The 57,671-nt window shown below is 36.2% G+C and carries 51 protein-coding genes (2 of these 51 only partly in view); 19 read left to right on the forward strand and 32 right to left on the reverse strand.

Annotated features, from left to right (window positions below; genetic code table 11):
- Positions 1–1,543 carry the 3' portion of an acyl-CoA dehydrogenase gene (locus tag ABZP37_RS08610; RefSeq protein WP_366187301.1) on the forward strand. Its footprint begins 710 nt before the window's first position, so the window shows 1,543 of its 2,253 coding nt (coding positions 711–2,253); its start codon lies off the left edge, out of view; the stop codon is at positions 1,541–1,543.
- A gap of 232 nt (positions 1,544–1,775) precedes the next feature.
- Here the strand turns inward: ABZP37_RS08610 and ABZP37_RS08615 are convergent, their stop codons facing one another.
- From ABZP37_RS08615 to ABZP37_RS08650, 8 genes are all read right to left on the reverse strand, one after another.
- The gene (locus ABZP37_RS08615) at positions 1,776–2,348 is read right to left on the reverse strand and encodes a pentapeptide repeat-containing protein (protein ID WP_366187303.1); all 573 of its coding nucleotides are present in this window, start codon (positions 2,346–2,348) and stop codon (positions 1,776–1,778) included.
- Positions 2,348–2,569: a DUF6095 family protein gene (locus tag ABZP37_RS08620; protein WP_366187305.1), complete on the reverse strand. Its 222-nt coding sequence runs from the start codon at positions 2,567–2,569 to the stop codon at positions 2,348–2,350. The genes ABZP37_RS08615 and ABZP37_RS08620 overlap by 1 nt, the downstream gene beginning before the upstream one ends.
- Before the next feature lie 2 nt (positions 2,570–2,571).
- Complete coding sequence (locus tag ABZP37_RS08625; RefSeq protein WP_366187307.1) at positions 2,572–3,033, reverse strand: hypothetical protein; 462 nt, start codon at positions 3,031–3,033, stop codon at positions 2,572–2,574.
- Between the two features lie 24 nt (positions 3,034–3,057).
- On the reverse strand, positions 3,058–3,867 hold the full coding sequence (gene murQ / locus ABZP37_RS08630; RefSeq protein WP_366187308.1) for an N-acetylmuramic acid 6-phosphate etherase: 810 nt from the start codon (positions 3,865–3,867) through the stop codon (positions 3,058–3,060).
- A 243-nt stretch (positions 3,868–4,110) separates the two neighbouring features.
- Positions 4,111–4,698, reverse strand: a complete 588-nt coding sequence (locus tag ABZP37_RS08635) for a hypothetical protein (protein ID WP_366187310.1) — start codon at positions 4,696–4,698, stop codon at positions 4,111–4,113.
- A 69-nt stretch (positions 4,699–4,767) separates the two neighbouring features.
- Positions 4,768–5,670 (reverse strand): hypothetical protein, encoded by a 903-nt coding sequence (locus ABZP37_RS08640; protein WP_366187311.1) that lies wholly within the window; start codon positions 5,668–5,670, stop codon positions 4,768–4,770.
- A gap of 5 nt (positions 5,671–5,675) precedes the next feature.
- Complete coding sequence (locus ABZP37_RS08645) at positions 5,676–6,347, reverse strand: ZIP family metal transporter (RefSeq protein WP_366187313.1); 672 nt, start codon at positions 6,345–6,347, stop codon at positions 5,676–5,678.
- 73 nt (positions 6,348–6,420) lie between these two features.
- Positions 6,421–7,185 (reverse strand): methyltransferase domain-containing protein, encoded by a 765-nt coding sequence (locus tag ABZP37_RS08650; protein ID WP_366187315.1) that lies wholly within the window; start codon positions 7,183–7,185, stop codon positions 6,421–6,423.
- A gap of 156 nt (positions 7,186–7,341) precedes the next feature.
- Between ABZP37_RS08650 and ABZP37_RS08655 the strand changes: the two genes are divergently transcribed.
- The gene (locus ABZP37_RS08655; protein ID WP_366187504.1) at positions 7,342–8,508 is read left to right on the forward strand and encodes a THUMP domain-containing protein; all 1,167 of its coding nucleotides are present in this window, start codon (positions 7,342–7,344) and stop codon (positions 8,506–8,508) included.
- Positions 8,509–8,694: 186 nt separating this feature from the next.
- A complete protein-coding gene (locus ABZP37_RS08660) occupies positions 8,695–8,931 on the forward strand; it encodes a hypothetical protein (protein ID WP_366187317.1) in 237 nt (78 codons plus the stop codon).
- Positions 8,932–9,089: 158 nt separating this feature from the next.
- Here ABZP37_RS08660 and ABZP37_RS08665 read toward each other — a convergent pair whose 3' ends face one another.
- The 3 genes from ABZP37_RS08665 to rlmD form a co-directional block, all read right to left on the reverse strand.
- Complete coding sequence (locus tag ABZP37_RS08665; RefSeq protein ID WP_366187319.1) at positions 9,090–9,899, reverse strand: DUF6048 family protein; 810 nt, start codon at positions 9,897–9,899, stop codon at positions 9,090–9,092.
- Positions 9,871–10,392: a DUF6452 family protein gene (locus tag ABZP37_RS08670; protein WP_366187321.1), complete on the reverse strand. Its 522-nt coding sequence runs from the start codon at positions 10,390–10,392 to the stop codon at positions 9,871–9,873. Before ABZP37_RS08670 ends, ABZP37_RS08665 begins: the two co-directional genes overlap by 29 nt.
- 123 nt (positions 10,393–10,515) lie before the next feature.
- Positions 10,516–11,928 carry a 23S rRNA (uracil(1939)-C(5))-methyltransferase RlmD gene (gene rlmD, locus ABZP37_RS08675; protein ID WP_366187322.1) on the reverse strand — a complete coding sequence of 471 codons (1,413 nt, stop codon included), beginning with the start codon at positions 11,926–11,928 and terminating at the stop codon, positions 10,516–10,518.
- 590 nt (positions 11,929–12,518) lie between these two features.
- Here rlmD and ABZP37_RS08680 point away from each other — a divergent pair.
- Positions 12,519–12,950, forward strand: coding sequence for a peptidylprolyl isomerase (locus ABZP37_RS08680; RefSeq protein ID WP_366187323.1), 432 nt, complete (start codon positions 12,519–12,521; stop codon positions 12,948–12,950).
- 94 nt (positions 12,951–13,044) lie between these two features.
- On the opposite strand, the gene ABZP37_RS08685 is transcribed toward ABZP37_RS08680, so the two are convergent.
- A complete protein-coding gene (locus ABZP37_RS08685; RefSeq protein ID WP_366187325.1) occupies positions 13,045–13,542 on the reverse strand; it encodes a DUF1905 domain-containing protein in 498 nt (165 codons plus the stop codon).
- A 64-nt stretch (positions 13,543–13,606) separates the two neighbouring features.
- Positions 13,607–14,239 (reverse strand): SGNH/GDSL hydrolase family protein, encoded by a 633-nt coding sequence (locus ABZP37_RS08690; protein WP_366187327.1) that lies wholly within the window; start codon positions 14,237–14,239, stop codon positions 13,607–13,609.
- Between the two features lie 809 nt (positions 14,240–15,048).
- On the opposite strand from ABZP37_RS08690, the gene ABZP37_RS08695 reads away from it, so the two are divergent.
- The 3 genes from ABZP37_RS08695 to ABZP37_RS08705 all read left to right on the forward strand — a co-directional run bounded on the left by ABZP37_RS08695 (position 15,049) and on the right by ABZP37_RS08705 (position 24,991).
- Positions 15,049–22,356, forward strand: coding sequence for a hypothetical protein (locus ABZP37_RS08695; RefSeq protein WP_366187328.1), 7,308 nt, complete (start codon positions 15,049–15,051; stop codon positions 22,354–22,356).
- 55 nt (positions 22,357–22,411) lie between these two features.
- Positions 22,412–24,382 carry a T9SS type A sorting domain-containing protein gene (locus tag ABZP37_RS08700; protein WP_366187330.1) on the forward strand — a complete coding sequence of 657 codons (1,971 nt, stop codon included), beginning with the start codon at positions 22,412–22,414 and terminating at the stop codon, positions 24,380–24,382.
- Between the two features lie 198 nt (positions 24,383–24,580).
- Positions 24,581–24,991, forward strand: a complete 411-nt coding sequence (locus tag ABZP37_RS08705; protein ID WP_366187331.1) for an OsmC family peroxiredoxin — start codon at positions 24,581–24,583, stop codon at positions 24,989–24,991.
- Positions 24,992–25,063: 72 nt separating this feature from the next.
- On the opposite strand, the gene cysM is transcribed toward ABZP37_RS08705, so the two are convergent.
- From cysM to ABZP37_RS08720, 3 genes are all read right to left on the reverse strand, one after another.
- Positions 25,064–25,951, reverse strand: coding sequence for a cysteine synthase CysM (gene cysM, locus ABZP37_RS08710; RefSeq protein WP_366187333.1), 888 nt, complete (start codon positions 25,949–25,951; stop codon positions 25,064–25,066).
- A gap of 114 nt (positions 25,952–26,065) precedes the next feature.
- Positions 26,066–26,857 carry a serine O-acetyltransferase EpsC gene (epsC, locus tag ABZP37_RS08715; protein ID WP_366187335.1) on the reverse strand — a complete coding sequence of 264 codons (792 nt, stop codon included), beginning with the start codon at positions 26,855–26,857 and terminating at the stop codon, positions 26,066–26,068.
- Positions 26,858–27,064: 207 nt separating this feature from the next.
- A complete protein-coding gene (locus ABZP37_RS08720) occupies positions 27,065–27,361 on the reverse strand; it encodes a DUF2752 domain-containing protein (RefSeq protein WP_366187336.1) in 297 nt (98 codons plus the stop codon).
- 102 nt (positions 27,362–27,463) lie between these two features.
- Here ABZP37_RS08720 and ABZP37_RS08725 point away from each other — a divergent pair, with 102 nt between their 5' ends.
- Both ABZP37_RS08725 and ABZP37_RS08730 read left to right on the forward strand, forming a co-directional pair.
- Positions 27,464–27,649, forward strand: a complete 186-nt coding sequence (locus ABZP37_RS08725) for a hypothetical protein (protein ID WP_366187338.1) — start codon at positions 27,464–27,466, stop codon at positions 27,647–27,649.
- Positions 27,639–28,193, forward strand: coding sequence for a Smr/MutS family protein (locus tag ABZP37_RS08730; RefSeq protein ID WP_366187506.1), 555 nt, complete (start codon positions 27,639–27,641; stop codon positions 28,191–28,193). Before ABZP37_RS08725 ends, ABZP37_RS08730 begins: the two co-directional genes overlap by 11 nt.
- An 83-nt stretch (positions 28,194–28,276) precedes the next feature.
- Here ABZP37_RS08730 and ABZP37_RS08735 read toward each other — a convergent pair whose 3' ends face one another.
- Complete coding sequence (locus ABZP37_RS08735; protein WP_366187340.1) at positions 28,277–29,239, reverse strand: hypothetical protein; 963 nt, start codon at positions 29,237–29,239, stop codon at positions 28,277–28,279.
- Between the two features lie 87 nt (positions 29,240–29,326).
- Between ABZP37_RS08735 and ABZP37_RS08740 the strand changes: the two genes are divergently transcribed.
- On the forward strand, positions 29,327–30,451 hold the full coding sequence (locus ABZP37_RS08740) for a cysteine desulfurase family protein (RefSeq protein WP_366187342.1): 1,125 nt from the start codon (positions 29,327–29,329) through the stop codon (positions 30,449–30,451).
- 136 nt (positions 30,452–30,587) lie between these two features.
- Here the strand turns inward: ABZP37_RS08740 and ABZP37_RS08745 are convergent, their stop codons facing one another.
- The 5 genes from ABZP37_RS08745 to ABZP37_RS08765 form a co-directional block, all read right to left on the reverse strand.
- Entirely contained in the window at positions 30,588–31,817 is a 1,230-nt protein-coding gene (locus ABZP37_RS08745) for a sodium:proton antiporter (protein ID WP_366187343.1), read from the reverse strand.
- 282 nt (positions 31,818–32,099) lie between these two features.
- Positions 32,100–32,978 (reverse strand): nuclear transport factor 2 family protein, encoded by an 879-nt coding sequence (locus ABZP37_RS08750; RefSeq protein ID WP_366187345.1) that lies wholly within the window; start codon positions 32,976–32,978, stop codon positions 32,100–32,102.
- Positions 32,979–33,077: 99 nt separating this feature from the next.
- On the reverse strand, positions 33,078–33,950 hold the full coding sequence (locus tag ABZP37_RS08755; protein WP_366187347.1) for a helix-turn-helix transcriptional regulator: 873 nt from the start codon (positions 33,948–33,950) through the stop codon (positions 33,078–33,080).
- 165 nt (positions 33,951–34,115) lie between these two features.
- Positions 34,116–34,409 carry a chaperone modulator CbpM gene (locus ABZP37_RS08760; RefSeq protein WP_366187349.1) on the reverse strand — a complete coding sequence of 98 codons (294 nt, stop codon included), beginning with the start codon at positions 34,407–34,409 and terminating at the stop codon, positions 34,116–34,118.
- A gap of 4 nt (positions 34,410–34,413) precedes the next feature.
- Positions 34,414–35,304: a J domain-containing protein gene (locus ABZP37_RS08765; RefSeq protein ID WP_366187350.1), complete on the reverse strand. Its 891-nt coding sequence runs from the start codon at positions 35,302–35,304 to the stop codon at positions 34,414–34,416.
- Between the two features lie 316 nt (positions 35,305–35,620).
- On the opposite strand from ABZP37_RS08765, the gene ABZP37_RS08770 reads away from it, so the two are divergent.
- Positions 35,621–37,153, forward strand: coding sequence for a SulP family inorganic anion transporter (locus ABZP37_RS08770; protein WP_366187352.1), 1,533 nt, complete (start codon positions 35,621–35,623; stop codon positions 37,151–37,153).
- A 228-nt stretch (positions 37,154–37,381) separates the two neighbouring features.
- On the opposite strand, the gene ABZP37_RS08775 is transcribed toward ABZP37_RS08770, so the two are convergent.
- Complete coding sequence (locus ABZP37_RS08775) at positions 37,382–38,311, reverse strand: septum formation inhibitor Maf (RefSeq protein ID WP_366187354.1); 930 nt, start codon at positions 38,309–38,311, stop codon at positions 37,382–37,384.
- A 382-nt stretch (positions 38,312–38,693) separates the two neighbouring features.
- Here ABZP37_RS08775 and ABZP37_RS08780 point away from each other — a divergent pair, with 382 nt between their 5' ends.
- Positions 38,694–39,770: an ice-binding family protein gene (locus ABZP37_RS08780; RefSeq protein WP_366187356.1), complete on the forward strand. Its 1,077-nt coding sequence runs from the start codon at positions 38,694–38,696 to the stop codon at positions 39,768–39,770.
- A gap of 474 nt (positions 39,771–40,244) precedes the next feature.
- On the opposite strand, the gene ABZP37_RS08785 is transcribed toward ABZP37_RS08780, so the two are convergent.
- The 5 genes from ABZP37_RS08785 to ABZP37_RS08805 form a co-directional block, all read right to left on the reverse strand.
- A complete protein-coding gene (locus tag ABZP37_RS08785; protein WP_366187357.1) occupies positions 40,245–40,526 on the reverse strand; it encodes a hypothetical protein in 282 nt (93 codons plus the stop codon).
- Positions 40,527–41,025: 499 nt separating this feature from the next.
- Positions 41,026–41,667, reverse strand: a complete 642-nt coding sequence (locus tag ABZP37_RS08790) for a hypothetical protein (protein ID WP_366187359.1) — start codon at positions 41,665–41,667, stop codon at positions 41,026–41,028.
- Positions 41,668–41,939: 272 nt separating this feature from the next.
- The gene (locus ABZP37_RS08795; protein ID WP_366187361.1) at positions 41,940–42,986 is read right to left on the reverse strand and encodes an RES family NAD+ phosphorylase; all 1,047 of its coding nucleotides are present in this window, start codon (positions 42,984–42,986) and stop codon (positions 41,940–41,942) included.
- A 221-nt stretch (positions 42,987–43,207) separates the two neighbouring features.
- Positions 43,208–43,612: a hypothetical protein gene (locus tag ABZP37_RS08800; protein WP_366187363.1), complete on the reverse strand. Its 405-nt coding sequence runs from the start codon at positions 43,610–43,612 to the stop codon at positions 43,208–43,210.
- Positions 43,613–44,075: 463 nt separating this feature from the next.
- Positions 44,076–44,591, reverse strand: a complete 516-nt coding sequence (locus ABZP37_RS08805) for a DUF2892 domain-containing protein (RefSeq protein ID WP_366187364.1) — start codon at positions 44,589–44,591, stop codon at positions 44,076–44,078.
- A 303-nt stretch (positions 44,592–44,894) separates the two neighbouring features.
- On the opposite strand from ABZP37_RS08805, the gene rpmH reads away from it, so the two are divergent.
- From rpmH to ABZP37_RS08820, 3 genes are all read left to right on the forward strand, one after another.
- Positions 44,895–45,056 (forward strand): 50S ribosomal protein L34, encoded by a 162-nt coding sequence (gene rpmH, locus ABZP37_RS08810; protein ID WP_026706823.1) that lies wholly within the window; start codon positions 44,895–44,897, stop codon positions 45,054–45,056.
- Positions 45,057–45,199: 143 nt separating this feature from the next.
- Entirely contained in the window at positions 45,200–48,052 is a 2,853-nt protein-coding gene (gene carB, locus ABZP37_RS08815) for a carbamoyl-phosphate synthase large subunit (RefSeq protein ID WP_366187366.1), read from the forward strand.
- A gap of 424 nt (positions 48,053–48,476) precedes the next feature.
- Complete coding sequence (locus ABZP37_RS08820) at positions 48,477–48,923, forward strand: GNAT family N-acetyltransferase (protein ID WP_366187367.1); 447 nt, start codon at positions 48,477–48,479, stop codon at positions 48,921–48,923.
- A 1-nt stretch (position 48,924) separates the two neighbouring features.
- Here ABZP37_RS08820 and ABZP37_RS08825 read toward each other — a convergent pair whose 3' ends face one another.
- Both ABZP37_RS08825 and ABZP37_RS08830 read right to left on the reverse strand, forming a co-directional pair.
- A complete protein-coding gene (locus ABZP37_RS08825) occupies positions 48,925–49,215 on the reverse strand; it encodes a type II toxin-antitoxin system RelE/ParE family toxin (RefSeq protein ID WP_366187368.1) in 291 nt (96 codons plus the stop codon).
- Between the two features lie 3 nt (positions 49,216–49,218).
- Positions 49,219–49,464: a hypothetical protein gene (locus ABZP37_RS08830; protein WP_366187370.1), complete on the reverse strand. Its 246-nt coding sequence runs from the start codon at positions 49,462–49,464 to the stop codon at positions 49,219–49,221.
- Between the two features lie 597 nt (positions 49,465–50,061).
- On the opposite strand from ABZP37_RS08830, the gene ABZP37_RS08835 reads away from it, so the two are divergent.
- Complete coding sequence (locus ABZP37_RS08835; RefSeq protein ID WP_366187371.1) at positions 50,062–51,228, forward strand: alginate lyase family protein; 1,167 nt, start codon at positions 50,062–50,064, stop codon at positions 51,226–51,228.
- 59 nt (positions 51,229–51,287) lie between these two features.
- On the opposite strand, the gene ABZP37_RS08840 is transcribed toward ABZP37_RS08835, so the two are convergent.
- Both ABZP37_RS08840 and ABZP37_RS08845 read right to left on the reverse strand, forming a co-directional pair.
- A complete protein-coding gene (locus ABZP37_RS08840) occupies positions 51,288–51,890 on the reverse strand; it encodes a YkgJ family cysteine cluster protein (protein ID WP_366187372.1) in 603 nt (200 codons plus the stop codon).
- A gap of 498 nt (positions 51,891–52,388) precedes the next feature.
- Entirely contained in the window at positions 52,389–52,619 is a 231-nt protein-coding gene (locus tag ABZP37_RS08845; RefSeq protein ID WP_366187374.1) for a hypothetical protein, read from the reverse strand.
- A 499-nt stretch (positions 52,620–53,118) separates the two neighbouring features.
- Between ABZP37_RS08845 and pgmB the strand changes: the two genes are divergently transcribed.
- The 3 genes from pgmB to ABZP37_RS08860 form a co-directional block, all read left to right on the forward strand.
- The gene (pgmB, locus tag ABZP37_RS08850; RefSeq protein WP_366187508.1) at positions 53,119–53,784 is read left to right on the forward strand and encodes a beta-phosphoglucomutase; all 666 of its coding nucleotides are present in this window, start codon (positions 53,119–53,121) and stop codon (positions 53,782–53,784) included.
- Positions 53,785–53,829: 45 nt separating this feature from the next.
- On the forward strand, positions 53,830–56,139 hold the full coding sequence (locus tag ABZP37_RS08855; RefSeq protein ID WP_366187376.1) for a glycoside hydrolase family 65 protein: 2,310 nt from the start codon (positions 53,830–53,832) through the stop codon (positions 56,137–56,139).
- A 175-nt stretch (positions 56,140–56,314) separates the two neighbouring features.
- On the forward strand, positions 56,315–57,671 hold the 5' portion of the coding sequence (locus tag ABZP37_RS08860; protein WP_366187377.1) for a hypothetical protein. 449 nt of this gene lie beyond the right edge of the window; the window shows 1,357 of its 1,806 coding nt (coding positions 1–1,357); the start codon lies at positions 56,315–56,317; its stop codon lies beyond the right edge, outside the window.

Consider the following 57,671-nt stretch of genomic DNA (forward strand, 5'->3'; position numbering starts at 1 on the left):
TTGGGGAATGAGTATTCAATCCCTTGGGACAGAAAAACATTATGCTAAATATTTAAGAGACATTGGCACACTAAAATTGCCCGGTTGTTTTGCAATGACTGAAACCCATCACGGTTCTAATGTAAAAGGATTGGAAACAACAGCAACCTACCATCACGAAACACAATCCTTTACAATTCATACGCCACACCCAAAAGCACAAAAAGAATATATAGGTAATGCTGCATTGCACGGGCAAATGGCAACCGTTTTTGCTAAATTAATTATTGAAGAACACGATTATGGTGTCAATGCTTTTATCGTTCCCTTGCGTGACGAAAAAGGGGTGGTTCTAAAAGGAATTACGATTGGTGATTGTGGCCCAAAAATGGGATTGAATGGCGTTGATAATGGTACGATTCGTTTTGACAACGTGCTTATTCCAAAAGAAAATATGCTGGATCGTTTTGCATGTGTAAATGAAAAAGGCGGATTTCAAAGCCCGATTCCGAGTGATAACCGACGCTTTTTTACGATGCTAGGTACTTTAGTTGGAGGTCGAATTGGAATTCCGCGTTCGGCTTTGGCTGCAGCCAAAACGGGACTTACCATTGCCATAAAATACAGTGACCAACGCAAACAATTTGGACCCGAAGGAGCTTCAGAAGTTCCTATTTTGAATTACCGCATGCACCAACGACGTTTGTTAATTCCGCTAGCAAAAACCTATGCCGTTCATTTTGCTTTGCAGTATTTGACGAAACGTTTTTTGAATAAATCGGAAGAGCAGATGCAAGAAATCGAAGCCTTAGCAGCAGGATTGAAATCTTATTCCACTTGGAGTACTACGGAAATTTTACAAGAATGTAGGGAAGCCTGTGGTGGAAAAGGATATTTATCAGAAAACCGAATTGATGCTTTGAAAAATGATACCGAAGTATACACCACTTTTGAGGGTGACAATACGGTCTTGATGCAATTAGTGGCTAAAAATCGTTTGTCGGAATTCAGAAAATCATTTGGCGAAATGGGTTCGTTAGGGATTATTAATTATGTATATGAAAATGCTAAATCAGCTATAGCGGAAAAAAATCCGCTCATCATTCGAAATACAGATGAAGCGCATTTGCTAGATTATGAATTTCATTTGCAGGCTTTCCAACACCGAGAACAAACGATTCTAGCTTCTGCTGCCAAACGTATCAAAAAATTAATTGATACTGGTTTAGAGCCTTATGATGCTTTTAATGTTGTGCAACATCAATTGATAGCTGTGGCAGAAGCATATTTAGACCGCGTAGTTTTAGAACAATTTCAAATTGCTATTGCAGCTGTAGAGGATGAAAAAAGCAGTGCAGTATTAACCAAAATGTGTCAACTGTTTGCGCTTTCGCAAATAGAAAAGAACAAAGGTTGGTATCTAGAAGATGATTATATGGAATCAGTGAAAACTAAAGCCATTCGGAAAATGGTTAATCAATTGTGTTGGGATATTAGACCCGATGCTGTGGCTTTGGTAAATGCATTTGCCATTCCTGATTCCTGTTTGGGAGCGTTGGTTTAAGGATTTGAAAAGGTTAGGAAGTTTGAAAAAGCCGCATTGCAAATGCTACGCTTTCGTCTTTATGAAAGAAGGTACTCGTTGCAAACGAGCACCAGATGTGTAAATACCAATCTCCTGTATATTCTTTGCTCATAATTGGTAGATTGACCTACTTATTAATTACTGAATCTACACAATTTTATACGTTTTTTCGACTTTAAAATCATTGTTTTAAAGCTTTTAACTACGACGCCTACAAAACCTTAATGTCATACTTGTCCAATAAACCAGTAATTCCTTGAGTAGAAAAACGAGCTTTTTTCATAGGATTGAATTCGGGATCAATGCTGTAATTATAAGCAGTCAGAAAGTTGACTTCTTTAAGTTGGGTATCATTGAAAATTGCGCCCTGAAGGTTACAATTATCAAATAGAGATTGGGTTAAATCACTGCCTATAAACGCCACTTCTTTTAGTGAAGTATTGGTGAATTTAGTTTTAAGCATTTTCTTGTTAGAAAAAGAAGAATAGTCTAAAACACAGTCTTGAAATTCAACAGTAAATAGGAAATCATTGCACGTATGAAACTGAATTCCCATCATTTTACAATTGCTAAAATGAACGGTTTTTAGGTTTGTTCCTACGACTTGCATCATTGATAGATTACAATCAATGAACTCGCAATCCATAAAAGTGTTGTTAGAAAAATCGCTATTAGCAAAATCACAGTTTTTGAAAACGCAGTCTTCAAATTCCCGATTGCTGACTTTTTTGCCTGTGAAAATAACTTTTTCAAAAGTTTTTTGGATGTGTAGTAATTCCTCCATTAGTCGTTGAATAAGCTTTTCATGATGAATTGTAATCCTTTGAACATACAGAATACCGCTGCAATACAAAATAAGATGCCAATTGCTAATACCAAGTAATGCCAATCGTTCTGCTGATTCATAAACGCGTTATAAATCACAGTTGGACCTATGAATAATAACGGTAAAGCACCCGAAAGGTATTTGATTCCGCGTGATAATACGTCTTTATTTGTTGTCATAATTAAAATCTGAATTGTAAGCCGTAGCCGTTTTGATTTGCAATGATATTGAGTTCTGTATTAGAATCTTCAATTCCTGAATTTTTTAATCCTTCATTGTAAATATGAATTGCCTTCTTGGCTTTTTTATCTTTTCCAGCTAAAATAGGAATTGAAACTAGCAGTGAAGCCAATCCAATATAAGTTGCTGGAGTAGGGTAAGATACATCTGAAAATAATCCAATGACTAAATCGACGGTTAGTAATGCTCCTCCAATCCCTACAAAAAAACCACCTAATGCCTCTTTTTTTTGTGCTTTTTTGAATAATGAAAAAGCCTCGGTATTTTTAGATAAGTATTCTCTAGTTTGACGATGCGAAATTTGACTGTCATTGATGAAATAACGCCCTTTTACTTTTGTTATTTCTTGTGAAATGGAGGTTATTGAAAACAGGATGGTTAATAGTATTATTATATTTTTCATTATAATATTATATTAGTAAGTGTTTTATTTCCAGTTGTCTATGGATTTTCTGACGCTGCCAAATTTACGTAATAATTCTCCACCTTCCTCATAACTTACGGGAATTTCTCCCATAATCATTTTGATACCACGATCTACTAGTTTGTTGTTGCTCAGTTGCATATCGACCATTTTGTTGCCTTTTACTTTTCCTAACTGAATCATAGTTGCGGTCGAAATCATGTTTAAAACTAGTTTTTGAGCGGTTCCTGCTTTCATGCGAGAGCTACCGGTGACAAACTCTGGACCTACAACGACATCGATCGGAAATTGTGCTGTATGCGAAAGTGGACTTCCTGCATTGCACGAGATACTTCCAGTGATAATATTATTTTCGTTACAGGTTTGTAAACCTCCAATAACATAAGGAGTTGTTCCTGAAGCGGCAATACCAATTACGACGTCATTAGTATTGATGTTGAATTCTTGTAAGTCTTTCCAAGCTTGTGTAGCGTTGTCTTCAGCATTTTCAACCGCTTTGCGAATGGCTGCATCCCCACCAGCAATTATTCCAACGACCATATCAAAAGGCACTCCAAAGGTAGGAGGACATTCCGAAGCATCTACTACGCCTAATCGTCCAGAAGTTCCTGCTCCAATATAAAACAAACGACCACCGAGTTTCATTTTGGTAACTATTTGAGTGATCAAAGTTTCAATTTGGGGTAATGCTTTTTCAACTGCCAAAGGCACGGTTTGGTCTTCTTTATTGATATTAGCCAGTAACTCGGTTACAGACATTTTTTCGAGATGTTCGTATTTTGAGGATTGTTCGGTTGTTTTTGTAAATGTCATTGGTATGTTTTTTTGCCACTAAGGCGCTAAGGTGTCTAAGTTTGCTTAATGTTGACGCAAATTTAAGAATTTAAAGAGAGGGAAGAGGGTCAGTAAGAGAAAAATTGAATCTATTTTTTACTTTTTTTTGAATTTCGAAGGGAAGATGTTTATTAGAGGAACGTTGTCTCTCGCAACAGTTCTGGACTGCGCTCTAACTAACGGTTAGTTTTAATCAGTGAGTATTTTAATACTTAGTTATTATTATTTCACCTGAATTTTAGGAATAGGAACCGTATTGATTAAATCGGTTATTTTTGTGTTATTAGTTTTTACATACTCCAAAAACTTTACAATATCTTCTTTGGAGGTGAAGTAGTTACGATATGAATAGGCGTAGAGTACTAGAAATGTACCTTTGTCATTTTTTTGTTGTTGGTAACGATACAAATTCCATTCTAGAATGTTGTGGCCGCCACTAAGCATAAATGAAATAACCCTTTCATTATCGTTTATTGGTTTTTCGATTTTAAATTGAACTAAAGGATTCGACTTTTTTAAAGCATTCATTTCATTCAATTTCATATTACTGGCTTGATCTACTGAAATATCGGACTTGACTGTTTCTACAATCAACATTTTTTGATAAGTTTCGAATTTATTGTCGGACTGTCTTAAATACTCTTGCTTGTAATAAGTATCATTGGGATGTGAACTCCATGCTAAATGGTAATTTTGGTTTTCAAAAACCAAAGTTGTGCCTGTAGATAAATAATCGATGACAGGTTCTGTTTGGAAAGAGAGAAGAACGAAAGTGCAAATTGCAACGGATAGAAGCGCAAATTTTTTCATTGAAAAGAAATTAGTTTTGGTCGAAAGGGAAAAACCAAATATATCATAAATTCGGACGACATATTGTTATTAGAAAAATATTTCATTTCGAACCGAAATATTTTTATGATCTAAATTCATTTTTAGCTCTTTCCAAGTAGCAGTTCGTAAGCTAGCCGCCATGTAGTTTTGGGTACTAAAATCATTAAATAGTATGCGAAGCGTATTTGATCTTTTGTAAGGTCTAAAAAGCTGAACTTCTCTAATTTCATCTATTCTAATGGTCTTCTTTTTCCAAAAGAAATAGTGGTTTTTAACTATTATAAAGTTTTCAGAAATTTCAAAGTAATCCATCATTCGAGCATGAAAAATAAACCAAAAAATAGTCAAAGGATTGAATATAACTAAAGGGTTTACATAGATGGTGTTGTTTTTCAACATTACCAGTAAAGGAATCAATAGAATTAAGCTCCACATGCTAAATCCTGTAAAACATAGAATAGGATTTCCTTTGTAGAGGGTAAATATTTCTAAATCAATTTCTATTTCAGCTAGTTGTACTGGAATAGTTTCATTCTTTTCGGAAAGTACTTCTTCAATGAAAATTTTCATTTCTATAGCATTAGAATAAAAATCATCATAAATTTCTACAAAGGATTGATCCTTAAAAATCAAAATAGTGCATTCTCCAGAGTTAAATACAGTGCCAGATTTTGCAGTAAGTTGGGAACTTGAAATTTCGTTCCAATTATAGAATTTATTTTTAATAGAAATCCCTTTTTTGTTCAATACTATTGCTGGAGCATATTTTATGTAGGCTATGTTGATAGAGATGATAATGCCTACACCAAATAAAGTAACTAGAATGAGTTTTGGTACTATTGTAGTCAGCAGTAAGTGGATCATAAATACACCCATAGATAGAAATATCAAATTCCATAAAATTAATGGAATATAGAATTTGTAAATATTTCGTTTTGCAACAATTTCCATGACTACTACAGAAAATAAGCCAATACGATTCCGAGGACAATCATAGAGACTTTAGCAATGTTGAATTTGTGTCCTTCGCTGCTTTCAAAGATGATAGTCGACGAAATGTGGAATAGGATTCCGATTACGACTGCGGTGATTTCGGTGTTGTAATTGCTTAAAACGGGAACATAATCGGATACAAAAGTTCCTAGTGGCGTCATTAATGCAAAGGTCAGCATGAAGGCAAAAATGGCTTTTTGATTCAGCTTTGAATTGATGAAAAATGTTGTTAAGATGATGGCAATGGGAAGGTGGTGAATGGCGATTCCAATGGCGAGATTGTCGTGATGATGCCCCACTGGAAATCCTTCTAAAAAGGCATGAATACAAAGACTTATAAATAATAACCACGGAATGTGCGTCATATTTGGTTGCCCGTGTACGTGTCCGTGTTCAGCTCCTTTGGAGAAAAATTCTAAGATAATTTGAAACAAAATACCCATCATGATGAAAATACCAATACTGCTATTGTGGGTTTCATAGACATCTGGCAAAAGGTGCATTACGGTTAAGGCTAGCAAAAACGAACCGCTAAAGGCGAGTAATAACTTGAGGTTGCTTTTCTTTTTTGGTTTAATAACCAAGGCAATAACGTAACCTATGAGTACAGAAAGTAAGGGTAATATGTAATTCATCTGTATTTGTTGGAAAATGGTTAATTGTTTAATTGGTTAAACGGTTAATCGATTAAACAGTTAACCAAATAAACTATTTAAAAATCATGATTAGTCGTTCGCTTTCATTTTTATGAAATTTTTTGAGTTTGTAGTCTCCAAAAATATCTAAAAGATAGATTCCAGCTTCGTCCATCATGTCTTGAAAATCTTGTAGCGTCAGTGCTTTTACTTTTTCGGTATAATGGAATTTTTGTCCATTGTCCTCAAAATCAATTTCTTTATGGATGTGACCGTCGGCAACGTAGCGCTTTAGGTGAAAATCGATTCCGTCCACGGTTTTTACTTCTTCGGGAACCAATCCGTTGATGACTTGGTTAACATTCATGAAGTCGATAACTGCAAAACCGTAATCAGATAAACTCTGTTGAATGGCTTTTAGTGTAGTTAAATTGTCATCATCATTTTCGAAATAGCCAAAACTGGTGAACAAATTAAAAATAGCATCGTATTTTTCTTCAAAAGGTTCCCGCATGTCATGTACCTTGAAATGTAGGCTTTCGTTACTGTTTTTTGAAGCTTCGATTATACTGTTTTCGGACAAATCGGCGCCAAGAACATCAAAACCCAATTGGTTTAAATAGATAGCATGACGGCCTTTGCCACAAGCTAAATCTAAAACCTTTGCCTTTTCGGGTAAATTGAGGTAATGTGTTAAATTATCCATGAAAAGCTGTGCTTCACGATAATTACGTTCTTTATATAGGATATGATAATACGGAGTATCGAACCAAGAACTAAACCAAGAAGGTGTTGGTTGTTCTGGATTTGAGGTAAGGGGTTTCTGTTCTTCGGACATTTATTCTTTTCTGTTTATTCTATCCGGCAAATTTAGTGTATTTTTGCTGAAAAATAGCGCCTTTTGAATTTCAATAGAAATTTAGGCAAATTGATAATTAGTAGTAGCGTTTGATACTCATTTTTAGTCCAAACACTTAGAATACCATTCATGATGATAGAAAATAATTTTAAAATGATTGCCAAAACCTTTTTTGGTTTTGAAGAAATATTAGCCAAAGAATTGACACAACTAGGTGCTCAAGAAGTGGAACAAGGCGTGAGAATGGTAAGTTTTGTAGGTGATAAAGGGTTTATGTACAAGGCAAATTTGTCTTTGCGTACCGCTTTAAAAATCTTAAAACCTATTTATTTCTTTAGAGCGAAAGACGAACAAGCACTATACAAAGGCGTGGCTAGTATTAACTGGTCTAAGTATATCAATGCCAATCAGACTTTTGTTATTGATGCCACAGTACACTCGCCTAATTTTAACCATACGGAGTTTGTTTCTCAAAAATGTAAGGATGCCATTGTGGATCAATTTAGAGAACGTACTGGGCAACGTCCAAGTATTGATAAAGCTTTTCCAGATTTAAGAGTTAACATTCATATTGATAGAGACCAAGTTTCAGTAGCTATTGATACTTCTGGGAATTCGTTGCACCAACGTGGCTACAGAACGGCAACGAATATTGCACCTATTAATGAAGTCCTAGCAGCGGGTGTTTTATTGCTTTCTGGTTGGGACGGACAAACGGATTTTATAGATCCTATGTGTGGTTCAGGAACTTTTCTTGCCGAAGCGGCTATGATTGCTTGTAATATTCCAGCGAACATTAACCGTAAGGAATTTGCTTTTGAAAAATGGAAAGATTGGGATAACGACTTGTTTGACAAAATTGTAGATAGTTTGTTGACCAAAGTACGTGAGTTTCATCATACTATAAAAGGGTATGATAAAGCGCCGTCTGCAGTGAGCAAAGCCAAAGATAATATCAAGAATGCCAACCTAGAAGAATATATTTCGATTCAAGAAGAAAACTTTTTTGACACCGAAAAAACTACCGAAGGAAAGTTGCACATGGTTTTTAACCCGCCTTATGATGAGCGTTTGGATATTCACATGGAAGAATTTTACAAAAGCATTGGTGATACTTTGAAGAAGAATTATCCAGGAACCAACGCTTGGTTCATCACAGGAAACCTTGAAGCATTGAAATATGTAGGATTGAAACCGTCTCGTAAAATCAAATTGTTCAATGCAAGTATCGAATCTCGTTTGGTGAAATATGAAATGTACGAAGGAAGTAAACGTACAAAGTTTCAAGAAGTTAAAGAGTAGAGTTTTTTTTAAAGTTTCTAAGTGCCTAAGTTGCTGACTTTCTAAGTTCAGCTTCATAGGGACTTAGAAGGCAAAGAAACAAAAAAAAGATAAATTGGATTAATTATCCAGGTAACAGAGGTTTTTTGAACAAGGACTAAGCTTAGTAACTCAGTCCCCAAGCTTCGGGATAGTAACTTTAAAACTATGACAAAATTACAAATTAGAGCTTTTTTATTCCAATTGGGATGCTTTGCAATCCTATTTATTTCAGCGCGTTATTTAGTAGCTCGATATACCAATTTAACTGGGTTTTGGATTCCTATGACTGCTTTTGTGGTTGGGACTTTATTATCTCCAAAATTCAAAGCATTGACAACTAAAGACGGTGAAAAATTATTTATGAAATGGATTTTCATGAAAGGCGTTCGGGAGATTAGTTAAGAGTTTTAGTCTCAGGGAATCATAAAAAAAAACGTTAGTAGAAAATTTTCTGCTAACGTTTTTTTTTTTTTTGATATTATCTCGTCTCGTTACTCTTGAACACTATATTTCGCCAATCAAAGTAAACTGAACACCTCAAACTGCGACTGAACACTAATTTACTTCTTAACCGGAATTACTTTTTTCTTGTAAATAGGAATAAAATAACTTATGGTGTAATTGAAACCTACTCCGAAACTACCATTGTAAGTTCTATTAAAACCAGGAATGTATAAGTTGTCAAAGTTGTCTGGTTTCTTATTGGTAAGCAACGTGTTTAATCGGAAGCTAAAGCCCATAAAGACATTATTGAAAACCTTTGCTTTTAATCCCGCAACGACTTCAATCCAACTTGCTGTAAGTCCGTTGAATTTGTCACCGGAATTGATGGTTTCGCTTGAGCCAAAATACTGTGAAGAATTGTAAATTCTATAGTTGTTTAACTCTTGACTAAAAGTACTAAAACCGTAACGCATTCCTACCGAAATGATATTTTCCATGTCCAGCCAGTTTTCATAACCGTTATAGTCAAAACCCGCTTTCAGGTAGGAACCTTTGGTCGTGAAATTCATTCGAGTATCGTCAGTGGTTTTGTTTTCTACGCCTAATTCGGCAGCAAGGAAATACCTTTTAGTAAAACGATAATCACCTACAAATTCGATTCCCTTATAATCCTTGTCATAAAACCCACGAGTCAGTTTGAATAAATCCACTCCAAGACGCAACCCATAACGATCTGTTTTGGGAAGAGTACTCAAAGTATCTGTTTTTTTAATAGGATTTGCTTTTTTAGAAACCACTGTTTCAATGGGGACAAACCCTTTATCAGGGGCTGGAATCGGTTTTTTGGAACTCGTTTCTTGTGCCTGAGCTAAAAACAGTGTTAATACTAGTGCAATACTAATGATAGATTTCAAGGTGTGTTTCATTTTCGTTAGTGATTGACCTGTTTTTTACTACTATTTCCAGAATCCATTTTTCATCTGCCGCTGCTCCGTCGGAATGAATGAATGGAGACAGTTGGTTTAATTCATAATTGGTTTTGTACCCACAAGCTCTAGAAACAAAAATCGTTGTTCGAGTGTAATTAAACTGGATATCATCCTCATTTATAATAGCAGTATTAGCATTGTCGTAATTTAAAATGAACTTAAATTTCACCAAATCAGCATCTATTTTCAAAGGTATAGCGACTTTACTTCCGTTAACCAGCGTGCTACTATTGTAAGTAATTCCTTCGCTCATTCCTTCCGCAATGACTTTCAAATCCGTAACTGATTTTGCCGTAGATGGATCATTAATATCGTAAAAATTAATAATCAATCGGGGAGTGGTACTCGTATCCGCATCGCAAATATCATCCTTCTCACAACTGGAGAAAGAGACGGTTAGGATTAAGAGTAGTATTAGGATATATTTCATGAATTTTATATTTAATGGAAAGTTTTGGCTGTATTCAGTTTACGGTCGCAGTTTACAGTTGTTTGATTCAAAAACAGTATATCTGTATACGACTACCTACTGAACACTGGGACTATAAACTAATTAACGTAGCTCTAACAATACCACATTCTCCACATGATGCGTTTGCGGAAACATATCCACAGGACGCACACGCGTTACTTTGTATTTCTCATCCATCAAAGCCAAGTCACGGGCTTGCGTAGCCGAGTTGCAACTTACATACACCACTTTTTTCGGCGCAATTTTCATAATTTGTTCAATTACGTCTTTGTGCATTCCGTCTCTAGGTGGATCAGTGATAATTACATCTGGTTGTCCGTGCTGTGCGATGAAAGAATCATTGAAAACCACTTTCATGTCTCCAACAAAAAACTCGCAATTGTCAATATTATTGCGCACTGCGTTGGCTTTTGCATCCTTGATAGCGTCTGGAACACTTTCGACTCCAATTACTTTTTTTGCTTTTTTCGAAACAAATTGAGCAATCGTTCCTGTTCCTGTATATAAGTCATAAACCAATTCTTCGCCTGTCAATCCTGCAAAATCACGAGTGATTTTGTACAATTCATACGCTTGATCAGAGTTAGTTTGGTAGAATGATTTGGCGTTGATACTAAATTTCAAGCCTTCCATTTCTTCCAAAATATAGTCGCGACCTTTGTACAATTTCACATTCGTGTCATATAAAGTATCGTTTGCTTTGTTGTTAATCACATACAATAATGAAGTGATTTCAGGAAAAGTAGCGTGCAAATGATCCAACATCAATTCTCTATTCGCTTGATCGTCTTCAAAAAACTGAATCAATACCATGATTTCACCTGTCGATGACGTACGCAACATTACAGTACGCAACAAACCTGAATGTTCTCTAGGGTTAAAGAAAGTCATTCCGTTTGCGTTTGCAAAATCCCGAATAGAATTACGGATAGCATTCGAAGGATCTTCCTGCAAATGACATTTGTTGATGTCTAGAATTTTGTCCCACATTTTTGGAATATGGAATCCAAGTGCGTTTCTGTTTCCTAAATCTTCTGTGCTTGCAATTTCATCCTCAGTCAACCAACGGCTGTTAGAAAACGAAAATTCCATTTTGTTTCTGTAAAAGAACTTTTTCTCCGAACCTAAGATGGGTTCAAAATCCGGTAATTCAATTTTACCAATGCGTTGTAAGTGGTTTTTTACTTCATTTTGTTTGTAGTACAACTGTTGGTCATAGTTCATGTTTTGCCATTTGCAACCGCCACAAACACCAAAATGCTCGCAAACTGGTTCCACACGATGTTCCGAAAATTCGTGAAATTTCACGGCTTTCCCCTCGTAATAGGCCTTACGTTTCTTGAATGTTTGCACATCCACGACATCCCCAGGCACCACATTAGGAATGAACACTACCTTACCATCGGGAGCCTTAGCTACCGAAACGCCTTTTGCACCTGCATCAAGGACTTTTATCTGATGAAAGACAACTTTGTCTGTAATTTTTCTACCCATGGCGCAAAAATAAGTGTTTGTCCGCTTTTTTAAATTCAAATTGCGAAATATTTTCAAAAAGACCTGTTAATTTATTCAATTAGGCCATTTTTTAGAGCCCAATCCCGCTTTTCGCTACAAATCCTCGCATGGCTGGCAGTAACGCTACGCCCGTAAAGGAGCTTCTAAGGTCGCTCTTTAGGGGCAAGAGTTACCTTGCCAGCAATACTGCGGGTTTTTCGCTATAATCGGGGGCAGGGAGTTGTGGGATATGGAGCGTTTTCTTGGTTGATTTATGCTTAGGATGAGATATTGATAATTATTGAGCGTAAATTTGATACAATTCATTCCTCTCTAAATAAATGGTCAAATCAATAAAAAAATCTCCCACGACTGCCATAATTTCCGATTGTGCCATATTTCGCTCGTTGTACTGTTGCAAGTAGTTCGCAAGGAATAAAAGAGGTAAAAACTCAAAAAAAGAACATTTTTTTGAGTTTTTAGGTCAAAAAAGGCGTTTTTGGCGCAGTTTTGGCAATAAACAGTCTAATTAAGTTTAAACTAAGATCTTTTAATCAAAAAATAAGATTTTAAAAAATTAAAATAAAATTATGACTCAAGTTAAAGAAAACAACACGGTTAAAGTACATTACACAGGAAAACTAGCAGACGGGCAAGTATTTGATACTTCGGAAGGGAAAGATCCTATTGCATTTACTTTGGGACAAGGAAGTTTGATTCCTGGTTTTGAAAAAGGCCTTATTGATATGAAAGTAAATGAGAAAAAAACTATAAATATTGCAAAAGAGGACGCTTACGGTGTACCACGTGAAGATTTGATTATTGAAGTTCCTAAAAGTGAATTACCTCCAGATATGACTCCTGAAGTTGGAATGGGATTAGTTTCTAGAACTCCAGAAGGTCAAGAGATGAACCTATTGGTGATTGATGTTAAACCAGAATCCGTAGTTCTTGACGGAAATCATCCGCTAGCGGGTAAAGATCTTATTTTTGATCTTGAAGTAGTTGAGATTACTGCATAAACATAAAAAATTTATGATAAAGCCTGATAGATATTCTTATTCTGTCAGGCTTTTTTTTGTTTAAGGACTTCAGGCAATCATTAGGAAGGTTCTATTACTTAATTTCTCTGCCTACAAACCGTCCTTTTCCTAACAAATACGCAATTGCTTTTTGTACATTATTATCTACGCTTGATTCCGTTTTTAAGTTAAAAATATAAAGGATAATCTCCTGCTGTAAAGAAGGACGTAAATTTTGAAACACTTTGAAGGCTACTACATTTTCCCCTAAAGCGTGTGCCAATTTGGGATGAATAGAAAGGGTTCTAATTTCAGGATCGTAGGTAATGCTTATTTGAATTTGCTCCCCAATTCGTTTAGGCGAATTTTTTAGCATTTTGGCATTGATATACAAACGCCATTCGCCACTATATTTTACTAGATTTTGTAAATAGGGTACATCATTTACGGAGCCTTTTATCGGAATCGCTCCTTTGGATTTTCCTGAATTTTCAAAAAGAGTATTCAAAATACTTTCGGGAACAAAAACAAACGGATTGATGCCAATAATTTCAATTTTAGCCCAAAAAGTATCGATAGTTTCTGTAGACATAAAAAGTTTTTTTCTATTGCTTAAATTAAGGTGTTTGAAAGAAAGATTGTTGAGGTTTCAGTAACTACAATAATCCAATTACTTTCTCAATTATTGGCTCCATAATCAAATAGCCTTCCTTATTTGGATGTACACCATCTTCAGAAAATGGTGAACTCAAACCTTTTTTATCATCCACCAAAGCAGAATAATAATCCACCAATAAAAGTTCATTTGCCAAAGCATAATCTTGAATCATTTGGTTGAGCGCAATAACCTTATCAGCGGGTTTTTCTTTGGGATTCCAATAAAAATGATTGGCAGGTAAAACGGAACAAAGAACTACTTGTATTTGGTTGACTTTTGCTAGTTCCACCATAGAGATGAGGTTGTTCATAATCATTTCTAGGGTTGATGGCCCAGTATTTCCAGCAATGTCATTTCCTCCTGCCAGAATCACGACTGCTTTAGGTTTCAATTCAATTACATCGGCTCTAAAACGAATAAGCATTTGTGGCGTCGTTTGACCGCTAATACCACGGTTGATATAATTTTTACCCTCAAAGAATTCTGGATGCAAATTTCCCCAAAACTCCGTTATGGAGTCCCCCATAAAAACGATGCGGTTTTCAATAGAATGTTTTTCATTGATGGAAGTATTTTTCTGTCGGTATTTATCTAGATAAGGCCAGTCTTGGAGGATGGATGGTTCTTTCATATTAATTGTTAATCAAAGAAAAGTATGATAAAGGTGTGTTTTTATCTTTTTCTTCAAAGTTAAAAAAATGGATTGAGGAGTTCTAGTTAGGGTATTTTAATTTTAGGTAAAAATATAAATTGAAGGATGGTATTCACTGCTTAGCCCATGTAAATAAAGGTTTTTTTGTGATTTATTATTGTTTTGTTCTCTGTATGTCAGTTGGTTACAGTGTAGGTAATATGAAGTGCTAAATTTTAAATAGTAAGTTTTTTATTACAGTTTAAATATGAATTTGATGTAGTTTAAAGTTTTTTTTAACACTTTCGTCGAAAATATTGTAATTGTGTTAACACAAATAAAAGTTCTTGTCTAAATTAGACTTCTGTTTATTGATTGTCTGATAATTCGATAAGTGTTTTTTTATCCCCAAACAAAAAAATATTTAATTGTACTGATTTTCAGAGTTAAAAACAAAAAAAATCAAAATACCACACACTTTTTTATATTTCATAGAATTCCACTGTTACCCATATAGTATTCATTATTTTATTATCCCTTTAATTCAATAAGTATGAAAGCAATTCTACGCAATTCCGGGTTTTTGACTAGTCTATTTTTAATTTTTAATTTGTTTTTTACGCGAATAGTCTATTTCAATCAGTCTAATTCTACGCTAGATCTTAGACATATAGTAAGCTTCTTTATTACAAATCCAGGTGAAAATGTGATTTTATCATTTGTGAAATCGGCTCCTTCTTGAATGAAGGGAATCGGTTATAGATGGTTTATGAATTTGATTTGCATTTGTTAATTAAAATAAAAGAGATATGAACAATAATTTTACTTTAAAAGAAAAATCATTACGTACAATTATATTTTACATTGTATGTATTTTTGGGTTATTAGGTACAATACAAGAGGTCTATGCTCAAACCCCTCAAGCGATTCCATATCAAGGAGTTGCACGTAATGCTAGTGGCGACATACGCGCATTGCAACCTATAAGTTTGCGAGTTTCTATTCATACAGGTACATCAACGGGGGCTATTGTGTTTCAAGAAACACATAGTGTCACTACAACTAATCTTGGTTTATTTAATATAAATATTGGTAAGGGTATACCAGTAACTGGAACTTTATTAGGTGTAAACTGGGGACTAGGCGCTAAGTATATACAAATAGAAATGGATCCAATGGGAGGTACTGCATATGTTGATATGGGGACGACTCAATTAAATAGTGTTCCGTATGCATTATATGCTGAAAATGCGAATATTGATATTTCAGTGAAGGTCGATAAAGTAGTTGGGAAAAGCTTAATTGCTGATACAGAAATCACACGTTTGGCAACTGTTACAAATTCAGATACCAATAAAGCTTACGTTGACGGTCAAGACGCTTTAAAAGTAGATAAGACTACAACGGTGAATGGTCAAGCGTTAAGTGGCAATGTTAATTTAGTAAAAGGAGATGTTGGATTAGCTAATGTTAATAATACAACTGATGCTAATAAGCCAGTATCAATAGCTCAGCAAAATGCTTTAGATCTAAAAGAAGACAAAATAAACAAATCAACTACTGTTGGATTAGGAACAAGTGATATTTTATATCCTACTCAAAATGCTGTTAAGACTTATGTTGATGCAAGTACCTCAGCCGTTTCTTCTGCTTTAGCTGCAGAAGTTTTGAGAGCTACAGCAGCAGAAGTAGTTCTTACCACAAATTTAGTAACCAACTCCACAGCAATTAGTAATGAATCTGCCGCTAGAAGTGCTGCTGATACTGCTCTTCAAGGAAATATTGATTCAGAAGCTGCTGCAAGAGTGGCTGGAGATGCTACAAGTGCTACGGCTATTTTAGACGAAGCTGCTGCAAGAGTAGTTGGAGATGCTACAAACGCTACTGCTATTTTAGATGAAGCTGCTGCGAGAGCCGCTGCCGACACTGCAGAATCTGCCGCTAGAAGCGCTGCTGATACTGCTCTTCAAGGAAGTATTGATTCAGAAGCTGCTGCAAGAGTTGCTGGAGATGCTACAAATGCTAACGCTATTTTAGACGAAGCTGCTGCAAGAGTAGTTGGAGATGCTACAAACGCTACTGCTATTTTAGACGAAGCTGCTGCGAGAGCCGCTGCCGACACTGCAGAATCTGCTGCAAGAGTGGCTGGAGATGCTACAAATGCTACCGCTATTTTAGACGAATCTGCTGCAAGAGTAGTTGGAGATGCTACAAACGCTACTGCTATTTTAGATGAAGCTGCTGCGAGAGCCGCTGCTGACACTGCAGAAGCTGCTGCAAGAGTGGCTGGAGATGCTACAAACGCTACCGCTATTTTAGACGAAGCTGCTGCGAGAGCCGCTGCTGACACTGCAGAAGTTGCCGCTAGAAGCGCTGCTGACACTGCTCTTCAAGGAAATATTGATTCAGAAGCTGCTGCAAGAGTTGCTGGAGATGCTACAAATGCTACCGCTATTTTAGACGAAGCTGCTGCAAGAGTAGTTGGAGATGCTACAAACGCTACTGCTATTTTAGACGAAGCTGCTGCGAGAGCCGCTGCTGACACTGCAGAAGCTGCCGCTAGAAGCGCTGCTGATACAGCTCTTCAAGGAAATATTGATTCAGAAGCTGCTGCAAGAGTGGCTGGAGCTGCTACAAACGCTACCGCTATTTTAGACGAAGCTGCTGCGAGAGCCGCTGCTGACACTGCAGAATCTGCCGCTAGAAGCGCTGCTGATACTGCTCTTCAAGGAAATATTGATTCAGAATCTGCTGCAAGAGTTGCTGGAGATGCTACAAATGCTAACGCTATTTTAGACGAATCTGCTGCAAGAGTAGTTGGAGATGCTACAAATGCTAACGCTATTTTAGACGAAGCTGCTGCAAGAGTAGTTGGAGATGCTACAAACGCTACTGCTATTTTAGACGAAGCTGCTGCGAGAGCCGCTGCTGACACTGCAGAAGCTGCTGCTAGAAGCGCTGCTGATACAGGTCTTCAAGGAAATATTGATTCAGAAGCTGCTGCAAGAGTTGCTGGAGATGATACAAACGCTACCGCTATTTTAGACGAAGCTGCTGCGAGAGCTGCTGCTGACACTGCAGAAGCTGCTGCTAGAAGCGCTGGTGATACAGTTCTTCAAGGAAATATTGATTCAGAAGCTGCTGCAAGAGTAGCTGGAGACGCTACAAATGCTACCGCTATTTTAGACGAAGCTGCTGCGAGAGCCGCTGCTGACACGGCAGAATCTGCCGCTAGAAGCGCTGCTGATACTGCTCTTCAAGGAAATATTGATTCAGAATCTGCTGCAAGAGTAGCTGGAGACGCTACAAATGCTACCGCTATTTTAGACGAAGCTGCTGCGAGAGCCGCTGCTGACACTGCAGAAGCTGCCGCTAGAAGCGCTGCTGATATTTCTCTTCAAGGAAATATTGATTCAGAAGCTGCTGCAAGAGTTGCTGGAGATGCTACAAACGCTACCGCTATTTTAGACGAAGCTGCTGCGAGAGCCGCTGCTGACACTGCTCTTCAAGGAAATATTGATTCAGAAGCTGCTGCAAGAGTAGCTGGAGACGCTACAAACGCTACCGCTATTTTAGACGAGGCTGCCGCTAGAATTGCTGCTGATACTGCTCTTCAAGGAAATATTGATTCAGAATCTGCTGCAAGAGTGGCTGGAGATGCTACAAACGCTACCGCTATTTTAGACGAAGCTGCTGCGAGAGCCGCTGCTGACACTGCAGAATCTGCTGCTAGAAGCGCTGCTGATACAGCTCTTCAAGGAAATATTGATTCAGAAGCTGCTGCAAGAGTTGCTGGAGATGCTACAAATGCTACGGCTATTTTAGACGAAGCTGCTGCAAGAGTAGTTGGAGATGCTACAAACGCTACTGCTATTTTAGATGAAGCTGCTGCGAGAGCCGCTGCCGACACTGCAGAATCTGCTGCAAGAGTTGCTGGAGACGCTACAAACGCTACCGCTATTTTAGACGAAGCTGCTGCGAGAGCCGCTGCTGACACTGCAGAATCTGCTGCTAGAAGCGCTGCTGATACTGCTCTTCAAGGAAATATTGATTCAGAAGCTGCTGCAAGAGTTGCTGGAGACGCTACAAACGCTACCGCTATTTTAGACGAAGCTGCTGCGAGAGCCGCTGCTGACACTGCAGAATCTGCCGCTAGAAGTGCTACTGATACTGCTCTTCAAGGAAATATTGATTCAGAATCTGCTGCAAGAGTTGCTGGAGATGCTGCAAACGCTACTGCTATTTTAGATGAAGCTGCTGCGAGAGCCGCTGCCGACACTGCAGAATCTGCTGCAAGAGTTGCTGGAGACGCTACAAACGCTACCGCTATTTTAGACGAAGCTGCTGCAAGAGTAGTTGGAGATGCTACAAACGCTACTGCTATTTTAGACGAAGCTACTGCGAGAGCCGCTGCTGACACTGCAGAAGCTGCGGCTAGAAGCGCTGCTGATACAGGTCTTCAAGGAAATATTGATTCAGAAGCTGCTGCAAGAGTTGCTGGAGATGCTACAAACGCTACCGCTATTTTAGACGAAGCTGCTGCGAGAGCTGCTGCTGACACTGCAGAATCTGCTGCTAGAAGCGCTGCTGATACAGCTCTTCAAGGAAATATTGATTCAGAATCTGCTGCAAGAGTGGCTGGAGATGCTACAAATGCTACCGCTATTTTAGACGAAGCTGCTGCGAGAGCCGCTGCTGACACTGCAGAAGTTGCCGCTAGAAGCACTGCTGATACAGGTCTTCAAGGAAATATTGATTCAGAAGCTGCTGCAAGAGTAGCTGGAGACGCTACAAATGCTACCGCTATTTTAGACGAAGCTGCTGCGAGAGCCGCTGCTGACACTGCAGAAGCTGCCTCTAGAAGCGCTGCTGATATTTCTCTTCAAGGAAATATTGATTCAGAAGCTGCTGCAAGAGTTGCTGGAGATGCTACAAACGCTACCGCTATTTTAGACGAAGCTGCTGCGAGAGCCGCTGCTGACACTGCAGAAGTTGCCGCTAGAAGCGCTGCTGACACTGCTCTTCAAGGAAATATTGATTCAGAAGCTGCTGCAAGAGTAGCTGGAGACGCTACAAACGCTACCGCTATTTTAGACGAGGCTGCCGCTAGAAGTGCTGCTGATACTGCTCTTCAAGGAAATATTGATTCAGAATCTGCTGCAAGAGTGGCTGGAGATGCTACAAACGCTACCGCTATTTTAGACGAAGCTGCTGCGAGAGCCGCTGCTGACACTGCAGAATCTGCTGCTAGAAGCGCTGCTGATACTGCTCTTCAAGGAAATATTGATTCAGAAGCTGCTGCAAGAGTGGCTGGAGATGCTACAAATGCTAACGCTATTTTAGACGAAGCTGCTGCAAGAGTAGTTGGAGATGCTACAAACGCTACTGCTATTTTAGACGAAGCTGCTGCGAGAGCCGCTGCTGACACTGCAGAAGCTGCCGCTAGAAGTGCTGCTGATACTGCTCTTCAAGGAAATATTGATTCAGAAGCTGCTGCAAGAGTGGCTGGAGATGCTACAAACGCTACCGCTATTTTAGACGAAGCTGCTGCGAGAGCCGCAGCTGACACTGCAGAAGTTGCCGCTAGAAGCGCTGCTGATACTGCTCTTCAAGGAAATATTGATTCAGAATCTGCTGCAAGAGTGGCTGGAGATGCTACAAACGCTACCGCTATTTTAGACGAAGCTGCTGCGAGAGCCGCTGCTGACACTGCAGAATCTGCTGCTAGAAGCGCTGCTGATACTGCTCTTCAAGGAAATATTGATTCAGAAGCTGCTGCAAGAGTTGCTGGAGATGCTACAAATGCTACGGCTATTTTAGACGAAGCTGCTGCAAGAGTAGTTGGAGATGCTACAAACGCTACTGCTATTTTAGATGAAGCTGCTGCGAGAGCCGCTGCCGACACTGCAGAATCTGCTGCAAGAGTTGCTGGAGACGCTACAAATGCTACCGCTATTTTAGACGAAGCTGCTGTTAGAAGCGCTGCTGATACTGCTCTTCAAGGAAATATTGATTCAGAAGCTGCTGCAAGAGTTGCTGGAGATGCTACAAATGCTACCGCTATTTTAGACGAAGCTGCTGCGAGAGCCGCTGCTGACACTGCTCTTCAAGGAAATATTGATTCAGAATCTGCTGCAAGAGTTGCTGGAGATGCTACAAACGCTACCGCTATTTTAGACGAAGCTGCTGCTAGAAGCGCTGGTGATACTGCTCTTCAAGGAAATATTGATTCAGAATCTGCTGCAAGAGTAGCTGGAGACGCTACAAATGCTACCGCTATTTTAGACGAATCTGCCGCTAGAAGTGCTGCTGATACTGCTCTTCAAGGAAATATTGATTCAGAAGCTGCTGCGAGAGTTGCTGGAGATGCTACAAATGCTACTGCAATCGTAGCTGAAACAACAAGAGCTATAGCTGCAGAAGGAACACTTACTACAAATGTAGCTGCCAATGCATCTGCAATCGTAGCTGAAACAACAAGAGCTATAGCTGCAGAAGGAACACTTACTACAAACGTAGTAGCTAATACAACTGCAATTTCAGCAGAAACTTTAGCTAGAACAACTGCAGATGGTCTTCAAAACACAGCAATTTCAGATAATGCTTCAGCAATTTCAGCAGAAGCTTCAAGAGCTATAGCTGCAGAAGGTGTACTTACAGATAATTTAGCTGCTAAAGCTTCAACAACAGCATTAAATGATGGGCTTGCCTTGAAGGTAGACAAATCCATTACAGTAAACGGACAAGCATTAAACGGTAATGTTGTAATTACTGCTGGGACTTTAGGTTTACATGGAGTAGCTACAAGCGGCTCTTATGATGATTTGATTAATAAACCAACTATCCCTGCTGCCCAGGTTCAAAGTGATTGGAATGCTGTTTCTGGTGTAAGTCAAATTCTTAATAAACCAACATTAGCTTCAGTAGCTACAACAGGTTCTTATAATGATTTGACGAACCAACCAGATTTGAGTTTAAAAGCAAATCTTGCATCACCAACTTTTACAGGAACACCAAGTTTACCAATAGGAGCTACAGGAGTAACTCAATCGGCAGGAAATAGTACTACAGCTATAGCTACAACAGCATTTGTAACATTGGCAGATAATTTAAAAGCGCCATTAGTGTCACCTACTTTTACTGGAACGGTATCAGGTATAACGGCTGCTATGGTAGGCTTAGGCAATGTAGATAATACCAGTGATGCTAATAAACCAATATCCACTGCCACTAGTACAGCTTTAGGATTAAAAGCAAACCTTGCTTCCCCAACGTTCACAGGAGCACCTAGTTTACCAACAGGAACAACTGGTGTTACTCAAACTACTGGAAATAGTACAACGGCTTTAGCAACAACTGCATTTGTAACAACAGCAGTTGCAGCAGTAGCAGTACCAGATGCAACTACCTCAGTGAAAGGTAAAATACAATTAGCTGGAGATTTAGCAGGAACAGCTAGTGCACCAACATTGTCATTAACTGGAGTGGCTGCAGGGACTTATTCTAAAGTTACTGTTGATACAAAAGGTAGAGTTACTGCAGGTGCTGCTTTAGTTGCAGGAGATATTCCTACTTTAAATCAAAATACTACTGGTACGGCTGCTAATGTTACTGGTAATGTTGCTGTTGTTAATGGTGGTACAGGTTTAACAAGTGCAGGAGCTGCAGGAGGTATTATGGTTTCTGATGGTACTAATTTTACTTCTGCTGCCTTATCTACAGCCAGTTCAAATTTGTCAACAGATGTTTTATTAAGCGCTACAGGAAGTACTTTTTCAGATATAGTCTCTGTTACTTTAGCACCTGGAACTTGGTTTGTAACCGGAACTTTAACTGCTGAAACTCAATCGAATAAATTTGTTAAACTTACGGCGAAATTGTGGGATGGAACAAATGTTTTTGCATCAAATGGGATGACCCTTGGTGCAGGTGGTGGTGGTTTTCAATCAGTTATTTCAGTAACAGTTTCTGGTTTTGTGACTTTAACTAGTAGTACAATTGTAAAAATATCTGCTGCAGATAATTCTACTAACCGAGCTAGTATAGTACGTGCACTTCCGGATAACACTGCAGGTAATAATGCAAGTTTCATTAGAGCAATGAGAATTGGTAATTAAAATTAATTACTTTCATATGAATTTTGGAATAAAATAATTCATAAAACATAAGAATATGAAAAAAATAATCATACTATTTACACTACTAGTAATTACAGGTAGTTTAAATGCTCAAACCATAAGCCGCAAAGTCGTCTCCAGTGCTGGAGGCACCTTAAGTGGTGGTGGAGGTCAACTAACATTTAGTATTGGTGAAACGTTTATTCCCTCACTTACTGCTAATGGAGATGTCGTAACCCATGGTTTTCAACAACCAGGGGAAAAGATAAGTACGGGTAACGTGAGTAACACTACTATGTGTCCAGGAAACAATTTTAACCTTCCATACACCGCCAGGGATATAGGTGGAGCAAATACATTTACAGCTCAATTAAGTAACGCTTCTGGGAGTTTTGCGAGTCCTGTAAACATTGGTACATTGACAGGTAATTCTTCGACAGGAGAAATTAATGTTACTATCCCTTATACTACCGTGGTAGGTACAGGATATCGGATACGTATAACAAGTAGCGTACCGGCTTTTATTGGAACTGATAATGGTGCTAATATTATAATAAATGAACTTCAATTAACTACTATCAGTTATAGTTCAAATATTTTTTGTGCAAGTAATAACGCTTCGGTGACTAGGTCAGGTTTATCGGGGGGGACTTATTCGTCTACTGCTGGCATAAGTATAAATAGTAATACTGGGACAATTAATCTTTCTGGAAGTATTCCTGGAAGTTATACAGTAAGTTACAGCTACAGTAATAGTGTTTGCTCGGGAATAGCAACTGCCAACGTGACTATTATTGCAATTCCAACAGAACCGGTTGTGGCTGCCCAAAATTTCTGTAATTCAGCAACTGTAGCAGCACTACCTAATGGTGGTGGCGCATATAAATGGTATAGTAGCTCAAACAACGGTACAGAGCTTCCGAGTACTACTGTATTGAGTACAGGTAAATATTATGTAAGCAATACCTCTGGAAATTGCGAAAGTACAAGGACGTCAGTAAATATTACTATAATAAATGTATCAGCGCCATCAGTGGCAGCACAAAACTTTTGTAGTTCAGCAACGGTGGCTTTACTACCAAATGGAGGAGGAACCTATAAATGGTATAGTTCAGCAGTAGGAGGTACTGTATTGTCAAATTCCACCAACTTAAGTTCTGGGACTTATTATGTAAGCGATACTTCTGGAGGTTGTGAAAGTAATAGAACAGGGGTAAGTGTTACAATTAACCCTAATGTTTCTGCAGGAACGGTAAGTGGTCCTACCACTTTATGTGTAGGAGCAACTGATACCTTTACTAGCAACGGCCCTCAAGGTGGTAGTTGGAGTAGTACTAACACATCTGCTGTTAAGGTGAATGCAAAAACGGGTGTAGTAACAACAGTAAATGCAGGAAATGCAATTATCCAATACACAGTAACTTCTGGCTGCGGTAGTCCTGTAACATCGTCTTCAGCAGCGGTAACAGTAAGTGCTCCACCAACTGCAAGTATAAATTATAATGGTACATTCTGTAATACGGGATTTGTAAATGTAACTAGAACTGGTCAAGCAGGGGGTGTTTATAGTGCATCTCCATCTGGATTGAATATTAATAGTTCAACAGGAAGGGTCAATCTAGGAGCTAGTTCAACCGGTAATTATACGGTTACATATAGTTTTAGTAGTGGTAATTGCTCAGATGTAACCACGACAAAAATAAAGATTAGTAATTGTAAGAAAGATACTTCTGAGGCAAGTGAAGCAGCCATTAGTCTAAAACCGACCTTAGATACAACACCAGTTAAATTTGACGTAATCGCTTATCCTAATCCATCTGCTTACCAATTCAATTTGGTGGTAGAAAGTGATAGTAGTGAAAAAATAAACGTTTATGTTTATGAAATGTCAGGTAAATTGTTGAAACATTTGGTAAGGGATATAGGTGAATCAATTGTTTTTGGATCAGAATTACCAACTGGAGTTTATACCGTATTAATTAATCAAGGTCCTTATCAAAAGACAGTAAGATTAATTAAGCAATAAATGATTATTAATTAAGTGTAATTACAGAAACCATCTCACAATTTGAGATGGTTTCTTTTTACAACTTAAAAAATAAATTTTAGTTAAAAAAACGGGATTACTTCATGGTATGGTTTGAAAAATTATTAAATTAGAGTTCCTCAATTATTGGTGAGATATTAAAGTTTAGTAAATAAATCAGGTTAAAAAAAAATTATCATGAAAAGAAATGCAACAGCAATTTGGAAAGGTACTCTTAAAGAAAATGGTGGTAGATTAACTACACAAAGTAAAACACTAGAAAATACTCAATATTCATTTCATTCCCGATTTGAGGAAGGAGTAGGTACTAACCCAGAGGAATTGGTGGCAGCTGCACATTCGGGATGTTTTGCTATGCAGCTTTCAGCCTTTATAGGCGAGGCTGGTTTTCATCCAGAGAGTATCGAAACCAAATGTGAGATAAATTTAGTAGACGGAAGTATTATAGGTTCACATTTGACGGTACAAGCCAAAATTGACGGAATCACAGATGCTACTTTTCAAGAATTGGTTACAAAAGCAGAAAAAAATTGCCCAATATCCAAATTGTTGAATACAAAAATAACTTCAACGGCTACTTTGGTTTAAAAACAGGCATTTATAGTAAAGGCTCGTTTTACACAGTAAAACGAGCCTTTTTTTTATGTATTTAATTTATGATTAATCAAACAAATCCGAAGACAAATAACGGTCTCCACGGTCGCAAATAATCGCAACAATGACACCTGATTCCAGTTGGTTGGCAATTTTTACCGCCACTGCCACTGAACCACCACTGCTCATTCCTGCAAAAACACCTTCTTCAAGTGCTAAGCATTTGGTCATTTCTCGCGCTTCAGCTTCAGATACGTCTATAGTTTGATCTACTTTAGACGGATTGAAAATTTTGGGTAAATATTCTAATGGCCATTTACGGATACCTGGAATTTGTGAACCTTCACTAGGTTGTGCTCCTACGATTTGTATAGCAGGGTTTTTTTCTTTCAAAAAAGTAGAAGTTCCCATAATCGTCCCTGTAGTTCCCATGGCAGAAACAAAATGGGTTACAGTTCCTTCAGTATCTCTCCAAATTTCGGGGCCTGTGGTGTTGTAATGCGCTTTCCAGTTGTCATCATTGGCAAACTGATTCAACATGATGTAACCACCTTCGGCTACTTTTTTATCGGCATAATCTCTTGAACCAATGATACCTGTTTCGGCAGAAGTTAATATTACCGTTGCTCCATAAGCACGCATAGTTTGGGTGCGTTCTTTGGTAGAGTTTTCAGGAAGCACTAGTTCAATTTCGATACCCAATACTTGTGCAATCATCGCAAGGGCAATTCCAGTGTTTCCGCTAGTAGCTTCAATTAGTTTATCGCCTTTTTTGATTTCACCACGGTCCAAAGCTCCTTTAATCATGTAATAAGCAGCTCTGTCTTTGACACTACCACCAGGATTATTTCCTTCTAGTTTTAAAAGTAGTTTTACGTTTTTATTTTGAACTAAATTGACTGTTTCTACTAAAGGCGTATTACCTATTAAGTCAACTAATTTTTGAGGTTTCATAGTAATGTAATTATTATGTTGTTTAGAATCGGGACAATAACAATTGAATATTTTTTTAGACTTTTAAAGGCAAATGTTCAAGAGTTTGAATTGTTTGTTGTAGCCGATTCGTTTTTATTTCATTTCTTTAACTTTTACTTCGGTGGTTGTGGTGTTCAATACAATTGATCTTGCCGGAATTGATTTGGTTACCCAAGCATTCCCGCCCACTACGCTGTCCTTTCCAATGGTGGTTTCTCCACCTAGAATAGTAGCATTGGCATAAATGCAAACGTTTTGTTCTACAGTAGGGTGGCGTTTGGCATTTTTCATGTCCTTGCTCACACTCAAAGCGCCTAGGGTTACTCCTTGATAAATTTTCACATGTTTTTCAATTACTGTCGTTTCACCAATCACGATTCCTGTGGCGTGGTCAATAAAAAACGGAGATTCAATTTGAGCACCAGCATGAATATCTGTTCCTGTTATTTTATGAGCGTATTCACTCATTAATCTAGAAAATAATGGTAAATCTAAAAGATATAACTCATGACTTAAACGGTAAATGGCAATAGCATAAAATCCGGGATAACCTAGGTAGACCTCTTCAATACTATTCGAAGCAGGATCATTGTCAAGGATAAACTGTGCATCTCGATTTAGTTTTTCAAGTACAGTAGGCAAACTCGCTAAGAATTTCTCCCAAATGGAATTGCATAAGCTTTCAGGTTTTTTACAAGCGATCTTAGAAATTTCTTTAAATAATTTTTCAAGTTCATCAATGCTTTGACTTAACTCGGCATTCGAGTCAAATAAAGTATAAAACAATTGTTCTGTAAAAGCTTCCGTTTTAGTTTTAATACGGTAATTGATGTTTAGGTGGCTTTTGAGAGCCCCAATATTTTGGATAATCAGATCTTTTGTCATGATTATAGGATTGAAGGGTTAATGTATCGTGAATTGTAATCTAAAATATTTAGTAGCAGCAACGGCAACAGATACACAATGTGGATTGTGTGTTTGGTTTTAAAGAAACGGGACTGTTTAGCTGTAGCATTTTTTTGAATTTTTTATGGATTCAACTTCACAAATATATTGAACTATTTTGAATCAGAGAGTGTATTAGGGTAAGATTTAGATTTGCGGTAGGAAATAGTTTTTATAGCCATAACCGAGTATCATGAAAAATACATTGATTAATGTTATGATAAGAATTGTTTTTTCGGGTACTAACTTTTTATAGAAATAATGAAAACTGATAAAAAAGATGAAAAAAAGGGTTGGATAAATTGCAGGATACATTACAAAAGCAGCTTTAAATTGACCTTGTAATAGTAGTAAAACGGCACGTTGAAATCCACATCCTAAACACTCCAAGTTGAAGAGTGTTTTACTGAAGCAAGGCAGTAAGAATTTTTCGAAATCCAACATGATTTATTTTGGAGTAAATTACAAAAAAAATAGGGAAAGGTTTTGAGAAAAAAAGCGAAGTTACTTTTAATTTCTTATTTTTGAATTCTGATAAAAGTAATAATGAGAATATTTCGAATTGTAATAATGGTTTTGGCAATACTGGTGATTTTGGTTGAGTACTATAGTACTGAAAAAATGATATATCTTAGGGTAGGAGCCATCGTAGTTTTTATGTATGGAATGATGCAGTTGAGTGCTAAAACACCAAGTAAAAATCAAAATAAAGAAGAAGATGATATTAAGTAAAGGAGATAAGGTTTCGGTTTTAGATGACGCTATTGATGGTGTGGTATTATCGGTGAAAGGTGATCAAGTGGAAGTAGAAACTACAGATGGATTCTCGATGACATTTTTTGTCAAGGAATTGATTAAGTTAAACGATTCCAGTAGTTTAGATGATTCTATTAAGATGATCAATATAAGTGCGGTTCAAAAAGAAAAAGAGATACCAAAACCGCGTAGTTTTGTTAAAGAACGAAAGGTTAAGAACGAACGTCCTGTTCCTGAATTTGATTTACACATCGAAAAGTTAGTTAAAAACAAACAAGGAATGTCTAATTATGACATTCTAACCATTCAATCTGAAACGGCCAAAAGGCATATTGATTTCGCTATTAAAAACCGAATTCCAAAGATTGTTTTTATTCACGGTGTGGGTGAAGGAGTATTGAAATCGGAGTTGGATTTTTTATTAGGACGTTATGATAATATCGATTTTCAGGAAGCTAATTATCAAAAATATGGTCAAGGGGCAACGGAAGTTTATATCCGTCAGAGTAAAAATAACTAGTACACTTTAGTCGTAAAAAAGAGGCTTGTTTTCAATTGAAAATGGGCCTCTTTTTTACGATGTTTTAGTTCCTAAAAAACGTTTTAATTTGTAGTAGTAAGTTCTCCTAAAATATATGAATCGCCTAAAATAAAACTGCTGTTCCCTTTCTTTAGAGTAGCTTTTTTAAGAGTGATTGTATGTGTAAAAGCGTTTGGTCCATTAGTGGTTGTCGTCACTTCGACAATACCATTTGTACCACTTACGCCAGCTACTCCATTCCATTCTTCGCTTAAAATAGGAGTGGTTGGAGTTGTAGTGTTGCAAAAATACGAAGCACTTAATAGACCGGAAAACAATCGATAGGTAAGTTTGTTTGTACTTGTTCCTATAAGTCCTGTTCTTGGCGTGCCTGTAGGTGTTACCGCATTAATAATTAAATTAGGATCTATTGTGAGCATAATCGCCTCGGTACTCTTGTAGTCGTATAATACATTTGAGCTGCTGCACTTAGTAAGGATTTTTTCAAAGTTAAAAGGCAAAGAGGTTGCGGTTGTTGTATAGCTTCCAAAAGGAAGTGTACTATACGTTTGCTCTCCATTATTGATGGAAAAAGTAATGTTTTTTAGGTTTATATAGTGATTGTAACCTGTGATTTTAGTGCTATTTAAAGTTGCGTCTGTAGATTTAATTGCTGTTGTTGTGATTTGAATCGTTCCAGAAGTAGCGCTCCACTGATCTGTGATTGTAGGAGTTGCTGGTTGAATCGTTTCGCAAATGTTGTCACTACTTACTGTACCGTTGTAAAAACGATACACTACTCTGTTACTAGTAGAACTGATGGTTAAGCTTGTAGGAGAACCGACTGTAGTTGCATCATTTACAAAATTTGTGGATGGAATTTCAAGGATTAATGCCTCTTTATCATTTATTTTGTAAATAAGATTATTGGTGGAGCAGTTTTGAGTAGTATAGCTCTCAAATGCAATGGTCTCTTGGGTTAGATTCCCGTCATCACAACTATTCAAAAGCAACATAAAAGCTAAAAGGCAAGTGATTCGTTTCATTATATCTATTATTTGCCACAAAAATAGCGAAAAAAATGGCAAATGATAATGAAGAATTCACAATTGATATTTCATAACTTTGCAGCAATGAAAAAAATATATCTCGATAACGCATCTACAACTTCTATTCGACCTGAAGTAGTTCAAGAAATGACCCAAATTATGATGGAAGATTATGGTAATCCATCGTCTACACATAGTTTAGGGCGTAATAGCAAAAATATTTTGGAGCTTTCTAGAAAGGCGATTGCCAAATGTATCAATGCTTCGGCTCAAGAAATCATTTTTACTTCGTCAGCTACTGAGGCTAACAATTGGATTTTACGTTCTGCAGTTAAAGATTTAAAAGTAAGCCGTATAATTACCAGTAAAGTGGAGCATCATGCTGTTCTACATGTAGTGGAGCAATTACAAAGAGAATTTGGCATTGCTGTTGATTTTGTAAAAGTCAATGCTAATGGAGCGGTTGATTTGACTCATTTGGTAGAGCTTTTGTCTCATGAAGGGAAAGCTTTAGTGAGTTTAATGCATGTTAATAATGAGACGGGTGTGGTTTTGGATTTACAACGTGTAGGAATGCTTTGCAGAGAGTATAATGTTTTGTTTCATTCAGATACTGTGCAATCTGTAGGAAAACGTAGGATTGATTTACAATTGATTTCGGTAGATTTTTTGGTTGCGACTGCTCATAAATTTCATGGTCCTAAAGGAATTGGTTTCGCTTTTGTGAAGAAAAATTCTGGATTACAACCTTTGTTTTATGGAGGTGAACAAGAAAAAGGCTTGCGGGCAGGAACGGAACCGGTACACCAAATTGCTGGAATGACTAAGGCTCTGGTTATTTCTTATGAAAATTTAGAACAGGAGACAGCGCATATAACAACACTAAAAACTTATTTAGTTTCAAAAATAACGGAATTTTTTCCGCAGGCTACTTTTAATGGTGGAACGGATGGGATTTGTACTATTTTGAATATATTGTTGCCTTTTTCGAAAGATAAGACAGCGATGATTTTATTTCACTTGGATATGAAAGGAATTGCGGTTTCTCGAGGAAGTGCTTGTCAAAGCGGAAGCATTAGACCTTCCCATGTTTTGGCTGAAATGCTTTCGGAAGAGGATTTAAAAAAACCGAATTTGCGTATCTCTATGAGTCATTATAACACCAAAGAAGATATTGACAGACTTATTGAGGGCTTGAAAAGTTTGTAAAACAAAGAATGATAATTTAATGGAAAATCATCCAATTGATTTCAATGTTTTTGTTGCCAGCTGAGATTTTAAAATAAAAAAGGAGCTTCAATCGGATAAAGATGAAGCTCCTTTTTTGTATTTGTAAAACTGATTTTTAAAGTATTTGTTTGTCTTCGGTTTCAGGGTTGATGTGTTTAGCTCTCAGTTTCTCTTTGATGATGATTTCACGGTGTTTTGCTGACGCCATTAAGCCAATCATCATGATTACGGCAGTTAGTAAGATGACTTGGATAATAAGAGATTTATTTACTAAAGGCAATACTTGGTCTGTTGAAATGGATAAAAAGAGTAAAATGGTAATCAATCCTCTTGGGGCAACAAATAACAGTGGGAAAATTGGTATTTTGGATAACAATAATTGGAGAAAACGAAATGCAAATATGACGGTAACAATTCCTAGCGCCCACAGGATGGTGTCCGGATTGACTATTTCGGAAGTTTTGATTAAAAACCCGAAAAGCATAAAAAATAAAGCTCTAATAATAAAAGTGGCTTCGATAGTAAGTTCTTTAAATTTTGCAACCTCTTTATTTAACAGGTCTAAACGGAAACTTTGTGTCCATTTCAAATGTTTGATTTCGTCCAAATTCCCAATGGCTAGACCAAATACTAGAATAAAGATCAAAGCAGGTAGGTGGAAAATTTTGGATATTTCGTAGATTAAAATCACTAGCAAAATGATTGGTACAAATTTAATGTGGTGGTCAATTTTGTTTAGTAAAAAAGAAAGCAAAAAGGTAGCGATGAGTGAAATCGTTATAATAAGAAGGATTTCTAAAGAGAAATATCCAAAGGTTTCTAATCCAAAATCTGTGTTGTAAATAATAAAATTAAAGAAAATAACTCCAAAAATATCCGACATACTACTTTCGTAGATGGTAAATTCTCTTTGGTCTGAAGTCAAGTTACGTACACTAGGAATGGCAATAGCGCTACTGATTACACAAAACGGAATAGCATTAGTTAAACAGGTTTTGAAGGGGTAACCTCCAAAATAATGAAAAGCATAAGCAAGTGCAAAGGACATGGCCATCAGTGGAATTAAAGCACCTAGAACCGATTTTTTGATAAGACTTATTTTGGAACTATTGAGTTCTAGTTCCAAAGCTCCTTCAAGTACGATCAAAATTAATCCAATAGTTCCTAAGATAGGCAAGGTGGAGCTTAAGTCTGGAATGGGAATGTCAAAAAACACCGTCACTTCTTTAACAATCCAACCCAATAACAAAAGTAAAATTACCGATGGAATTTTTGTATAACTTGCTGTTAGGTCAAACAAATAAGCGATTAGTAATAAGATACAAAGCGATATAATAATGGTCATATGAAATCATTAGGTTAAAATCCCTCATTAAAGGAGGATGTAAGATAGTATTTTAGGCCATTATAAAACAATATTTTTTGTCATTCTTATGATTTATTTAATGCAATTGATATTAATTCATGAGGATTCTATGTGTTTTTGGGAATTTTGCTGTAAATTTTGATCAAAATACCTATAACCAAAACAGCACTTCTTCTTGTGAATAAGTGCTGTTTTATAATATTATTTTACGTTTTAAATCAATACCTATGTACTAAGTTGTTCGTTTATAGAGTGTTTGTATTAAAATTTACCGTTGTTGTTTTTCCAGTCTGCTTTGTTTGTCATTTTTTCAATAACATCCCAGTGTTCGGCAATTTTACCATTTTCTATTCTAAATAAATCATAAAATGAATTATGGTCTGTGCCAAAATGTCCTTCGCTTACAACTAATACAAAGTTTCCTTCTCCTAGTACACGGTGAATTTTGTCATATTTCAAGAAAACATCTTGTTTTGCAAGCGCCCCTAAAGTGGCTCCAAGTCCTGAAAGTTGGTCTGGAATATTTGGATTATGTTGGATATAATCATCTCCGTTGAAATATCCAGCTAGTTTCTCCATTTTTCCGTTAACCAAGATGTCATTAACAAATTCAGTAACTAAATTTTTGTTGGCAGCAGTTTTGTCTAAGTCTTTGATTGCTGTAGCACCGTCAATCATGCTATGTCCACTTGGATTTGCAGTTACTGGAGTTTCTTGAAGGTTATCCCAGTGTTCTACAATTTGTCCGTTTTCGAATTTAAAGATATCAAAACCAATTTTTGGTCCAAAAAAGTTGTAATCGGTATGAGTGAAAACATAATCACCTTCTTCAAAGGCGCGTATCGTTTTTACTTTGGCAGTGTTTGTCGGTATTTGTTGTAAAAGTGCTCCAAAACCTGCCAATCCATCCGCTACAGCAGTATTGTGCTGTTTGTAATTGGTCGGGTTGATGTAACTTACTGGTGTTGCATCTCCAGTTTCAATTGATTTTAATAGGGCTACTACTTTTTGTTTGTTTGAAATTTCCATTTTTTGAGATTTTTTTGATTTGTTATCTTTCTTGTTTTGTGCTTGAATAGCATTTCCTTGTACAAGTGTAAACGCTATTATGCTGGCTTGTGTAAGTGTCGATAGTTTCATTTTTATTTGCTTTAAAAGTATAGTGCAAATGTACCGTGGGTTTAGACGGTAGAAGCTATCCAAAAAGGACAAAGGACTGTAAAAATGGGAAAATGTAGTTTATTGATTTGCTTTTCTAAAAGCTTCTGGAGTAAGCGAAGTATTCTTTTTGAAAAACTTGTATAAATTAGTAGATTCTTCAAAACCTGATTGAAAAGCTATTTCTTTAACCGAAAGTCGTGTGTTTATAAGTAATCTTTTGATTTGGGTAGTCAAAACGGTGTCGATGAATTCTTTGGCCGATTTATGAATAATAGTATTTGTAATGGTGTTTACCGTTTTGGAACTAATATTCATTTGACTAGCATAATCAGAAACCTTCTTGGTTTTAAAGCATTGGTTTTCGACCAATAGTTGAAGCTGTATAAATGAACTCAAGTATTTTTTTTCTGAAAACACAATATTGTCGAATGTCTTAATGCGGTATATTTTTCGAAAAAGAATATGCAACAAGCTTCCAATAACACTCATAGAATGCTCGTCTTTTATTTGATTATATTCAGAAGCAATTTCGTCGATTAAGTTTTTTGTTATTTGAAAATCAGGCGCGTTGAGTTGGAGTTTTGGTGAGGTAATCAATTCATTAAACAGTTGTAAACTTTTAAACACTTCGACTTCATTGAAAAAATGAACTAAAAAGGTATCTGTGAAAAGTAGCACATATCCTTGCACGTCGTTTTTAAAGAACTTGTGAATTTGGTCTTTTCGAATGCTCAAAATGCTACCTTCTTGGAGCGTGTAATCGGTAAAATCGACCGTGTGCATGCCTTTTCCTGCTGTAATCATCATTAACATATAAAAATCAATCTGCTGAAAATCTGTCAAAGTATGATCGAGATCTTTCTTTGAAAATATGGCGTCAAAAGTTGTTAAGTCAAACTGACTGTCTTTGCGTTTGTTGTTGAATTTTATTTGCTGAATGGAGTTTTTCAAGTATGGGGTGTTATGCAAGTATTCTTGTTTTTTTAGCCACGAAGTACAGGAATTTCCGCGAATAATTTTTAATTTCTGATAAAATTAGAGCAATTATTTTTTATGGTTTAGAATCCGTGCCAATTTGTGTAATTCGTGTTTAAATGGTGTTTAAATGGTGTTAATTTAATTCTCATAAAGTCTCAATCTATTTCTTACTGTGTGCAACTCCGTTTTTAGCGCATCTATTTTTTTGAGTAAATTAAGTACAACATCGATTCCTTCAATGTTTACGTCTAGGTCTTGGTGCATTCGGATGATTTTCTCAATTTCGTGTAAGGAATCTTGGTGAATATAGCGTGTTTCGGCAATCTCTTCAATATCGATCAAGCCGTTATCGCTTAGATTATAAAAGAAAGATAAGGTTACTTTATAGTGAATGCAAAGTGTATCAAGGGCGATAAAATTTTCAGTACTCATAATATTAGTTCTTAGAAAGTTCAGTAAATAATTTCGTTTGTTTTTCGGTCAAATTGGTTGGGATAGCAATATTGTAGCTCACAAATAAATCGCCAAACTGTCCCGCTTTTTTGTAAACAGGGAAACCTTTTCCTTTTAGTTTGACTTGAGCGCCATTTTGTGTTCCTGCGGCAACTTTTAATTTTACTTTTCCGTCAAAAGTAGGGATGGTAATTTCGCCACCTAATACTGCGGTATATAAATCTAAGTCAATCGTACTGTACAAATTCTCTTTGTCTCGCTTAAAGTTGGCGTCGTTGTTTATAGAAAAGGTAATGTATAAATCTCCTTTAGGTCCGCCATTTTGACCGTCGGCACCATGACCAGGGATTTTTATGATTTGACCGTTCTCTACACCAGCTGGAATTGTTAAGCGAATATTTTTTCCATTAACAGTAAGTGTTCTTTTGTGATCTTCAAACACATCTTTCAAGTCCAATTGCAATTCGGCATTGAAATCTTGTCCTTTATACTGTCTTTGACCGCCTCGTTGCCTATTTTGACCACCTCCACCAAATACAGATTCAAAAAAATCAGAGTAGTCTTGACCGCCAGATTGCGCATTACCAAAACCGTCTCCAGCATTACTATACTTTCGTTGTTGTTGCTGTTGTTTGTTGATTTCGTCTGCATGTTCCCAATTTTCGCCGTGTTGGTCGTATTTTTCACGACTTTCCACATTGCTTAACACTTCATTAGCTTCATTGAGTTCCTTAAATTTTTGTTCTGCAGCTTTATCGTTTGGATTTAAGTCAGGATGGTATTTTCGAGCCATTTTCCGATAGGCTTTTTTTATTTCGGCTTCGGTAGCTTTTTTGTCAAGGTCCAATACTTTGTAATAATCTATAAAAGGCATAATCTATTGATTTTTAGTTTTAAAAATTGATTTTAGAATGCTTTAATGAAGGAGAATAAGAAGTTTCATTACAATTGAAAGGCCCTACCGTCTCCTTCAAATTTAAGGAAAATTCGGCTCATATGAGAGATTGTAAAGGTTTATTTAACCTATGATAGTATTAGGTAAATAATATATTTAGATTTCCTGTAAGTTGTTGAAATATTGTGGTTTAGGCTTCAATGTGGCTTGGCCTTTTTATCTTAGTTAAAAAAAAGTACCTTTGCGCCACTTTACAAATCGTCATTTAGTGACGATTTTCAATTTAAAATAAAAAATGAAACAGTATTTTAATTTATTCGACTTTAGTCAAAAAGTAGATTACAGAACAGAGATTTTAGCAGGCTTAACAGTAGCAATGACGATGATTCCCGAATCATTATCCTTTGCAATTTTAGCAGGATTTCCTCCTTTGGTAGGTTTGTATGCCGCTTTTATTATGGGAATAGTTACCGCTATTTTTGGTGGTCGTCCAGGATTGGTTTCTGGTGGAGCAGGAGCAACCGTGATTGTATTAATTGCTTTGATGAAATCTCATGGTCTAGAATATGTCTTTGCAGCCGTAGCGCTAGCAGGTGTATTGCAAGTGCTGGTTGGACTCTTTAAACTGGGTAAATTCATCCGCTTAGTGCCACAGCCCGTAATGTACGGATTCGTAAATGGTTTGGCAATTATTATCTTCATGTCACAACTAGAGCAATTTAAAACCGTTGTCGACGGGCAAACGGAGTGGCTTTCTGGGACTCCTTTATATGTTATGGCAGGATTAGTAGCCTTAACAGTCGGAATTGTATTGATATTACCTCGATTTACCAAAGCTATTCCAGCGTCATTAGTCGCAATTTTAGTAGTATTTGGAATCGTTTTAGGGTTCGGAATCGAAACTAAAACCGTAGCCGATATCGCCTCTGTAAGTGGTGGTTTACCGCCGTTTCATATTCCAAATATCGATTGGAGTTGGACCACTTTACAAGTTATTTTCCCGTATGCTTTAATCATGGGATCTGTTGGTTTGACTGAAGGATTATTGACTTTGAACCTTGTGGACGAAATCACCGGAACAAAAGGAAGCGGAAACAGAGAATGTATCGCTCAAGGTGGTGCCAATCTATTAAACGGATTTTTCTTCGGAATGGGAGGTTGTCCTATGATTGCACAAACATTGGTCAACTTATCCGCTGGTTCTAGAGCCCGTTTGTCTGGAATCGTGGCTGCATTGACCATTTTGTTAATCGTATTGGTAGGAGCGCCCGTAATTGAGCAATTGCCTATGGCAGCGCTAGTAGGAGTAATGATTATGGTAGCGATTGGAACTTTTGAATGGATTAGCTTCCGTATCATCAATAAAATGCCAAAACAAGATATTTTCGTTGGAGTCCTAGTGGCTGTAATTACCATTATGTTGCACAATCTGGCTCTAGCAGTATTGATTGGAGTAATCATTTCGGCTTTGGTTTTTGCTTGGGAAAGCGCCAAACGCATTCGAGCCAAAAAATATGTTGATGATAAAGGTGTTAAACACTACGAAATCTACGGACCGCTTTTCTTCGCTTCTACAACGGCATTTTTAGATAAATTTGATGTTGCTAACGATCCCCTAGAAGTGATTATCGATTTCAGAGAAAGCAAAATCGCCGATATGAGTGCCATCGACGCAGTCAACAAATTAACGGAGCGTTACGCCAAAATAGGCAAGAAAATACATTTGCGCCACCTAAGTACTGATTGTCGCCTATTGCTGCACAATGCAGATGAAATCATAGACGTCAATATAATAGAAGATCCAACCTACAAAGTAGCGAACGACTAAAACGTTTTCAAATAAAGCTAAAGACCACCATTGTCACTGAGATATTGGTGGTTTTTTGTTACGCAAAGATGCGCAGAGGTAACACAGAGATTCGCAAAGGTTTTTTTAACTATATAAGATATTAAAGCTCATAGATGTGCATTCGAGCAAGCCAATCTAAAAGAAGCTACCAAAGTATCCCGCTTGTGCCTACTATCAAATTAAGTCAGTTTACAAGTGATTAACTTTTTAATGCAACAATTCTAATTCCTTTCTTTTAGCTTCATCAGCTACGTTTTTTTGGTTCCAGTAGGGTTCATTGATGCTTTTTTTCAATCGGGCTTCTGTTATCAAACCATCGCCATCATCTTCCGACCATGATAGTATTTTGTATGGGAATGCTTTTTGTACTTCGATAGAAACCTTTCTACTATGCTTCAAGTATTCAATTTTGTAGTTTAAAGTGGAGTCTGTTTCGGTTTTACTGATTTTAGCCTTGGCGATTTCCAGTTCTTTATGGGCAAAACGGCTGTAAAGGGTAGAGAAAATCAAATCGATTTCGCCTAAGGGTAGTTGCCCTTGATTTAGCCTAATACGTGTCATGAGTTCTTCCTCTAGCAAAGCGACAGGAATATCTTTTTCAGTATCTCCTTCAGCTTCAAAATAAGAGAATTGTTGGAATTGATACTTTTTTCCTTTGAGGTTAAGTTGTGTAAAAGTATGTCCACACCATTCTTGCATACTCGTATTCGACTTTAAGGTGTGAGGATGTTTTTGAGAATCAATAGGAGTAAAAGTGGCCGTTAGGATAGCGTAATCATAGATACCTGTAGTGAATTTTCTAATGTTGTTCAATTTCATTACCGATACATCATCACTTCCAGTATCTTGAGGATGGTCTAGTTTTACATGCTTGCTAAGTGAAAATGGTTCTGTTACAAATACCAATACAACTTCCCCTTTTCGGATTTCACCATAACGAGATTGCTTCAATTCATAGCTATTCAGCTCTGCTTTGCCCGAATACCAATAATCATTAAACTGCTTTGTCGTTGGCGGTGCGCCTTGTCCCATTGGAGTGAACGTATTTTTATCTTGCTTGCAACCCAAAAGCGAAAATACAGCTAGAAAGAATATTATTTTTAAAGATAGATTCCTGTTTTTTAGTATTGCGAACATCGTGTTTGTGTTTAATTTATTCTCGTGCTTTAGCTACTAATTTACTAAATATAAACCGAATATAAAATTCATAATGAATCTAGGAGGTAGAGCGGGTTCTTTGTTAAATCACAATTTCCTTTTTATGTTTTGTTACGCAAAGATGCTCAAAGGTAACACAGAGATTCGTAAAGTTTTTTTTTAACCATATAAGTAAAAGAACTTCCTGTAAGTGCTGTTGCATAAACAGCTTCAAAGACTGGTAATACTATAACTCATTTTAGACTAATTGTACTAAACTGTGAATTATGAAACTAAACGATTTTGTTATATAACATCAAACGTTTAAAGCACCTCTACATTTGTCATGTGATAATTTTAAACTTCACTAATACATATATACATGAAAAATAAAAACCTATTATCAACCTTAGCGATTGCAATGGTTGTTTTATTTACAGGCTGTTCAAATGACGACACCACCCAGTCGGATTCCGTTCCGACTGTGGCTTTAACGAGTCCATCAAGCAGTGATACAAACGTTGCTAGAAATAAAGTTGTTTCGGTAAAATTTAGTAGCGAAATGGATGTATCCTCTATTAATACTACAACGTTTACATTAAAGCAAGCTGGAACTCCAGTATTGGGATCCGTTTCCTATTCAGGAACTACTGCAAAGTTTGTTCCATTAACGGTACTTGCGGCTAATACAGTGTACACAGCTGCACTAAGTACGGGAGTAAAAAGTGCAAATGGAGTAGCACTTAGTCTAAACAAGCAATGGGAGTTTACTACAACAGCTAATGCGACGGCTGGATTAGCAGCTGTTGGTCTTGGTTCAGCAGGGAATTATGTGGTTCTTGCAAAAACGGCAATTACTAACGTACCAACGTCTGTAATTACAGGTGATCTAGCATTAAGTCCTGCAGCGACATCGTTTATAACAGGATTATCTTTAACGGATTTTACGGGTTATGCAAAGGCTGCACAAGTTACTGGAAAAGTATTTGCTGCCGACATGGTTTCTCCAACTTCAACAAATCTTACCACAGCGGTTGAGAATATGATTACAGCATACAATGATGCAGCTGGACGTCCATCTCCTGATTTTGTTGAATTGGGAGCAGGGAGCATTGGTGGAAAAACATTAACTCCAGGTCTTTATAAATGGACTAGCACGGTAACGGTACCCACTAATGTAACCATTTCAGGATCTGCAGATGATGTATGGATTTTCCAAATTTCAGGTGATCTATCCATGAGTGCTGCAACAAGAATAATTTTGCAAGGTGGAGCTAAAGCTTCAAATATTTTCTGGCAAGTTGCTGGTAAAGCAACTTTTGGAACAACTTCTCATGTTGAAGGTATTATCTTGTCTAAGACAGGGGTGACTTTTCAAACAGGAGCATCTTTTAACGGAAGGGCATTGGCACAGACTGCTGTAATTCTTGATGGAAACACAGTAGTACAACCGCAATAAATTAGAATACATAATACTATTGAAAAGAGGTGTTCCTATGGAATGCCTCTTTTTGTATGTAGTGCTATTTCGATTTATCTTATTTAAAACTAGAAGGCTAGTTGCGCAAAGCTGCTCAAAGGAAACACAGAGATTCGCAAAGTTTTTCTACAAAGTTTGTCATTCTGAAAGAATCTCGAGCTTCATTACGCAAAGCTGCTCAAAGGAAACACAGAGATTCGCAAAGGTTTTTTTAACCATATAAGAAATTGAAGCTCATATAAGTAATGGTACACAAAAACCATCTACACAGATCATTGCGAGCGAAGCGTGGCAATCACGTTTGGCACATCATGTCTTATTATTCCATTCTTTGATTTTGTAAAGATATTTTTGGCTATGAATTTTGATTGTACGGGGTCAGGTTGTTTGGTGTAGATTAATAGTCTAAAACAGTCTCATACTGCAATGTAGTAACAATAACCGTTGTGTATTTTAATTTAAGACATCAAACGTTCCATCATTGCCAATAAATAGTTCTTTGTCTAATGAATCTGGTTTTGAGTTTCCTTCAAAACAGGAGCATGATGCTGGAAAGTCACAGTTGTATCGTATGGACACTTTTACTTGATTGCCTTTTGAGTTTTCTATGTCACTTAATATTGTAATCTCCAGTTCGTCAAAATTTGCCCAACCGCCATTATTACAAAATTCTAATGGGTTAAAAAGCTTAATGTTCTTTTTTATTTGAGATTTGATGAATTCCTTGTCGAGCATATTTTGATTTGACTTATTGGTTGAAAGCCCAAAAGTAATAATTTAACCGTTGGGTGCAATTATTAAAAACGGCAGTTCGAGTGTTTTTTGTACAGTGAAACGGAACAATCCCGAAGCGTCGGGAGTATCGAGAACCGTTTTTATAATGTGGGTTTTGATAGAGGGCAGAGATATCTTGAAGTATAAGTACTCCGCTGATGATTGCATAATAGCTTCCGCAATTGGGTGCGCCGAAACACATAGATTTACAAAGTTTTTAAACCATATAAGAAATAGAAGAGCATATAAGTCTAATTGCGCAAACAAACTCGCCAAAGTCATTGCGACGAAGGAAGCAATCACGTTTGCTAGATCCACAAAGTATTTTCACTATATAAGTTATAGAAGCTACTAAGTGCAGCAACAAAAAGAAACATCTACAACGTAATTGCGACGAGGATCTAGATACACCGAACTCAATGCGTGGCGGAATACTCGAATAACCACTTAAACCCCAATGCTATAAACTGCCATTTTTCATCAGTTCTTGTCCTTCAAACTCTGTCATTAAGTTGTCCCAGTCAAAAGGAGTCTGCAAATAAAATTCAGCAGTACCACCAATGGGGTCAAAATGCTTTAATACTTTTTCTTTTCCAGTAGGATAGTTATATTCTTCGTAATACTGACACTCTAAAAATAAATTTTTCAGATTTTCTATTAAATCGCTATCAAGTCTGTCACTATAATCCACATATCGAATGCCATGAATGCAGTGCGTACCATTTGCTTTACTCTTTTTGTCTTTGATTGGTTTTTCTACAATCATATAGACTTCTATTGCATTTAAGAAATCATCGGATATTTTAAATTTAGTCTCATTTCCTAACTCAACAGAATTTTCGGAATCCAAGAAATATTGTAAATCTAATCGAGCCTGATAATCATTTGTATATTTTTTACTTAAACCTTCGTATAGGACTTCAATAATACTTTGATAATGATCGAAAGCTGCTTTACGGGCTTCAATTGGTGATGCATGACGAAACTCTTTATGTGTATCTACATAAGCATCTGAATTATCAATACCATTTATCCAATTGTCAACTTTATTCCCAATTTTTCGTCGCCAGAAGCGATATTCTACTCTATAATATATATCCATTTTATGTTCAGTTAATTATGTTCAATCCTTATTGAAGAAATAGTAAGGAAATGAAATTTTACAAAAGATTATAGTTCCGCATTAATTCCCCGCTGTTTGCAGTCTCCCGACTTCGTACCCAGTCTTATTTGCTATTGCAATATATCAATTTTCTGTCAAAAAAAGCACAAAAAAAGTACAGCCTTTTGGGACTGTACTAATTATTTGCTCATTATTGTGGGTGCGAAGTCAGAGGTATTCGCACTGTAGCTACACTTTGTGGAGCGGGATTTTTAATTTATTTCAGCAGGACCAAATTGATAATCATAAATTATTCTATTAAGCCCAAGTTTATTAATATTCTTTACTTTAATCTTTTTGTCTTTTACAGGATTTCCAAATAAAGCTAAATTTCGAATTGTACTTGATTTTTCAAATTCTTTATATTGAGGAATTTTTCTTGTTGAAATTCCATAAACCGTAGGGAATGGAATTTTTCCTGTTCTTACCAAACTAAAAAAGGAGGGATATATAATTCCATCAAACCCTTTCTCCTTTATAAATAAGCTTAAATCTTTTGTGATTTCATAGGAATGCTTTGAAGCTAAAAACAGCATTTGAATAGATAAATCTAGACTTTCAAATTCAGTACAATCTTCATCGATTAACTCTGTTAAATCTAAAAGTTTTAAAGTCTTATTTGTCTTAAGAGTTGCAACATATATTTCGTCCTCAACTGTTACACGACATTCGTGGATGCAAACTTCTAAATCTTGAGAACCGTATAAAACAGGATGATTTTCACTGTCTAATCTTCCATTTCCTGGATATGGTGAACTATCGTATTCAGTTTCATTAGTTGGTTTTTTAGGATTTGTTCGAATTCTATAAAACAATTCGTTTTCTTTTAGTAAAACTGTTGGAAATTCATTAACTATTCTATCAAATATTGATTTTCTTGTTTTCTTATTTTGTAGTTCTTTTAAAGGTTCAATTTCTCCAATCATCCAAAGTCTAGGACCATAATGAAAAAAGCCAATACCTAATTCTTTTTCAAAGAGTTTAATGTCCTTTTGTAATGAGTCAGAAAGCTTAACACTTGTTTTTTGATGTTTGTTAAATTGAATTAGCGGAGAAGCTCCATAATCTGGTTTGAAAATACTACCAACAACAAAAAATCTATAAGCCAAAGTCTCTATTTGTTCAATGTCTAGTTTAATTCCATTTGAATTTGAACAATTAAGACAGTTCTCGGAATTTTCTATTCCAATTCGTTCCGCCAAGAGTTTAAGTCCTTGGTCTGTGAAACATTCTGAACAAAGTTTTTCTTTATTTCTCATTTTTTGTCAAATGACATACAACGGTCTTGTATGTGGCTCGTAGCGTGTAAATTACCGATTGTTTTCGGATTAAACACAAGTCATATTTTTAAATTTTACTATTTATCTTTTCTATTGAAAGTCGTGAAATTTAAAAATTTGGCGACTTTCCCAGTAAACCTAAACTTCGTTTAAACAATAGAATAGCTATGAGCTATGTACTTTGTTAGTGGCAGGCGTTTTTAATTAATACTTACTTTAAAAGCATTATGATATTTCCCATCTGGATAATAATAAATTGCTACCTGTCTATAGGGGTTAATATATATATGACCTGCTTTGTTGTTACGAGCAAAGTCACTTCCTTTCCATGATTTACTATCTATTCTTTGCCATCCGAAATCTTGGCGTAAAATAGCATTATAATAATCTCCATCATTGTTAATGTCATTATCATAAAATACTGAGAACAATGAACCATCTGACAATTTTCCTTCATAAAAAACAGTGCCATTTTCTATTATCTTCGAAGGTGGTAATTCGTATTCTAACCATTTATTTGTTGTTGCTGTTGAATAAACTGAACAGCCAGTAAAGCAAGTGCTAATAAGAAATGTAATTATTATAGTATAAAAGTATTTTTTCATTATCAAATCATTTTATTCATTCATGAATCTTATTTGTTTTCATAAGTGTAGTCTATTGCTTGCCACTAACTTGAATATATGTTTGATGTCGTCCGACATATCTCCCTTAATATGGGTGTATATGTCTGATAAACGTCAATCAGTATTTATTAAGCTAATATATTAAATTATTCTTACAAATTATTCCAATAATAGTAATTTGAAGAAAAATCATCAAACTAGCAGAGTTCGCGTGAAGGATAGAGGCAAGCTACCGAAGTAGCGCCGAAAGCCTGACAGCACTGAGCAAAGGGGTTTTGTGTAGCCACAGTTAAGTTAGCCCCTTTGCTTAGTGGTGGCACGCCCAAATATCACAAATCCTAAAATTTATGCAATTCTTGTTGTGACATATTCTTCTACCAAAGCCTCATAAAAAAACCACTTAGATTGCGCTAAGTGGTTTGGTATATATAAGGAGTGGTGCTTACATTTTTTTCATTTGATCTTTCATCATTTTGATTTGATCTTTTAGCATGCCTTGTTTGTCAAGTTTTTTGGCTTCGGTCAATAGGTTGGTAGCTTCTAGTTTGCGTCTTCTAGTCATGGCAACACCAGCAAGGTTTAGTTTTGCTACCGCCAAGTCCATGTCCATAGATAAACCTAGTTCGATTGCTTTTTTGAAATATTTCTCTGCTTGTGCTAAGTTGGTTTGCGAAAGCATGATTCCGTGTAGGTAATTAAAGTACCCTTGTTGTTTTTGAACCAAAGCTCCTTCTGGGTTTTTGATAAAAGAAAGCCATTTGGTAGCCCCTGGGAAATCTTGTTTTCTTAATTTTAAGAAAGCCAATAAGATGAATTCGTTTTTGAAATAAAAGAAAATAGGGAAGATAGTAAGTAGAATTAAGAAGATTCCGTTACCAATATTGTTCTCTGTAAATTGCCAAACGCTAGTAATTAGGATTAATCCAGCGATGATTAGTTTAATATTTTTGTGAAACATAAGTTGTGATTATTTTTAAGTTCACAAAGATAGTAAAATCAATAGTATAGACGTTAAACAAAAGACAAATCTCTATAGGTGTTGATTATGAGGAAGTTTGGTACTTTGTTAGGTTAGTTTTGATGAAAAATAGGCTTGAAAAAGAGGGTAAACGGCTTAGTTTTAAACCCTAAAACAGTCTAGTTGTAACTTTATTGAAATATTTTTAAAAAAGGGCTTGGTAGAAAAAAAAGACTTTGTATATTTGCACTCGGTTTCAAAAGAACACTAAGACATATAAATAAGATTTAAAGATACAAAGCAATGAGCAAAAGAACGTTTCAACCATCGAAAAGAAAAAGAAGAAATAAGCACGGATTTATGGACAGAATGGCTTCTGCGAATGGAAGAAAAGTTCTTGCTAGAAGAAGAGCTAAAGGAAGACATAAATTGACTGTTTCTTGTGACCCAAGACACAAAAAATAATGTTTTAATTAACATACATAAGGCGTTACTTTTTTTAGTATCGCCTTTTTTTATACCTAGTCGGGTAAAACTTATTGAACGTATTTGTTTTTAAGATTTTAGCCGAGAAATATTTATAAAACACACCTTTTAATTATATAAAAATGCCGAAAGACACATCAATTAAATCCGTTTTAATAATAGGTTCAGGTCCAATTGTTATTGGTCAAGCTTGTGAATTTGATTACGCAGGATCTCAATCTGCAAGATCCATTCGTGAGGAAGGAATAGAAGTTATCTTGATTAACTCTAACCCTGCAACTATTATGACCGATCCATCTATGGCGGATCATATTTATTTGAAGCCTTTAACTACCAAATCAATTATTGAAATCCTTAAGGAACATCCTCAAATTGATTCTGTTTTGCCTACAATGGGAGGACAAACAGCTTTGAACTTATGTTTGGAAGCAGATGAAAAAGGGATTTGGAAAGATTTTGGAGTAAAAATGATTGGTGTTGATGTGAACGCCATAAATATTACCGAAGATAGAGAGCAGTTCAAACAATTGCTTCAAAAAATTGGAGTTCCTACTGCACCTGCAGAAATTTGTACTTCGTACCTAAGAGGAAAAGAAATTGCTCAAGAATATGGTTTTCCATTAGTAATTCGTCCTTCCTTTACTTTAGGAGGAACAGGTGGAGCTGTAGTGTACAAAGCAGAAGATTTTGATAAATTATTGACTCAAGGTTTGGAGGCTTCTCCAATTCACGAAGTCTTGATTGACAAAGCCTTGATGGGATGGAAAGAATACGAATTGGAGTTATTAAGAGATAAAAATGACAACGTAGTAATTATCTGTTCGATCGAAAACATGGACCCAATGGGAATCCATACTGGAGATTCGATTACAGTGGCGCCTGCGATGACATTGTCTGATACTACTTTCCAAAAATTACGTGATTACGCGATCTTAATGATGCGTAGTATTGGTAATTTTGCTGGAGGTTGTAACGTACAGTTCGCTGTGTCACCAGACGAAAAAGAAGATATCGTTGCGATTGAAATCAATCCTCGTGTATCTCGTTCTTCTGCATTGGCATCTAAAGCTACTGGTTACCCGATTGCAAAAATCGCTACCAAATTGGCTTTAGGATACAACCTAGACGAATTGCAAAACCAAATTACAAAATCGACTTCGGCTTTGTTCGAACCGACTTTGGATTATGTGATTGTAAAAATTCCACGTTGGAACTTTGATAAATTCGAAGGTTCAGACAGAACTTTAGGAATTCAAATGAAATCGGTAGGAGAGGTAATGGGAATTGGACGTTCGTTCCAAGAAGCATTGCACAAAGCAACGCAATCCTTAGAGATCAAACGTAACGGTTTGGGAGCTGACGGAAAAGGATACACCAACTACGAGCAAGTAATTGAGAAATTAACCAATGCAAGTTGGGACCGTGTATTTGTGATTTACGATGCGATTGCAATGGGAATTCCGTTGAGCCGTATTCACGAAATCACAAAAATTGATATGTGGTTCTTGAAACAATACGAGGAACTTTACACACTTGAAAAAGAAATTTCTAAATATACAGTTGCAACTTTACCAAGAGAATTGTTGTTAGAAGCGAAACAAAAAGGTTTTGCTGACAGGCAGATTGCACACATGATAAAATGTTTGGAAAGCGAAGTACACACTTTGCGTATGGACAAAAACATCAACCGTGTGTTCAAATTGGTAGATACTTGTGCGGCTGAGTTTGAAGCTAAAACACCATATTACTATTCTACTTTTGAGGCAGAAATCGAAACTGCTGACGGAAAACGTTATGTAGACAACGAAAGCATTGTAACAGAGAAAAAGAAAGTCGTAGTTTTAGGTTCTGGACCAAACAGAATTGGACAAGGAATTGAATTTGATTACTCTTGTGTACACGGAGTTTTGGCTGCCAAAGAATGTGGATACGAAACAATCATGATCAACTGTAACCCAGAAACGGTTTCTACCGATTTTGATACAGCGGATAAATTATACTTTGAACCAGTATTTTGGGAGCATATCTACGACATCATCCAACACGAAAAACCAGAAGGTGTAATCGTGCAGTTAGGTGGTCAAACGGCTCTTAAATTAGCTGAAAAGTTATCTAAATACGGAATAAAAATCATCGGAACTAGTTTTGATGCACTAGATTTAGCAGAAGATAGAGGACGTTTCTCTGACTTGTTGACCGAGTTAGAAATTCCGTTCCCACAGTTTGGAATCGCAGAAACTGCTGACGAAGCTTCGGCTTTGGCAGATACTTTAGACTTTCCATTATTGATTCGTCCTTCTTACGTATTAGGTGGTCAAGGAATGAAAATTGTAATCAACAAACAAGAATTGGAAGAGCACGTAGTAAACTTGCTTAAGACAATTCCTGGAAATAAATTACTGTTAGACCACTACCTTGATGGTGCGATTGAAGCAGAAGCAGATGCAATTTGCGACGGTGAAAACGTGTACATCATCGGAATCATGGAGCATATCGAGCCTTGTGGAGTGCACTCTGGAGACAGTAACGCAACTTTGCCTCCTTTTAACTTAGGTGAGTTTGTAATGCAACAAATTAAAGATCATACTAAGAAAATTGCTTTGGGACTGAAAACTGTTGGTTTAATCAACATTCAGTTTGCAATAAAAGATGAAACGGTTTACATCATCGAAGCCAATCCAAGAGCGTCTCGTACGGTGCCGTTTATTGCCAAAGCATACGGCGAGCCTTATGTGAACTACGCTACCAAAGTAATGTTAGGGCACAATAAAGTAACCGATTTTACTTTCAACCCGCAATTAAAAGGATTCGCAATCAAGCAACCGGTTTTCTCTTTCAGCAAATTCCCGAATGTGAACAAAGCACTAGGGCCAGAGATGAAATCAACAGGAGAAAGCATCTTGTTTATCGATGACTTAAAAGACGACCAATTCTATGAATTGTACTCTAGAAGAAAAATGTACTTGAGTAAATAATCTCAAATCATAAATACCAAAATAGGCTGTCTCACAAGGACAGCCTATTTTTTTGCTCTTATTTGAAAGATTAGGAGCGAATGATTTGGCTTTTTTTGGAGACATAGTTCCCGCTTTCCGTTTCAATCTTGTGGGGGCAAAAGCCAAGCCCCCACAAGGATTTCCACTTCAATCGGGGCTAAGGGAGGTAGATTGTTTCTTTTTTTGGAGATATAGTAAAATGTTTTTAACTGCAAAGGACGCAAAGTAGTACGCAAAGTTCGCAAAGCTTTGCGTTCCTAGCGTTTTTATAGAAAGGGTAAAATCAACCTTTGCGGTTAAACCTCACCAGCTATTTCTCAAAACCTGTGGCAAAAATGATTTGAACCTTAAACTGAAAAAAGGTATTTTTGACATTCTTAATAATACAAAAAGTAAAAACAGCATGAACATAGTTTGGCAAATAAAATCCTTTGAAGCATTAACAGTAAACGAACTCTATGATATGCTCCAACTACGTTCTGAAGTATTTGTAGTAGAGCAAAACTGTGTCTATTTAGACATTGACGGCAAAGACAAACTAGGACTGCATTTAATCGGTACATTCGATGGTAAAATAGTAGCTTGTTCAAGACTATTCAAACCCGGAATATCATTCGATAATGCATCAATTGGTCGTGTAGTGGTTGGAGTCCAATATCGAGATAAAAAATGGGGACATGATTTAATGCGGGAATCGATTGCTGGAATTCAGCAGCATTTTGGCGAAAGCAAAATAACAATTGGTGCACAATTGTACCTCAAAAAATTCTACGAGTCACACGGTTTTGTGCAATCAAGCGAAATGTATTTGGAAGATGATATTCCGCATATCGACATGAAGAGGGAGTAGTTTATAACGAAAGCTTGCCTATATCTTGGTAGTTATTCCAAAATCGTAAAAGTTCAATTTTGTTGCTGTGAAGGCGGTAGTATAGTGTTATTTGTTTTAATACTGGAACTTGAAAAGTATTTTTATGTAAGGTAGGTTTGAAAGTAGTATTGTTTTTGGAAAGCAAATCTATTAGTTCGTCTACTTTATCGATAAAACGATAAACTTCTTTAGTAGTCCATTCTTTTTCTAGGTATTCAATATTGTTCCAATAATCAATTTTAGCAGGTTCAGACCAATAAATAGTTGTCATAACTTATCGGTTGTAAAGATGTGGGAAACGTTTTTTTGTTTCTTCCATTACTGTATTATGTGGGGTTGTTCCTTCTGTTTTTATAGACTCCAAAGCCTCGTCAATTGCTTTTTTTTGTAAATCAGAAAGTAAACAAGTTTCTGAAGAACTCATTATAGCTTTTAATTTTTCAACAAGAGAAATATCTTCTAACTGGCTTATCCAGTTAATGATATTTAGTTTATCTTTTTGTAATTGTTGTGTATCCATAATAGTTTAGTTTATGATTTGCTTTCCTAAATTAAGTCATTTTGTTGATGGTAAAAAATAGTTTCCTATAAAAGTTCTATTTAGATTTCAGCTGTAATACTATGATTATGAGGAGTAATAATAGCTCTTCAATATTGTTTAATACAAAGATACAAACCTTTTTTTAAAAAATACTTGAATCAAGTGTTGAGGGACATATTAAGTTAACCATTCGTCAGTTCGAATGTCCGCCTCGGCGGACGCGATAGCTTTTTTAATAAAATGTATCGAGAACGGCATTGATTGTAGCTTCTCGATATATTTTGTTATAGTATAGCTATCGCATTACTATAACAAAACACTCGAAGTGACGGTAGAAAACCTAAAACCTATGAAACATTTCAACCCTTGATTCGCATAAAATACCATCATGTAGTTTTTGACTACTAGCTTAATCATCTAAAAATACTCTCCAAATATTAATTAAGTTAATCAACATTTTTAGTAAATGATGTAAATCATTTTTTCCTAAAGTAAATAAGAGCTATTTTTGAAAACCACAATTGGTTTACCAGTTGTAAGCTAACAAACTATTAATAACCAAATAGAATTAAGTTTATGAAAAAAATAATTATTGCTCTAACGTTATTTACGTTAGGCAGCACCCAAGCACAGGTTTGTATTTGGAACATGAAAAGTCTGGATAAAGCCAAAGCATCAAACAGCGAAGAAGTACGCTCCATCATTCGTGATGCCGATAAAATGTTATCCAAAACCATTATAACGGTAGTAGATAAGGAAATGACTCCATCCAGCGGTGACAAGCATGACTACATGAGTATGGGACGTTATTGGTGGCCAGATCCAGCAAAAGCAGATGGATTACCATACATCCGAAAAGATGGGGTTTCCAATCCTGAAATCGAAAAGTTAGATCGTTACCCTTTAGGTGATTTCGGAAAAGGTGTAGAAACACTTTCATTGGCATATTACCTGACAGCAGACGAAAAGTACGCGAAAAAAGCAGTAGAAAATTTAAAAATTTGGTTTGTCAATGAAAAAACCAAAATGAATCCCAATATGAATTATGGTCAAACCATACCTGGTATCAGAAATGGATTAGGTAGAGGAGAAGGCGTTCTAGATACGTATACTTTTGTAGAAATGCTGGATGGAGTCGAGTTGCTTAAAAAATCGAAGTCTTTTACTGCTACTGACCAAAATGCTATAAAAGAATGGTTTACAACTTATGTGAATTGGTTACTAACATCTTCAGTTGCAAAAGAAGAGCAAGATGCTAAAAACAACCACGGAACCGCTTTTGATGTACAGTTGGCTCGTTATGGATTGTTTGTAGGGAATATGGATTTAGCTAAAATAATAGTAAATGACTTTCCACAAAAAAGGTTGTTTAGCCAAATTCAGCCCGATGGTTCACAACCTTTAGAATTAGCTAGAACAACAGCTTTGGGGTATTCGACCTTCAATTTGACTCACTTTTTGGACATGCGCCAAATTGGGAAAGTCTTGAACATTGATTTATTAGACGCAAAATCCGAAGATGGAAGGAGTATTTTTAAGGCAATTGAGTTTTTAAATCAGTATATCAATAAACCTGCAACGGCATTTCCGTACCAGCAAATAAAAGATTGGGATGGGGTTCAAGAAAAACTATGTTGGCAGTTGTATCGTGTAGATCAAATGCTATCAAAACCAAGGTATGCAAAATACTACCATGAAAAATTAAAGTCTGGTAAAAAGAATACCGAATCTATTTTATACTAGTAAAAAGACAAAGCCCTGAATTGATGTTCAGGGCTTTGTCTTTTTATTTAGTTTGTAATTTACGCTGGAGTTTTTAGATCTCCTAGGAAAGGTCTATAGGCATAATAATGCAATACTTCTTCGATAGCAATTTTGAAGGCTTGATTTATAGGGACTTTTATAACAGCAAGTCTGTTGTCAATTTGAAACAATTGCATATAATAATCTGTAAAAAGAGGAATATAGAGTCCTTTATTTATTGCTTCTAAAGCATTGTTGTAGTTTTCTTGTTGGTTTTCTTTTATTAAAGAGCAAGTGACGATACTTGATTTTCCATTTTTATCTTTCGTACCTGCATAGCCAAAAAGTCGGCAAATTAATCCACGATAGTGATAGTCACTACAAGTACCATTAATGTTGTCAGATATAGAATTTGGTTGGTACAAAAAACAGGAACTATCCGTTTTGGTACTAATAGCTTCTAGGGTGGATTCTGCTTTGCCTTCTATAAATAAATGAAGTGCCCAAGGTAAAAACTCCAAGGGAGAAGCGTCTATATTTGGAGTAGTACAGCATTTACCGCAACCACTGGAACACTGTATCTTAGTTTCCGATTTGAAAGTAGTGATTTCACTTTCAAGACGAGCAAACAATTGTTCTACTAATTTCACTTTACTTTCCATACCTATTCCATTTTGTGCAAAGTAAGTTATTTACAATGTGGTATTGCTTTAAAATCGCTTTAATTATGACTAAATAATTATCGTAACTTAATAAGTAAAATTAAAAGCCCCGATTTTTTTTTGATTTTCGGGGCTTTTTGATTTAGTCGATGGCAACAGAGAGAATAGTTTTGCCAGCGAAATCATCTTCGTTATTTGCGAAAAAGTAAAAATATACTTTTGATTATCAACTGTAAATTTATAGTCCCTCATTGTTGAGGTGGTACTGCTTCTTTTCGTATAAGTGGTCCCTAGCTTGTTAACAACATTTGTCATCGTATATAACACGTTGTCAATTGTCCAACCATTTCCTATTGCATATGGATATTTAGTATAATATGATTTTGTACCGTTACTTAATGTAGAGGAGAAATTTGCAGCAAAGACTCTTGCGTAAGTTACTAACTTAGTACTCTTTACAACAATAAAACTGATGCCTTTTAAAGGATATTCCCAACTTTATAAAAGAGGTGAAGTTCCTGTTAATTCAATTTTTGCTTCTGGTTCTCCTAGAAGCTTTACTATTTTATCTGAATTGTCTACATTTACGGTAATCCCCTCAACAGTTTTGAAATTTAAAATTCCGTGTTGATAAAAATTAACGTCTACATATTTAAATTGAGTATGAGATCCATTTTTTAATTCAGCATATAATTTTACATAGAGTAGCTTCACTACTAGAAACCTCAAAGGCTGTATTCGTTACTCTTTTGATTGTAACTTTAGAATTAGTAGTAGTCAAATTTGTTTCTGTGTAACCATTTCCTTCAAGGGAAACAACAATTGGTTCTTCGATATAAACATCTTTTTTATTTGCTGTTACTGATGTAAAAATAACATCTGGATCTTTGTCACTAGAAGACAGGAAGAAAAAAAAATAACCGTCATGGCTACTAATAAGGCACAATTTAATTTTTTTATTTTGTATTTGGTTGGTGTAATTGGTGCCAAACGTAATCTTTTATGATTACTATTACAATACCTACTTTTAGTGATATTTATATTTTAAAGTGGGTTTTATTATATTTAATTTATAGCTGTTTAAATGTGGATATTTAATTTATCGAATCATTTAGTGCCAGAGTCTTTATTTTATGTTTAATTTTTTTGTTTCAAATCCAAATTGTAAAAATAATTTTTATATTTACCAAGACCTCATTATTTTAAACAAAAGGAGTAAAACAAGATGATAGCCAAAAAAGCATTTATATTCGATTTAGACGGAGTTATTGTAGATACAGCCAAATACCATTATCTGGCGTGGAAAAAAATAGCCGATCATTTACAGATAGATTTTACTCATGAACATAATGAATTATTAAAAGGGGTTAGTAGAGTGCGTTCTTTGGATATTATCCTTGAATTAGGCAATGTACAGGCTTCTCAGGAAGATAAAGACAAATGGCTGATTCAAAAAAACGAGGAATATTTAACCTATTTGGTTGACATGGATGAAAGCGAAATTCTACCAGGCGTTTTTCCCGTTTTGAAATATTTAAAAGAGAAACAACAACCCATCGCTTTAGGTTCTGCCAGCAAAAATGCAAGACCCATCCTAGAGAAAACAGGCATTATGTCCTATTTTGATGCTATTGTAGACGGAAACGATGTGAGCAATGCGAAACCTGATCCTGAAGTTTTCTTGATTGCATCTCAAAAATTGGGATGTACACCAGAACAATCTATTGTGTTTGAAGACTCCATTGCTGGAGTTCAAGCAGCCAATATTGCGAAAATGTTGAGTATTGGTATTGGAGACGAAACTACTTTGCATGAAGCGAAGTACGTTTTTCAAGATTTTACACATATCGACACTCATTTTATTGATACGATTATAAACAAACGAATTAATTAGATTGAACCTTAGCTAAAATTTTAAACTAATAAAAAGCATAACAGAATGAACCAAGATTATATAAAACCAGACAATTGGTCAATCATAGAAGAAGGATTTGATGTAGAAAGAGTGAAATCATCTGAAAGTCTTTTTAGTATAGGAAACGGGGCAATGGGCCAACGTGCCAATTTTGAAGAATATTATTCAGGGGAGACTTTTCAAGGGAGTTATATAGCTGGAATTTATTATCCAGATAAAACCAAAGTGGGTTGGTGGAAAAATGGATACCCAGAATATTTTGCAAAAGTATTAAATGCTCCGAACTGGATTGGAATTGACATCGAAATCGATGGTGAAGTTCTGGATTTGCACGCTTGTAAATCGGTGACTAATTTCCGCAGAGAGTTAAACATGAAAGAAGGTTGGTACTTGCGAACATTTTTGGCGCAATTGCAAAATGGAGTAGAAGTATCGGTTGCTATTCGTCGTTTTTTATCGTTGAATTTAGATGAAGTAGGAGTTATTAATTATGAAATTACGCCACTTAATAAAGATGTAGCCATTATATACAAACCGTATGTTGATGCTGGAGTAACGAATGAAGATGCTAACTGGGACGAAAAATTCTGGGAACCTCAGGAAGTGAAATACGAAGGAAACGAAGGCTTTGTTACTGCTCAAACTTTCAAAACACATTTTAAGGCAACCACTTTCATGCACAACAGCCTATTAGAAGATGGAAAACCTTTGGATATTGAAGCTTCTCTTTGGGACGCTACAACAGATAAAGTACAAAGTACTTATTTGGTCAACGTAGCGCAAGGCAAAAAATCATCTATTCAAAAAATTGGTGGTTATACCGTTTCTCTAAATCATACAGATACGCTCGCAGCAGCAGCCAATGCTATTCAAAAAGCAGTAGCAATTGGATACGACCAATTATTGGCAGACCAAATAGAAGCTTGGGCTAAAATTTGGGAAATGTCAGATATTACTATTGACGGTGATGTGAAAGCACAACAAGGGATTCGTTTCAATATTTTTCAATTGAATCAAACCTATTTAGGTAAAGACAGCCGACTGAATATTGGACCAAAAGGATTTACAGGTGAAAAATACGGTGGTTCTACTTATTGGGATACCGAAGCCTATTGTATTCCGTTTTACATGGCGACCAAGGACCAACAAGTGGCTCGTAATTTATTGACCTACCGCTACAATCAACTGGATAAAGCGATTGAAAACGCTACCAATAATTTAGGTTTCAAAGCTGGCGGTGGAGCAGCGTTGTACCCAATGGTAACCATGAACGGAGAGGAATGTCATAACGAATGGGAAATCACTCATGAGGAAATTCACCGTAATGGAGCGATTGCTTTTGCAATTTACAACTATTACCGTTTCACAGGTGATTACTCGTATATTCCCGAAAAAGGACTAGAAGTTTTAATCGCTATTGCTCGTTACTGGCACCAAAGAGCATCGTTTTCTACCAACAAAAATCAGTACATGATTCTTGGGGTAACGGGGCCAAATGAATATGAAAACAACGTAAATAATAATTTCTATACTAATTATATCGCTAGATGGTGTATTGATTATGCTCATGAACAAATTCAGAAAGTTTCGCTTGAATATCCTTTAGATCATAAACGCATCATCGAAAAAGTGAAATTAGGTGAAGCTGAACTAAAAGATTGGAAGAAAGTATCCGGCAATATGTATTTTCCAAAATCGGAAGAATTGGGAATCTATTTACAACAAGACGGATTTTTGGATAAAGATTTAGTTCCAGTAAAAGATTTAGATAAATCACAACGACCTATAAACCAAAAATGGTCTTGGGATCGTGTATTGCGTTCGCCATACATCAAACAAGCCGATGTTTTACAAGGATTTTATTTCTTCGAAGAGCATTTTACCAAAGAGGAATTGAAACGCAATTTTGAGTTTTATGAGTCTTTTACCGTTCATGAAAGTTCGCTTTCGCCGTGTGTACACTCTATTCAGGCAGCAGCTTTGGACAAAATGGATATGGCGTATGAATTTTACCTTCGTACCTCTCGATTGGATTTAGACGATTATAATAAGGAAGTAGAGGAAGGTTGTCATATCACTTCGATGGCCGGAACCTGGATGAGTATTGTAGAAGGTTTTGGCGGAATGAGAGTAAGAGACAATCAGTTGCATTTTACGCCAAAAATTCCAAAAGAATGGGAAGCTTATTCGTTTAAAATCAATTTCCGCAACCAAATTTTGCAGGTAAAATGCAATCACCAAGGAGCTACATTTGAAGTTGATGGTGATAAGGATTTGGAAATAGTTGTAAATGGTCAAAAATTAATGGCTGCAAAAAAGCTAGTTTTAGGCTAAGATATTTTAAGCTTTTTGTCAAGTATACCAATGGTTTCCGTTAAGAATTAATACTCTTAATGGAAACCATTTTTTTTGTATTTGGCACTAAAAATAGAAGGATGACATTTATCATATTTTGAAAAGCTGTTTTAATCGAACTTTGTACTGTTTAGAACAATTAAAAATAGAACGAATGATAAAAACTAATTCTCCTCACAGCTTTCATATCCCAGTAATGGGATTGGGTTATACAATTGATAGCCCTATTCGAGTGGCGCATTATGGAATTTCATCGGTAGTATCGATAGTAGATGATGATCTAATCGAAAAGATGAACAAATATTACAGCAAAAAATTCAACTTCAAATATCAAGAAATTACTCAAAAAATGCACGATTACCGTGCCGAAAGAGTGACCGCTTATTTGAATTTGATGGATACTGTTGTAAAACAAAAATTTAGCGATTTCAAAAAGGAATTGGCAGAAAGCAAAGAAGTTTTAGCAAGCTATTTGGCCATGTTACCGCAAACTTCCGACCTAAAAGAAGGTTTACAAAACCTGATGGAAGAAGGGAAAGAAGCTATCTTAAATTATCTTGAAAATCATTTATCTCCAGGAGCGATTGATGTAAACATCATGACCAAAGTAGACAAAGATAATTTTGATAAAGACGTACAATTACCTGTTGAATTCAATGACGCACATGCTTCACTTCGTGGATTTGCAAATAGTACTTTGACTTCTTCTGTAGTGTTATCAGCGGGAATGAACCCTAGATTGTATAGTTATTTCGAAAATTTCGAATGCTTTTTTCCGAACGAAAAAGACCAGTTAGAAAAGAAAATTATCCTTAAAGTAAGTGATTTTAGATCGGCGATGATTCAAGGGAATTTTTTGGCCAAAAAAGGGCTATGGGTATCAGAATACCGAATAGAATCGGGATTGAACTGTGGTGGACATGCTTTTGCTACAGAAGGTTTGTTACTAGGGCCAATCTTGGAAGAATTCAAAGAAAAGAAAGCGCAATTGATTCAGTCAGCTCATGATTTGATGGTAAAGGCATTGACAATTAAAGGGAAACATATTCCAGAGCAACCTTTGGAGCTTATTATTACTGCTCAAGGTGGTGTAGGAACTTCTCAAGAGCATGACTTTTTATTAGAGCAATACCAATTGGATTCGATTGGTTGGGGATCTCCCTTTTTATTGGTTCCAGAAGCGACTTCGGTAGATCCAGAAACGCGTAAATTATTAGCGAAAGCGAAAGAAGACGATTTTTATTTAAGTAATATTTCGCCTTTAGGAATTCCGTTTAATGCTATTAAAGGGACAACTAATGAGTTTTTTAAGCAAAAACGTATTGATGACGATGTACCAGGTAGTTCATGTCCAAAGAAATTTTTGGCTTTGAGTAAAGAATATGGTCCAAAAGGTATGTGTTCGGCTTCAAAAAAATACCAAGATTTAAAATTAGAGGAATTGGAAACTCAAAAAGAAGCGTTGTCTCCAGAAGCTTTTGATAAACGAAAAAATGTAATTACAGATAAAT

This window comes from Flavobacterium ovatum, from assembly GCF_040703125.1.
GTDB classification, from domain to species: Bacteria; Bacteroidota; Bacteroidia; order Flavobacteriales; family Flavobacteriaceae; genus Flavobacterium; species Flavobacterium ovatum.

Bases quoted from the DNA above. Each gene is read 5' to 3' on its own strand.
- ABZP37_RS08615 (WP_366187303.1), bottom strand. From the start codon at position 2,348: ATGGAGGAATTACTACACATCCAAAAAACTTTTGAAAAAGTTATTTTC.
- ABZP37_RS08620 (WP_366187305.1), bottom strand. From the start codon at position 2,569: ATGACAACAAATAAAGACGTATTATCACGCGGAATCAAATACCTTTCG.
- ABZP37_RS08625 (WP_366187307.1), bottom strand. From the start codon at position 3,033: ATGAAAAATATAATAATACTATTAACCATCCTGTTTTCAATAACCTCC.
- murQ (WP_366187308.1), bottom strand. From the start codon at position 3,867: ATGACATTTACAAAAACAACCGAACAATCCTCAAAATACGAACATCTC.
- ABZP37_RS08635 (WP_366187310.1), bottom strand. From the start codon at position 4,698: ATGAAAAAATTTGCGCTTCTATCCGTTGCAATTTGCACTTTCGTTCTT.
- ABZP37_RS08640 (WP_366187311.1), bottom strand. From the start codon at position 5,670: ATGGAAATTGTTGCAAAACGAAATATTTACAAATTCTATATTCCATTA.
- ABZP37_RS08645 (WP_366187313.1), bottom strand. From the start codon at position 6,347: ATGAATTACATATTACCCTTACTTTCTGTACTCATAGGTTACGTTATT.
- ABZP37_RS08650 (WP_366187315.1), bottom strand. From the start codon at position 7,185: ATGTCCGAAGAACAGAAACCCCTTACCTCAAATCCAGAACAACCAACA.
- ABZP37_RS08660 (WP_366187317.1), top strand. From the start codon at position 8,695: ATGACAAAATTACAAATTAGAGCTTTTTTATTCCAATTGGGATGCTTT.
- ABZP37_RS08665 (WP_366187319.1), bottom strand. From the start codon at position 9,899: ATGAAACACACCTTGAAATCTATCATTAGTATTGCACTAGTATTAACA.
- ABZP37_RS08670 (WP_366187321.1), bottom strand. From the start codon at position 10,392: ATGAAATATATCCTAATACTACTCTTAATCCTAACCGTCTCTTTCTCC.
- rlmD (WP_366187322.1), bottom strand. From the start codon at position 11,928: ATGGGTAGAAAAATTACAGACAAAGTTGTCTTTCATCAGATAAAAGTC.
- ABZP37_RS08680 (WP_366187323.1), top strand. From the start codon at position 12,519: ATGACTCAAGTTAAAGAAAACAACACGGTTAAAGTACATTACACAGGA.
- ABZP37_RS08685 (WP_366187325.1), bottom strand. From the start codon at position 13,542: ATGTCTACAGAAACTATCGATACTTTTTGGGCTAAAATTGAAATTATT.
- ABZP37_RS08690 (WP_366187327.1), bottom strand. From the start codon at position 14,239: ATGAAAGAACCATCCATCCTCCAAGACTGGCCTTATCTAGATAAATAC.
- ABZP37_RS08695 (WP_366187328.1), top strand. From the start codon at position 15,049: ATGAACAATAATTTTACTTTAAAAGAAAAATCATTACGTACAATTATA.
- ABZP37_RS08700 (WP_366187330.1), top strand. From the start codon at position 22,412: ATGAAAAAAATAATCATACTATTTACACTACTAGTAATTACAGGTAGT.
- ABZP37_RS08705 (WP_366187331.1), top strand. From the start codon at position 24,581: ATGAAAAGAAATGCAACAGCAATTTGGAAAGGTACTCTTAAAGAAAAT.
- cysM (WP_366187333.1), bottom strand. From the start codon at position 25,951: ATGAAACCTCAAAAATTAGTTGACTTAATAGGTAATACGCCTTTAGTA.
- epsC (WP_366187335.1), bottom strand. From the start codon at position 26,857: ATGACAAAAGATCTGATTATCCAAAATATTGGGGCTCTCAAAAGCCAC.
- ABZP37_RS08720 (WP_366187336.1), bottom strand. From the start codon at position 27,361: ATGTTGGATTTCGAAAAATTCTTACTGCCTTGCTTCAGTAAAACACTC.
- ABZP37_RS08725 (WP_366187338.1), top strand. From the start codon at position 27,464: ATGAGAATATTTCGAATTGTAATAATGGTTTTGGCAATACTGGTGATT.
- ABZP37_RS08735 (WP_366187340.1), bottom strand. From the start codon at position 29,239: ATGAAACGAATCACTTGCCTTTTAGCTTTTATGTTGCTTTTGAATAGT.
- ABZP37_RS08740 (WP_366187342.1), top strand. From the start codon at position 29,327: ATGAAAAAAATATATCTCGATAACGCATCTACAACTTCTATTCGACCT.
- ABZP37_RS08745 (WP_366187343.1), bottom strand. From the start codon at position 31,817: ATGACCATTATTATATCGCTTTGTATCTTATTACTAATCGCTTATTTG.
- ABZP37_RS08750 (WP_366187345.1), bottom strand. From the start codon at position 32,978: ATGAAACTATCGACACTTACACAAGCCAGCATAATAGCGTTTACACTT.
- ABZP37_RS08760 (WP_366187349.1), bottom strand. From the start codon at position 34,409: ATGAGTACTGAAAATTTTATCGCCCTTGATACACTTTGCATTCACTAT.
- ABZP37_RS08765 (WP_366187350.1), bottom strand. From the start codon at position 35,304: ATGCCTTTTATAGATTATTACAAAGTATTGGACCTTGACAAAAAAGCT.
- ABZP37_RS08770 (WP_366187352.1), top strand. From the start codon at position 35,621: ATGAAACAGTATTTTAATTTATTCGACTTTAGTCAAAAAGTAGATTAC.
- ABZP37_RS08775 (WP_366187354.1), bottom strand. From the start codon at position 38,311: ATGTTCGCAATACTAAAAAACAGGAATCTATCTTTAAAAATAATATTC.
- ABZP37_RS08780 (WP_366187356.1), top strand. From the start codon at position 38,694: ATGAAAAATAAAAACCTATTATCAACCTTAGCGATTGCAATGGTTGTT.
- ABZP37_RS08785 (WP_366187357.1), bottom strand. From the start codon at position 40,526: ATGCTCGACAAGGAATTCATCAAATCTCAAATAAAAAAGAACATTAAG.
- ABZP37_RS08790 (WP_366187359.1), bottom strand. From the start codon at position 41,667: ATGGATATATATTATAGAGTAGAATATCGCTTCTGGCGACGAAAAATT.
- ABZP37_RS08795 (WP_366187361.1), bottom strand. From the start codon at position 42,986: ATGAGAAATAAAGAAAAACTTTGTTCAGAATGTTTCACAGACCAAGGA.
- ABZP37_RS08800 (WP_366187363.1), bottom strand. From the start codon at position 43,612: ATGAAAAAATACTTTTATACTATAATAATTACATTTCTTATTAGCACT.
- ABZP37_RS08805 (WP_366187364.1), bottom strand. From the start codon at position 44,591: ATGTTTCACAAAAATATTAAACTAATCATCGCTGGATTAATCCTAATT.
- rpmH (WP_026706823.1), top strand. From the start codon at position 44,895: ATGAGCAAAAGAACGTTTCAACCATCGAAAAGAAAAAGAAGAAATAAG.
- carB (WP_366187366.1), top strand. From the start codon at position 45,200: ATGCCGAAAGACACATCAATTAAATCCGTTTTAATAATAGGTTCAGGT.
- ABZP37_RS08820 (WP_366187367.1), top strand. From the start codon at position 48,477: ATGAACATAGTTTGGCAAATAAAATCCTTTGAAGCATTAACAGTAAAC.
- ABZP37_RS08825 (WP_366187368.1), bottom strand. From the start codon at position 49,215: ATGACAACTATTTATTGGTCTGAACCTGCTAAAATTGATTATTGGAAC.
- ABZP37_RS08830 (WP_366187370.1), bottom strand. From the start codon at position 49,464: ATGGATACACAACAATTACAAAAAGATAAACTAAATATCATTAACTGG.
- ABZP37_RS08835 (WP_366187371.1), top strand. From the start codon at position 50,062: ATGAAAAAAATAATTATTGCTCTAACGTTATTTACGTTAGGCAGCACC.
- ABZP37_RS08840 (WP_366187372.1), bottom strand. From the start codon at position 51,890: ATGGAAAGTAAAGTGAAATTAGTAGAACAATTGTTTGCTCGTCTTGAA.
- ABZP37_RS08855 (WP_366187376.1), top strand. From the start codon at position 53,830: ATGAACCAAGATTATATAAAACCAGACAATTGGTCAATCATAGAAGAA.